General features: G+C 62.6%; 46 protein-coding genes and 1 tRNA gene (1 of these 47 running past the window's edge). 19 read left to right on the plus strand and 28 right to left on the minus strand.

Translation table 11 applies throughout. The annotated features are described in order from the left end of the window. Positions 1-500 precede the first annotated feature (500 nt). The gene (locus tag MLE18_RS13565) at positions 501-722 is read right to left on the minus strand and encodes an alkylphosphonate utilization protein (protein ID WP_243439340.1); all 222 of its coding nucleotides are present in this window, start codon (positions 720-722) and stop codon (positions 501-503) included. Positions 723-825: 103 nt separating this feature from the next. Beyond that, entirely contained in the window at positions 826-1,908 is a 1,083-nt protein-coding gene (locus tag MLE18_RS13570; protein WP_243439341.1) for a calcium:cation antiporter, read from the minus strand. Between the two features lie 213 nt (positions 1,909-2,121). On the opposite strand from MLE18_RS13570, the gene MLE18_RS13575 reads away from it, so the two are divergent. Further along, positions 2,122-2,904 (plus strand): prepilin peptidase, encoded by a 783-nt coding sequence (locus MLE18_RS13575; protein WP_243439342.1) that lies wholly within the window; start codon positions 2,122-2,124, stop codon positions 2,902-2,904. A gap of 118 nt (positions 2,905-3,022) precedes the next feature. On the opposite strand, the gene MLE18_RS13580 is transcribed toward MLE18_RS13575, so the two are convergent. From MLE18_RS13580 to MLE18_RS13640, 13 genes are all read right to left on the minus strand, one after another. After that, positions 3,023-3,625 (minus strand): lytic transglycosylase domain-containing protein, encoded by a 603-nt coding sequence (locus MLE18_RS13580; RefSeq protein ID WP_243439343.1) that lies wholly within the window; start codon positions 3,623-3,625, stop codon positions 3,023-3,025. 123 nt (positions 3,626-3,748) lie between these two features. Continuing rightward, complete coding sequence (locus tag MLE18_RS13585) at positions 3,749-5,194, minus strand: L-type lectin family protein (RefSeq protein WP_243439344.1); 1,446 nt, start codon at positions 5,192-5,194, stop codon at positions 3,749-3,751. 14 nt (positions 5,195-5,208) lie between these two features. Further along, a complete protein-coding gene (locus MLE18_RS13590; RefSeq protein ID WP_243439345.1) occupies positions 5,209-5,694 on the minus strand; it encodes a prepilin-type N-terminal cleavage/methylation domain-containing protein in 486 nt (161 codons plus the stop codon). Beyond that, entirely contained in the window at positions 5,691-6,089 is a 399-nt protein-coding gene (locus MLE18_RS13595) for a type II secretion system protein (RefSeq protein ID WP_243439346.1), read from the minus strand. The genes MLE18_RS13590 and MLE18_RS13595 overlap by 4 nt, the downstream gene beginning before the upstream one ends. A 12-nt stretch (positions 6,090-6,101) precedes the next feature. Next, positions 6,102-6,512, minus strand: a complete 411-nt coding sequence (locus MLE18_RS13600; protein WP_243439347.1) for a pilus assembly FimT family protein — start codon at positions 6,510-6,512, stop codon at positions 6,102-6,104. A gap of 347 nt (positions 6,513-6,859) precedes the next feature. Further along, positions 6,860-7,306, minus strand: a complete 447-nt coding sequence (locus MLE18_RS13605) for a prepilin-type N-terminal cleavage/methylation domain-containing protein (protein ID WP_243439348.1) — start codon at positions 7,304-7,306, stop codon at positions 6,860-6,862. Positions 7,307-8,048: 742 nt separating this feature from the next. Beyond that, positions 8,049-9,380, minus strand: coding sequence for a sigma-54 interaction domain-containing protein (locus MLE18_RS13610; RefSeq protein WP_243439349.1), 1,332 nt, complete (start codon positions 9,378-9,380; stop codon positions 8,049-8,051). Continuing rightward, complete coding sequence (locus MLE18_RS13615) at positions 9,380-10,603, minus strand: type II secretion system F family protein (RefSeq protein ID WP_243439350.1); 1,224 nt, start codon at positions 10,601-10,603, stop codon at positions 9,380-9,382. The genes MLE18_RS13610 and MLE18_RS13615 overlap by 1 nt, the downstream gene beginning before the upstream one ends. A 4-nt stretch (positions 10,604-10,607) precedes the next feature. After that, complete coding sequence (locus MLE18_RS13620) at positions 10,608-12,179, minus strand: AAA family ATPase (protein WP_243439351.1); 1,572 nt, start codon at positions 12,177-12,179, stop codon at positions 10,608-10,610. Beyond that, on the minus strand, positions 12,180-14,024 hold the full coding sequence (gene pilQ, locus MLE18_RS13625; RefSeq protein ID WP_243439352.1) for a type IV pilus secretin PilQ: 1,845 nt from the start codon (positions 14,022-14,024) through the stop codon (positions 12,180-12,182). A gap of 33 nt (positions 14,025-14,057) precedes the next feature. Beyond that, entirely contained in the window at positions 14,058-14,549 is a 492-nt protein-coding gene (locus MLE18_RS13630) for a general secretion pathway protein GspB (RefSeq protein WP_243439353.1), read from the minus strand. Between the two features lie 2 nt (positions 14,550-14,551). After that, a complete protein-coding gene (pilO, locus tag MLE18_RS13635; RefSeq protein WP_243439354.1) occupies positions 14,552-15,091 on the minus strand; it encodes a type 4a pilus biogenesis protein PilO in 540 nt (179 codons plus the stop codon). After that, positions 15,092-17,140, minus strand: a complete 2,049-nt coding sequence (locus tag MLE18_RS13640; protein ID WP_243439355.1) for a type IV pilus biogenesis protein PilM — start codon at positions 17,138-17,140, stop codon at positions 15,092-15,094. Between the two features lie 566 nt (positions 17,141-17,706). Here MLE18_RS13640 and MLE18_RS13645 point away from each other — a divergent pair. The 3 genes from MLE18_RS13645 to MLE18_RS13655 are packed head-to-tail and all read left to right on the plus strand — an operon-like array spanning position 17,707 to position 20,424. Further along, positions 17,707-18,786, plus strand: a complete 1,080-nt coding sequence (locus tag MLE18_RS13645) for a type IV pilus twitching motility protein PilT (protein ID WP_243439356.1) — start codon at positions 17,707-17,709, stop codon at positions 18,784-18,786. A 28-nt stretch (positions 18,787-18,814) separates the two neighbouring features. Further along, a complete protein-coding gene (locus MLE18_RS13650) occupies positions 18,815-19,990 on the plus strand; it encodes a type IV pilus twitching motility protein PilT (protein WP_243439357.1) in 1,176 nt (391 codons plus the stop codon). Then, positions 19,987-20,424, plus strand: a complete 438-nt coding sequence (locus MLE18_RS13655; RefSeq protein WP_243439358.1) for a hypothetical protein — start codon at positions 19,987-19,989, stop codon at positions 20,422-20,424. The genes MLE18_RS13650 and MLE18_RS13655 overlap by 4 nt, the downstream gene beginning before the upstream one ends. A gap of 155 nt (positions 20,425-20,579) precedes the next feature. Here the strand turns inward: MLE18_RS13655 and MLE18_RS13660 are convergent, their stop codons facing one another. Beyond that, on the minus strand, positions 20,580-22,268 hold the full coding sequence (locus tag MLE18_RS13660) for a GspE/PulE family protein (protein ID WP_243439359.1): 1,689 nt from the start codon (positions 22,266-22,268) through the stop codon (positions 20,580-20,582). Positions 22,269-22,548: 280 nt separating this feature from the next. On the opposite strand from MLE18_RS13660, the gene MLE18_RS13665 reads away from it, so the two are divergent. Next, positions 22,549-23,817: an EAL and HDOD domain-containing protein gene (locus MLE18_RS13665; RefSeq protein ID WP_243439360.1), complete on the plus strand. Its 1,269-nt coding sequence runs from the start codon at positions 22,549-22,551 to the stop codon at positions 23,815-23,817. A gap of 223 nt (positions 23,818-24,040) precedes the next feature. Here MLE18_RS13665 and MLE18_RS13670 read toward each other — a convergent pair whose 3' ends face one another. Beyond that, positions 24,041-24,187: a DUF3096 domain-containing protein gene (locus MLE18_RS13670; protein ID WP_243439361.1), complete on the minus strand. Its 147-nt coding sequence runs from the start codon at positions 24,185-24,187 to the stop codon at positions 24,041-24,043. Positions 24,188-24,517: 330 nt separating this feature from the next. Between MLE18_RS13670 and MLE18_RS13675 the strand changes: the two genes are divergently transcribed. Then, positions 24,518-24,940 (plus strand): hypothetical protein, encoded by a 423-nt coding sequence (locus MLE18_RS13675; protein WP_243439362.1) that lies wholly within the window; start codon positions 24,518-24,520, stop codon positions 24,938-24,940. 198 nt (positions 24,941-25,138) lie between these two features. On the opposite strand, the gene MLE18_RS13680 is transcribed toward MLE18_RS13675, so the two are convergent. After that, positions 25,139-25,609, minus strand: coding sequence for a nucleoside 2-deoxyribosyltransferase (locus MLE18_RS13680; RefSeq protein ID WP_243439363.1), 471 nt, complete (start codon positions 25,607-25,609; stop codon positions 25,139-25,141). A 184-nt stretch (positions 25,610-25,793) separates the two neighbouring features. Here MLE18_RS13680 and MLE18_RS13685 point away from each other — a divergent pair, with 184 nt between their 5' ends. Beyond that, a complete protein-coding gene (locus MLE18_RS13685) occupies positions 25,794-26,822 on the plus strand; it encodes an aldo/keto reductase (RefSeq protein WP_243439364.1) in 1,029 nt (342 codons plus the stop codon). Between the two features lie 144 nt (positions 26,823-26,966). Here the strand turns inward: MLE18_RS13685 and MLE18_RS13690 are convergent, their stop codons facing one another. The 3 genes from MLE18_RS13690 to fdhD all read right to left on the minus strand — a co-directional run bounded on the left by MLE18_RS13690 (position 26,967) and on the right by fdhD (position 30,182). Further along, a complete protein-coding gene (locus MLE18_RS13690; RefSeq protein WP_243439365.1) occupies positions 26,967-27,356 on the minus strand; it encodes a hypothetical protein in 390 nt (129 codons plus the stop codon). Positions 27,357-27,441: 85 nt separating this feature from the next. Further along, positions 27,442-28,914: a DUF2334 domain-containing protein gene (locus tag MLE18_RS13695; protein ID WP_243439398.1), complete on the minus strand. Its 1,473-nt coding sequence runs from the start codon at positions 28,912-28,914 to the stop codon at positions 27,442-27,444. Between the two features lie 497 nt (positions 28,915-29,411). After that, positions 29,412-30,182, minus strand: coding sequence for a formate dehydrogenase accessory sulfurtransferase FdhD (gene fdhD, locus MLE18_RS13700; RefSeq protein WP_243439366.1), 771 nt, complete (start codon positions 30,180-30,182; stop codon positions 29,412-29,414). A gap of 125 nt (positions 30,183-30,307) precedes the next feature. Here fdhD and MLE18_RS13705 point away from each other — a divergent pair, with 125 nt between their 5' ends. From MLE18_RS13705 to MLE18_RS13720, 4 genes are all read left to right on the plus strand, one after another. Continuing rightward, positions 30,308-31,057: a 4Fe-4S dicluster domain-containing protein gene (locus MLE18_RS13705; protein WP_243439367.1), complete on the plus strand. Its 750-nt coding sequence runs from the start codon at positions 30,308-30,310 to the stop codon at positions 31,055-31,057. An 18-nt stretch (positions 31,058-31,075) separates the two neighbouring features. After that, the gene (locus MLE18_RS13710; protein WP_243439368.1) at positions 31,076-33,193 is read left to right on the plus strand and encodes an aldehyde ferredoxin oxidoreductase; all 2,118 of its coding nucleotides are present in this window, start codon (positions 31,076-31,078) and stop codon (positions 33,191-33,193) included. Then, entirely contained in the window at positions 33,190-33,738 is a 549-nt protein-coding gene (locus MLE18_RS13715) for a hypothetical protein (RefSeq protein WP_243439369.1), read from the plus strand. Before MLE18_RS13710 ends, MLE18_RS13715 begins: the two co-directional genes overlap by 4 nt. A gap of 128 nt (positions 33,739-33,866) precedes the next feature. Beyond that, positions 33,867-34,346: an SEL1-like repeat protein gene (locus tag MLE18_RS13720; protein ID WP_243439370.1), complete on the plus strand. Its 480-nt coding sequence runs from the start codon at positions 33,867-33,869 to the stop codon at positions 34,344-34,346. Between the two features lie 149 nt (positions 34,347-34,495). Here the strand turns inward: MLE18_RS13720 and MLE18_RS13725 are convergent. Further along, positions 34,496-34,576, minus strand: a tRNA-OTHER gene (locus MLE18_RS13725). Positions 34,577-34,727: 151 nt separating this feature from the next. Between MLE18_RS13725 and MLE18_RS13730 the strand changes: the two genes are divergently transcribed. Then, positions 34,728-36,005, plus strand: coding sequence for a tyrosine-type recombinase/integrase (locus tag MLE18_RS13730; RefSeq protein WP_243439371.1), 1,278 nt, complete (start codon positions 34,728-34,730; stop codon positions 36,003-36,005). 585 nt (positions 36,006-36,590) lie between these two features. Here MLE18_RS13730 and MLE18_RS18005 read toward each other — a convergent pair. Further along, positions 36,591-36,719: a hypothetical protein gene (locus tag MLE18_RS18005; protein WP_272881672.1), complete on the minus strand. Its 129-nt coding sequence runs from the start codon at positions 36,717-36,719 to the stop codon at positions 36,591-36,593. A gap of 887 nt (positions 36,720-37,606) precedes the next feature. Between MLE18_RS18005 and MLE18_RS13735 the strand changes: the two genes are divergently transcribed. After that, the gene (locus MLE18_RS13735) at positions 37,607-38,725 is read left to right on the plus strand and encodes an FtsK/SpoIIIE domain-containing protein (RefSeq protein ID WP_243439372.1); all 1,119 of its coding nucleotides are present in this window, start codon (positions 37,607-37,609) and stop codon (positions 38,723-38,725) included. A 381-nt stretch (positions 38,726-39,106) separates the two neighbouring features. Here MLE18_RS13735 and MLE18_RS13740 read toward each other — a convergent pair whose 3' ends face one another. The 3 genes from MLE18_RS13740 to MLE18_RS13750 form a co-directional block, all read right to left on the minus strand. Then, the gene (locus MLE18_RS13740; RefSeq protein ID WP_243439373.1) at positions 39,107-41,011 is read right to left on the minus strand and encodes a DNA recombination protein RmuC; all 1,905 of its coding nucleotides are present in this window, start codon (positions 41,009-41,011) and stop codon (positions 39,107-39,109) included. 1,004 nt (positions 41,012-42,015) lie between these two features. Next, complete coding sequence (locus MLE18_RS13745; RefSeq protein ID WP_243439374.1) at positions 42,016-43,320, minus strand: PcfJ domain-containing protein; 1,305 nt, start codon at positions 43,318-43,320, stop codon at positions 42,016-42,018. 71 nt (positions 43,321-43,391) lie between these two features. Then, the gene (locus MLE18_RS13750; RefSeq protein WP_243439375.1) at positions 43,392-44,585 is read right to left on the minus strand and encodes a PcfJ domain-containing protein; all 1,194 of its coding nucleotides are present in this window, start codon (positions 44,583-44,585) and stop codon (positions 43,392-43,394) included. 225 nt (positions 44,586-44,810) lie between these two features. Between MLE18_RS13750 and MLE18_RS13755 the strand changes: the two genes are divergently transcribed. The 3 genes from MLE18_RS13755 to MLE18_RS13765 are packed head-to-tail and all read left to right on the plus strand — an operon-like array spanning position 44,811 to position 50,858. Beyond that, positions 44,811-46,124: a hypothetical protein gene (locus tag MLE18_RS13755; RefSeq protein WP_243439376.1), complete on the plus strand. Its 1,314-nt coding sequence runs from the start codon at positions 44,811-44,813 to the stop codon at positions 46,122-46,124. Continuing rightward, positions 46,114-48,156, plus strand: coding sequence for a phospholipase D-like domain-containing protein (locus tag MLE18_RS13760; RefSeq protein WP_243439377.1), 2,043 nt, complete (start codon positions 46,114-46,116; stop codon positions 48,154-48,156). The genes MLE18_RS13755 and MLE18_RS13760 overlap by 11 nt, the downstream gene beginning before the upstream one ends. After that, positions 48,153-50,858 carry a helicase-related protein gene (locus MLE18_RS13765; RefSeq protein WP_243439378.1) on the plus strand — a complete coding sequence of 902 codons (2,706 nt, stop codon included), beginning with the start codon at positions 48,153-48,155 and terminating at the stop codon, positions 50,856-50,858. The genes MLE18_RS13760 and MLE18_RS13765 overlap by 4 nt, the downstream gene beginning before the upstream one ends. Positions 50,859-50,925: 67 nt before the next feature. Here MLE18_RS13765 and MLE18_RS13770 read toward each other — a convergent pair whose 3' ends face one another. Then, positions 50,926-51,408: a hypothetical protein gene (locus tag MLE18_RS13770; RefSeq protein WP_243439379.1), complete on the minus strand. Its 483-nt coding sequence runs from the start codon at positions 51,406-51,408 to the stop codon at positions 50,926-50,928. 2 nt (positions 51,409-51,410) lie between these two features. After that, positions 51,411-52,418, minus strand: coding sequence for a helix-turn-helix transcriptional regulator (locus tag MLE18_RS13775; RefSeq protein ID WP_243439380.1), 1,008 nt, complete (start codon positions 52,416-52,418; stop codon positions 51,411-51,413). A gap of 50 nt (positions 52,419-52,468) precedes the next feature. On the opposite strand from MLE18_RS13775, the gene MLE18_RS13780 reads away from it, so the two are divergent. The 3 genes from MLE18_RS13780 to recB all read left to right on the plus strand — a co-directional run. After that, positions 52,469-52,852, plus strand: coding sequence for a DUF6915 family protein (locus MLE18_RS13780; protein ID WP_243439381.1), 384 nt, complete (start codon positions 52,469-52,471; stop codon positions 52,850-52,852). A 67-nt stretch (positions 52,853-52,919) separates the two neighbouring features. Continuing rightward, positions 52,920-56,072, plus strand: a complete 3,153-nt coding sequence (locus tag MLE18_RS13785) for an exodeoxyribonuclease V subunit gamma (protein WP_243439382.1) — start codon at positions 52,920-52,922, stop codon at positions 56,070-56,072. Continuing rightward, positions 56,065-57,671, plus strand: partial view of an exodeoxyribonuclease V subunit beta gene (gene recB, locus MLE18_RS13790; protein WP_243439383.1) — the 5' end (the start) only. 2,002 nt of this gene lie beyond the right edge of the window; 1,607 of the gene's 3,609 nt are visible here — the first part of the coding sequence; it begins with the start codon at positions 56,065-56,067; its stop codon lies beyond the right edge, outside the window. The genes MLE18_RS13785 and recB overlap by 8 nt, the downstream gene beginning before the upstream one ends.

Below are 57,671 nucleotides of genomic sequence, written 5' to 3' on the forward strand. Positions count from 1 at the left end.
CCAAAGACGAAAGGGTATGCTTACATTTCAGAATCACCCGACTCGCTATTTAATTGTCAAAGACCTTGACCGCGTTTTCATGCGCGGGGAAGCGTTTCTACGCCGCCCGGCTCGCGGTGTCAACGACTTATTTCGTTGACGCTCAATCTTCAGTTTTCAATCCCGCCGCAGCACTCGGCTCCGTCGGGCGAGGCGGCAACCTATTGGCTTCCGGCCCCCGCGTCAACAACTTTTTGCGAAGTTTTCGACACGTCCCTCAGCGGCCCAGGGTCTCCCCCTTCCCGCAGCGGGCCGAACTTCCTACCGAAGCCCGGTCGCCGTGTCAACCGCCAATCGCGTCCAGTTGTCAATTTTTTCATCCCGCCCCGGGTGGGCTCGCGCCCTCCCGCAGCGGGAGAGGCTGTCTAGCTGTACCAGGTCCCCGCGTCAACTGCTTTTCCGCAACCAGCGGAACTTTTTTAGGATTCCGGGCAGGGCCGAAGCCGCAAGACCTCTACCCGCTAGGCCTTTTTCAGAAAGGCAGTTTTGAGCACCAGGCCTTTCACCTTCTCCGCGTTGCACTCGATCTCGCCCGCGTCGTCCGTGAGGCGGATGTTCTTGATGAGAGTGCCGCGCTTGAGCGTGACCGAGGTCCCCTTGACCTTGAGATCCTTGATGAGCAGGACGCTGTCGCCGTCTTTGAGCAGGGTGCCGTTACTGTCCTTCACTTTCAGCTCGTCCATAGAATGATCCTCCGTGGAGTGTGTCCGGCCGGGTGGCCTCGCCGGCGGGCGCACACTGGCAGAACGCTGGCGCGCCATCAAGACGTTTTCGCCGCAGGCGATACTACGGAATGATGGAAAGCAGCAGATACACGGCGAAGAGCACCAATAGAACCGCGCCCTGCAGCAGGGTGGTCCGGCCGGTGGCCAGCGAAAGCACGGACACGAACAGTGAGAGCAGGAACAGCACGGTGGACTTGGCGTCGATACCCAGCGTCAGTGTCATTCCCGTCAGCAGTGAAACCATTGCCACAGTCGGAATGGTCAGGCCTATAGTGGCCAGCGCGGAGCCCAGCGCCAGGTTGAGGCTGGTCTGCAGCCGGTTGGCGCGGGCCGCGCGCAGGGCGGCGAGCCCTTCCGGCAGGAGCACCACCGCCGCGATGATGATGCCGACCAGGCTCTTGGGCGCGCCCGCCGCCTCCACGGCCTGCTCGATGGTGGGAGCCAGGGACTTGGCCAGCAGGACCACCACCCCGAGGCAGGCCAGCAACAGCCCCCCACACGCGGCGGCTTCGCGCCGGGTGGGCGGCGGGGCGTGGCAGGCCTCGTTGGCGGTTCCCTCCTCAGGCAGGAAGTAGTCGCGGTGGCGCACGGTCTGCACCAGCACGAACGCCCCATAGAGCACGACCGTAACCCCCGCCACAAACACCATCTGTATGGTACTGTAGGAAGGGCCGGGCACCGTCTCGGCGTAGTTGGGCAGTATCAGTACCAACACCGAGATAGCTGCCAGCGTGGTCAGCGAGGCGCTCACACCGTGCAGCCCGAAGCATTGCTCCTTGAACCTGACACCGCCCATCAGCAGGCACAAGCCAACGATACCATTGAGGATGATCATCACTGCGGCGAAGACCGTGTCGCGTGCGAGGGCTGCGGTGGCCTGCCCGCCCGCGAACATGAGCGAGACAATGAGCGAGGCTTCGATCACCGTGACCGCGATGGCCAGCACCAGAGTTCCGAACGGCTCGCCCACCCGGTGCGCCACCACTTCGGCGTGATGCACGCCAGCCAGCACCGCCCATATCAAGGCGGCCGCAAGCAGGAGCAGGTACCAACCGCCAAGGCCGAGCGCAGATCCGGCGTAGAGCGCCCAGGCCACAGCCGGGGCCGCGATCGTCCATTTGGGTATCATCACGGCGTGTTTCATGACCGGACACTACAACACCCGCATCGGATCGGGCAATTGCATCCGCAGGGGGAGCCCTCCGAGATGATGGACCCAGCCTCTTCGGCTATGCCTCAAAGGCGGTCGAGGTATCCCGTGAAGGCGATGGCCACGGCGGACGGAATCTGGTTCCGAGTCCTCTATTGTTGCCAGGAAGGCTTTGGCGTACGCTGCCAGAAAAAACGGGATGGTTTCATGTTTCCGAAAGAACTGCTGCCGCTGTTTCCCTGGATGGCCGGGGTTCTCGGGCTGGTGCTCGGGAGCTTCTATACGGTGTGCGTGCACCGCTACCTCACGGAGCAGTCCATTGTGTTCCCTGGGTCGCACTGCCCTCACTGCAAGGGCAAGCTGCGCTGGTGGGAGAACGTCCCCCTGCTCTCCTACATCCTGCTGCGCGGCCGTTGCGCCCGGTGCAAGGCGCCCATCTCCTGGCGCTACCCGCTCATGGAGGCTTTGAGCTGCGCCTGGGCCGTGGCCATCGCCATCAAGTTCGGCCCCGGCCTGACCTGGCTCGCGCTCATGGCCGTGGGCGGTGTGTTCCTGGTGGCCTCCTTCATCGACCTGGTGCTCTTCATCCTGCCGGACATGCTCACTTACCCCGGCGCGGTCCTCGGCGTGGGCACGGGCATCTTCTGCCTGGGCCTGACTTGGGACCAGAGCCTCATCGGGGCGGCGGGCGGCTTCGGCATGTTCTGGGTGCTGCGCTTCGTGCACATGCGCCTGCGCGGCGTGGAGGGCCTGGGCCTGGGCGACGTGAAGCTCATGCTCATGATCGGCGGATTGACCGGCTGGATGGTCCTGCCCGCGGCGGTGCTCTTCGGGGCGGTGGCGGCGCTGGTGCTGGCTCCGCTGTTCAAGCTGGCCTGGAAGGAGCAAGGCCCCCTGCGCATCCCCTTCGGCCCGTTCCTGTGCCTGGGGTGCATGGCCGCCCTGCTCTGGGGTGGGAAGTTCATGGCCGCCCTGGCGGGCAAGATGTAAGATGGAGGGCCGGGCGGACTGGTTCCGGCAGGCACCCCAAGGACGATGAACACGTCCGGTACCGGCGGCGCGTGCGCCCTGGCCGGGATGGGGTCAGGCCGCAGGCGTGAGGATGCGCTCAGATGGCCTTGCCGTAGCGCGCCTTGACCTTCTCGATGTACGATTTCGTCTCCGCGATGGGCGGCACGCCGCCGCAGCGGCTCACGGCGCCAGGCCCGGCGTTGTAGGCGGCCAGGGCCAGGAGCACGTTGCCCCCGAAGCGGTCCAGCAACTGGCGCATGTAGCGTGACCCAGCCTCGATGTTCTTCGCCGCGTCGAAGCTGTCCTTGAGCTTCAGGTCCTGCGCGGTGCCGGGCATGATCTGCATCAGGCCCTGCGCCCCCTTGGGCGAAACCGCCCGCACCTGAAATCCCGACTCCACCTCCACCATGGCCATCACCAGCGATGGGTCCAGCCCGTAGCGCCCGGCTTCCTTGACGATGATGGCCGCGATCTGGGCCCTGTCGGCCCCCTTGGGGATGCGAAAGTAGAAATACGGCCTGTACTCGGATGTGGTCTGGATGTCGGTGAGATGCACCGTGCCGGACGGGTCCTGGTAGTGGTAGATGGTCTGCGCGCGTGCCGGGGTTCCGACGCACAGCAGCGCCAGCGCCGCGGCCATAATGGCCGCGACCCGTGCTCCGTTCGCCTTCTTCCGGCTCATGTTCTTGCGATGCGGCATGACCTCATCCCTTTGCATGTCAAAATGCAAGAATCCAGCCACTGCCTTTTGGCTGGATTCTTGTCGAAAATCAAGCACCGCAACCTGCTTTTCAGCAGCCGACCCGGAAAGCATCCGGCAGGATCAACGCATGCCGATCTTGGGGATGGAGAAAGTGTACTGGCCCGTCTGCGCGCCCGTGGACACCTGGTAGCCGAACACGAAGAACTGGAACATGGTGTGCTCGGCTGCCGTCAGGTACAGGGTGTACTGCATGGTGGGGCTAGTCCCCGTATAATCTGTGCCGATGTCGTTGCATCCAGCGCCCGTGCAGTTCTGCCACGTTTTGATCACGTAGGCGTACATGTTGTAATACGCGCTGGTGGAGTTGGTGGAGACCACCGCTGTGGGCCTGATCACCTCGACACGCACGGGCACGGGGCTTGCCGTGCCCACCATGTTGGTGCGTGTGATTGACAGCAGGCCGGGCCTGCCCGAGCCGCCGGGGTCATTGTCGCTGCCATCGGGGTTGAATGGCCGGTAGTCGGTCTTGTCGTTGGCGCCGCCGAAGTTGTGCACGTTGTCGTCGTACCCGTAATAGGATGACGTGGAATAGGAGTTGGTGGGTGCCACCGTGGCGTTGGTGCCGATGCTCCAAGTACTGCCCCAGAACACGTTGCCCAGATGGTGGTTGTCCGGGTCGTTGCGGCCGTCGCTGCTGACTGTCGGCGAGCCGGAGTGCCCGGAGTTCGTGTAGATGTCGAACTCCACGCCGATTTTGGGCGGGCGCAAGCCCAGGCCGTGGCCCCAGTAGGGGTAGCCCGGCCCGGCGTAGCCCAGGAACGAACCGTGGGAAACGCCAGCCTGTGGCCCGCCCGCGTCTCGGGGACCGTTCCAGGTGCCGTTCTTGATGGCGAAGATGAAGCCGTCCGCATTGGACCCTGCGGAGATGTTGTAGGTGAAATAGACCCGGATGCCGCGCAGCAGGCTGCCCACGCCGTTGTTGAAGTTGGCGCTCGCCACCTGGTTGCCGGTGCCCGCGCGCGTGGGGTCGAAGCTGATGCCCGCCGTGTAGTCGTTGAGCGAACTGGAGCTGACCGAAACGCTGGTGGGAGAAGCCGTGGCTACGCCCTGCTTTGTCTGCACGATGTAGACGCCCGTGCCGCTGTCCGGGGCGTTGATCACGTTGGTGACGGAATATTTCGCTTCGAAGGGCTCCCCTTCGTTCACCGTGCCCACTGAGGTGACCACATAGTCGTAGGCGTTGCTGGGACTGGTGGTGACGGTGAGCTCGATCTTGTTTCCAGTGCCCAGACCGGTGGTGATGGTCCTGCCGTTGAGGATGGTCAGCGGGGTGTTGGTGGCCCCGCTCAGGATGTTCGAGGCGTAGTTGGCCGCGTAGTTGATGCCGGATTCGGCCAGGAAACGGGCCTGGTTGTCGAACGTGAGCATCATCTCGTTCTTGACGGCCGTGGTGGACATGTTCAGCACCGCCGTGGACAGCGAGGCCATGATGGTGATCACAGCGATCACCCAGATCAGCGAGAAGCCCGACTGGCGGGTAGCGTGCGTGCCGTGTCCCATGCTCATGTCGCTGAACCTTCCTATTGGAACCGTTGCGAGTTCAGCTCGATCTTCGCCGTATACGTCTTCGTCACAGTGGCCTTCGGCCCGACGATCTGCACCTGTATGCTCACCGCGGCCGGAACGGCCGGAGAGGCCCCGTAGTTCGGGGCCGTGGTCGTGAATGCCGTCACGTTGTTCAGCAGCGTGTTGCCGTTGAGCAGCAGGTTGGTGCCTGTGCGCTGAATGGTCGATTGGCTCGCGTCCGTCCGGTAATAGTAGGTGATGGTGTTGCTCGCCAGCGAGTAGCTCCGCTTGGTGTCCAGATTGGACACTTCATGGATGATGCGCGTCAAGGCGGCCTGGGCGTTCTCGGCCGCGGCGGACACGGCGCGCTCCTGAAGGAAGCCCTGCGTCACGTTGGCCATGATGCCCAGCCCTCCGGCCGCCACAATGGCCAGGATGACCACCGTGACGACCACCTCCAGTACGGAGAAGCCGCGTTCCGTTTTCCTTGCCTGCTTCATAACTGCCTGGTGAAGACGACCGTCGCGCTCTCGCCCGTTGCGTTGTTCTTGATGGTGACCAGCAAGGCCGTGTCTGTATCCGTGGCGTCGAACTTGTAGTTGGGATTCTTCGTGATGGTGTAGGCGGCGCTCAGCCCGTAGTTCCCGTTGACGATGCGGGCGTTGAGCGCGGAGAGGTCATGCTGGTATTGGGCCGAGTTGTTGCCGCCGTAGTCGGCGACGATGCTGGCCATGATGGACTGCACGCTCAGGGGCGTGGGCATTCTGCTGAGCGGCTCCGTGCCCCGGGTAATGCCGGAGAGGAAATACGGCACCACCATGGCCGCCATCACAGCCAGGAGCGTGAGGGTCACGATGAGTTCGATCAGGGCGAAGCCGTTGCGTGCGCGTTTCATGGCCCTCTCCGCTCAGGGTATGAAGCCCGTCTCGGTGGTGATGGTCACCGGGCTTTGGGGGAATCCCGCCACCACGTAGGACATGGTGCCCGATGGCCTGCCCCGGTTATCGAAGGTGGTGGTGCCCGCCGCCACCCCGGCGGTGGAGAAGCTGAGCGTGAAGCTTGTGGGCACGGGGGCGTTCCTTTGCACCGTGCAGTTCTGGCCGTCCACCTGGACCTGCCAGGTGTAGATGTCCGTCATGGCCCTGGTATGCGCGTAGCGCAGGTTGGACTTGAGCGTCTCCGCGTCCGAGATGGCGTCAGAGTTGAGCTTGGAGTAGCGCGCCAAGGCCAGGGCGGAGAGCATGGCCACGAGCACCAGGGTCAGGATCGTATCCCAAAGGGTGAATCCGTGTTGGTCCGTCCGCTTGAAAGATCGCATCGTATCGCCTCCAGAACGCCGGGGCAACGGCTCGCTGGCCTCCCCGGGTTCCCGTCGCCAGAGTGATACACAAAAACGCCGTCCCCATTTTCCACTCCGCAGTCCTGCGGTCAAGCCCATGCGGGCCATGCGGGCATCCCGCCCTCAACCGGATGTGCCTTCCTCTGTGTCTTCCTCAACGGGTCAAGCCGAACCCCGGAAGGTCCGGCCAGCGATCCGTTGGGCGGCTGTCCCGGCTGGTCGAGTGGCCGCCGCCACCGGCGATCTCTCGACCAGCCGGGCGGGCAGGTTTCCCTGTCCGCCCGGATTTTTTCAACTGTGCCCGGGCGCGCCCCCGGACCAGCCGTTTACTGGAAGGTAACCGTCTTTTGGTAGGTGCCAGGAGCGGCGGGCAGGTTGTTCACGACCGCGTCGCCGTTAGTAGAGCCGGGAGCAGCGCCGCCCAGCGCGATCGTGATGCCGGTGGCGCCCTGCGCGGCGTAAGTCACCGTGAAGTCGCCCACGGTCAGGTAGCCGTTCGCGGCGTTATTCAGGTCGGTGACCGCGTTGCCGACAGCGGCTGCGGAGGCGTCGCCCTGCAGCAGGCGGCTGGAGTACACCAGAGTGGCGTTGGAGGCGCCAGCACCCAGGGCGCCCTGCACCGCGTTGACGGCGGCCTGCTGCTGCATGGCCAGGTACTTGGGAACGGCCACGGCGGCCAACATGCCCAGGATGACGAGCACAGCGATGATTTCGATCAAGGTGAAGCCGCTCTGAGCCTTGCCGTTGTTGATGGTGCGGGTGGTGATGTTCATGGTGTCCTCCAAAGAGTGTTTGAAATTTTCCGCCTCACCGAGGCGTCCCCTCTCTCCGGCCCTCTCGCCTTGGCAGGCGTTGTTCAACTTTTCGTCGCCGCCGGTGCCGCGCAGCGATGCAGGCCATAAAGCATCCGCCGTGCCAACCCTCGTCACCACACTGTAAAATAATGATATAATTTACTTTAAACAATAATCGCGCAACCGATTGCGCGATGAAGCACACCCCAATTCTCCAATTCTTGGAGCCGCCCCAACACGGCGTGCGGCCGCTGTCTCGGGCTTCATGAATCAGTCATTAAGGATCGTCCATGTTTGCAAGGACTTGCCAACTGGTTCCTGGACAGAAGTAAATTTCGTCAACGCAAGCCGAACGCGGCCTCTCAACCTGATTTGTCGAAGGAATTTTCGATCTCTCTGGCGAAGATTCAGGCCATTTCGATGGGGCGCCAAACCAGGGTTCACACAATGCCACATGATTTCAGAGAGTAACGGCAGACTGGACCATTCCGGTCTGCCCTCGTCGCTCAAATAAAATAATCGCGGACATGCGGGACGGCGGCAAGTCAGTGGGGTGGAAGGGAAACGGCGTTCACCCGGGTGACGGCCAGGAGGCGTCCAGGAGGAGGCCACGGCGGCCGGTAGGAATAGGACAACACACACAGCGGCGCTTCTCAGAGCGACACCGCGTTCTGAGGGACGGCCATCCAGGGAGCCGAAACGGCTGCTATGAGCGGGGAAATCAACCTTGCTTGTAGGCGGAAGGGTCCAGCCCGTATTTCTTCACCCGGTGCCAGAGGCTGCGCTCCTTGATGCCCAGCATCCCGGCTGCCCTGGCCTGGACCCCCTGGCAGCGGATCAGGGCCGCAACGATGAGGCCCTTTTCGATCTCTTCGAGCCTGTCGTCCAGGTCCTTGGTCTTGGCATCGGGCTGGTCCGGCATGGGCGGCGCGGCGGCGTTGGTCAGGCGGACTTGCGTGGGGAGATGCTCGGCCAGCACCTCGCCGTGCTCCCCGGCCAGCACCACGGCGCGCTCCAGGGTGTTGCGCAGCTCGCGCACGTTGCCGGGCCAGGCATAGGCCATCAGCAGCTGCAAAGCCTCGGTGGAGATGCTCAGGTTCTGCCCGAAGCGGTCCAGAAAGTGGGTGGCCAGCAGGGGGATGTCCGCCGGGCGCACGCGCAGGGGCGGGAGCTTCAGCGGGAACACGTTGAGCCTGTGGTAGAGGTCCTCGCGGAACTCGTTCTTCTCGATCATCTCCTGCAGGTTCTTGTTGGTGGCGGCCACCAGGCGCACGTTGAAGCGCACGGGCTTGTCGCCGCCGACCCTGTGGGCCTCGCCGTTCTCCAGGGCGCGCAGGATCTTGGCCTGGGTCTCCACGGGCATGTCCCCGATTTCGTCCAGGAAGAGCGTGCCCCCGTTGGCCTGCTCGAACTTGCCCTTCTTCATGGCCAGGGCGCCGGTGAAGGCCCCCTTCTCGTGGCCGAAGAGTTCGCTTTCCATGAGCCCCGGGGGGATGGCCGCGCAGTTCACTGCCACGAAGGGTTTATCCTTGCGCTTGGAGTGGGTGTGGATCGTGTTGGCGAAGAGGTCCTTGCCGGTGCCGGATTCGCCGGTGAGCAGCACCGTGGCGTCGGTGGGCGACACCTTGGCCACCTGCGCGAGAACGCCGCGCAGGATGCGGCTCTCGCCCAGTATTTCCGGGAACAGCGCCTTGGCGTCCAGGTTTTCGAGCACCTGGGTGACGTGCTCGAACATCTGGCTCATGGCCTCGAGCTCCGTCCCCTTGGCGTGGGTCACGGACCGCGCAGGCTCGGTGAGCACGCTGATCCTGCTGGCGCGGTCCAGAAAGCGGCGCACTGGGCGCAGAAGCAGCAGGGCGAAAAACAGGGTGACGGCGAATACGCCGCCTCCCGTGAAGCTGGCGATCCAGTACATCCTGCCCGGCCCAACGCTCAGCCCGGGGAAGACCTCGCCCAACACGACTTCCGCAGCGATGACGCCAAGCCCCGCGACCCCTCCGAGGATGAAGGGGATCAGAATCCCAAGGGATATATCTACTCTGAAATCACGCATTATTTCAACATCTTCGTCATATCCCACATGGGCATGTAGATGGCCAGGGCGAAAAAGCCCACCACGCCCGCCAAGCCAAGGATCAGGATCGGGTTGAGGGCGGCGGACAGGCTCGCCACGGCGTACTCCACCTCGTCGTCGTAATGGTTGGCCACGGCCTGAAGCATCTCCTCCAAGTTGCCCGACTCCTCGCCCACGGAGACCATGTTGATGACCATGGGGGTGAAGTGCTTGGTCTGACGGAACGGCGGCGAAAGGCCGCGCCCCTCCTTGAGCTGGGCTTTGATCTGGGCGAACTCCAGGGCGATGGCCGAGTTGCCGATGGTGCCGCCCAGAATGTCCAGGATGGAGAGGACCGACACGCCGCTCGCTTGCAGGATGGCGAAAATCGCCGCGAAACGGGCCATGGCCGCCTTGGTGAACAAGGGGCCGAATATGGGGGCCCGCAGCCAGAAGCGGTCCCACATCAGCCTGCCGCGCTCCGTCTTGAGGAACTTCGAGAAAGCGAACAGCCCCACAATGACCCCGGCGAGCAGGTAATACCCGTACGCCGCGAAGAAATCATACAAACCGATGGCCACGACCGTGGGCCAGGGCAGCTCGATCTTCACCTTGGCGAAGATGCCCACGAACTTGGGGATGACGAAGGTCAGCAGCACGTAGAACGCCAGGGCCAGGACCACGACCACCGTAATGGGATACTGCAACGCTGACTTGATGTCCGACTTGACCTTGCGCTCGTGCTCGATGAGGTAGATCAGCCGGTGCAGCACCTCGGGCAGGGTGCCAGACTCCTCACCCGCCCTGACCATGTTGCGGTACAGGTTGGAGAAGATCTTGGGGTGGGCTGAAAACGCCTCGTACAGGGTCCTGCCCTGCTTGATGGCCGCGTTCATCTCGCTGCAGATGCGCTTGAGCTTCTTGTTTTCCGTCTGCTCTTCAAGGATGCGCAATATTTCAAGGATCGAGAGGCCGGCCTGGAGCATGGTCCTGAACTGTTTGGTGAACAGGATCAGGTCCTTGTCCGTGATGCTGGTCATGTCGACCATCTTCTCTTCGATCCAGCCGGAAAAGCCCATCTCCGCGTTGCCCTGGGCGAGCGATACGGGGATGTAGCCCAAGGCCAGCAGCTTGCGCTGGGCCTGGTCGATGGTTTCCGCTTCCAGAGTTCCCCGGACGGTCTGCCCGGTTTCGCTCTGCGCCTGATAGGAAAAAGTTGGCATGGTATTATTTGAGGACTATTCGAAGTCCGGTAGGGGTCTTTTCAACCTGGGGCGCGGATGCGCCAGCCGAGGAGTCTTGGAGGTAGATCGCAATCCTCAGCTTATCAGGATGGACAGCGCTACGCACTTTGTCAACCCGCGAAGATCCCACCTGCACCTCGCGGTCGGCCCGGCGCTCCCAGAGGCCGGGGATGTCCAGCACGAAGCGTGCGGGGTGGGCCTTGAACCCTATCTCGAAGCGCTCCACCGGCCTGTCCCCGAAAATTTCTATCCTGTCCGTCCCTTCGAGCAGCGTGGCGCGCACACCGTTGAACTGCATGGGGCCGGACGGGCGTTGGGCCGCCTGATCAGCTGACTCCACGGGCACGGGCTCTCCGCCTGCGCCGGGGTCGATGGTGGTCACAACCACCGGAGCGACCTGACGCTCCGTGGCCTGGGGGGCGCTCTGCGGCTCGGCATTGGCCTGGGGCGGCTGGGCCTGCCCCGTGGGCGCCTTGCCCTGCTGCGGGGCATCCAAGGCCCCCTGGGCGGGGGCTGCGGGTTTCTGCTCCAGCGCGCCGCCCTTCCCCTTGCCGAACCAGGACCCCACATCCGGCAGGGTGAGCTGGGGCATCGCAAATTCCGGCAGCACGCCTCCCAGGCGCCGAACCTCCAGGGGCGGCCCCCCGTAATAACTCCAACCCACCAGGGCAGCGAGCAACAGGACGGCCGCGGCCAGCAGGCGCGGCCAGCGCCTGCGCCTGGGCAGCCCCAGGGTGCGCCAGCGCATGCAGCTGCGCACCACGCCCCAGGTGACGCGGGGCTTCTCCTTGATGATCACGGCCAGTAGGGCCTGATGGCACAGCTGCAGGATCTGGCGGGGGAAGCCGTCCGTTGCCAGGTAGACCCCCACGAAGGCTCCGAAGGTGAACAGGCCCTCGGGCGAAATATCCTTGGCGCACATGGCCAGGCGGGCCTGGATCAGGTCACGCGTGGAGCGGAAGTCCAGCGGGCCCAGGCGGAAGCGCATGTTCACCCTGTCGGCCAGGTTTGCCTTGGACTCCAGGATGGGCTCGAACTCAAGCTGCGCGAAGATGACGATCTGCAGCAGCTTGTGCTGGGTGGTCTCGAAGTTGAGCAGTTCGCGCAATATTTCCAGGCATTCCAGAGAAATTTTCTGCCCCTCGTCCACGATGAGGGCCACCAGCCTGTCCTGCTCCACGGCCAGGGTCCACAGGGCGCTCTTGATGTGCTCGCGCAGCTGCCAGTCGCTGGCCTGGACGGCCTGGGCCTCCGCCAGGCCGAAGAAACCGGCCAAGTGGATCAGGAATTCGCGCGCGTCTGAAAAGGACGGGTCCAGCACCAGGTGGGTCACCACGCCCTGGCGGTTTCCCAGCATGCGGATGAGCTGCCGGCACAGGGTGGTCTTGCCAGTGCCCACGTGGCCCGTGACAACGCACAGGCCGCGCTTGAGCCGCAGTGCAATCTCCAGGGCCTGGAGGCATTCCTTGTGCTGCGGCGCGTTGTAGAACAGGTCGGGGTCCGGCGAGTTGGAGAAGGGCTCCCGCCGGAGATTCAACAATTCGAAGTAGCGCATCTAGCCGCCGATCCTCCCGGACTGCGGCGTGGTCGAGGGCATGCCCAGCGGCATGGGCTGGCGCTCCGGCGAACCGGCAGGCGACGGTTTCGTCGCCGGCCCCGCGGGCGCGGGGCTGGCGCTTCTGGGCGCCGCGGGTTCCGGCATTCCGGACTTCACGGGCGCGCCCGGGTCAGCGCCGGAACCTTTGAGGATCGTCGGCGTGATGAACACCAGGATGTCCTGCTTGGAGGACTGCTTGGTCGTTTCCTTGAACAGGTAGCCCGCCACCGGGATGTCCTTCAATCCCGGCAAGCCCTGCTCGCCCTTGCTGCGGGTGTTCTTGGCCAGGCCGGAGATGATGATGGTGGCCCCGTCCTCCACGATGAGGGTGGTGTTGGTCTCCTTCTTGCGGATGGGCGGGTTGCCCTGCACCCACTGAGACTGGTCGGCGACCACCTCGTCGTTCTTGATGATCAGCTTCATGCGCAGGTTCTTGCCGTCGATCACGTGCGGGGTCATCTCCAGGCGCAGCACCGCGTCCACGAACTGCACGTTGGTGCCGTTCTGCGAGACGGAGACGTAGGGGATCTTCTCGCCGTTCTCGGTGAAGGCCATGGCGTTGTCCAGGGTGGTCAGCGAAGGCTCGGAGACGATGTTCAGCTTGCCCTCCCTGGCCAGGGCGGTCAGCTGCATCTGCAGGATGTTGCCGTTGACCATGCCCCACACGAAGTTCAGCGCCGTGCCCTGCGCCCCAAGGCCGGTGGCCGAGGACGTGATGGACGCCGGGTAGTTGAAGGCGTAGCCCATGCTTTGGGGACCCAGCCCGTAGATGGGCGTCGTGGTCCGGACGCCTTCCGAATCCACAGCGGTGTTGTTGCCGGAAAGGACATAGGCCTTGTTGCCGTCCATGCCCGTGGCGCGGAAGAAACCGCCCCACTGGAAGCCCAGGTCGAAGAGCGAATCCCGGGTGGCCTCCACGATGAAGGCCTTGAGGTGCACCTGGAGCCTGGGCTCGTCGAGCTTCTCCACCAGTTTCACGAGCATCTCGGCGTGCTCGCGCGTGGCCTGGATGATGATGGAACTGGAGTGCTTGTCCGCCACCACCGTGCCCTTGATCTTGCCGGCCAGTTCGTCGCCGCCTGAAGAGGCGCCGCCGCCAGGGAGGCCCCCCGCGCCCGCGGCGCCCCCCGCTCCCCCTGCGCCGCCGGAGGCGCCGGTGGGGGCCAGGTAGCCCTTGAGCGTTTTTTCAAGTTCCGTCACGTCGGCGTAGTTGACCTGCACCTTGGCCGTGACCACGGGCTCCACTGTCTTGAGCTTTTCGTTCTGGGCCATCTTGTCCTCGATGGCCTTCTTCATGGCGTTCTGGTTCTTCATGTCCTCCAGGGTCATCACGCGCAGGATCTCGCCGTCCCAGTCGTGGGAGAGGCCGTTGGCGTTGAGGATGGAGGTGAAGGCCTGGTCCCAGGGGGTGTCGCTGACGTTGATGTTCACCTTGTACTTGCCCTGGCTCTCAGGAGCCTGGAGCGAAGCCGAGAGGATGATGTTCTGGTTGGCGATGCGAGCCATGGAGCGCAGCACGGCCTGAAGGTCGGTGTTGTAGAAGTTGAGCGAGACCCGCATGGTGGGCAGGTTGCGCTTGGGCTTGGTGTCGGAGAGTTTTTCCTCGGGTTTGACCTGCAGCTGGGAGAAATCGATTTTGCGTTTCTCGGGCGTATAGGTCTTGTCCTTGGTCTCATCGGCCAGTTTCTGCCATTTCTCGATCAGGGGATCCTTGTCCTTGGGCTTGGCGCAGGCGGCCAGGGCCACGATCAGGATGCAGAGCGCCAGCCGGAAAACGGCCGCGCCTGGGCGTATAGGTCTCATTCGCACTCCTTGGCGCGTGCAGTCGCGCCCGCCCTACCGCCCCGTGAAGAAGCTGGGGTCCTGGTAGGGGATGCGTACCTTGTTCTTTCGGACGATGCCCTGGAGCACCACGGCCTCGGGCGTAATCTCGACAACTTCGAAGCCGCCGCTCTCCAACTGTTCGCCGGTCTGGTATTCGCGGCCGTTGATGACCGCAAGCGTCGCCTGACCCACGCGCACGAACCCGGTGTACTGGAACTTGTCCCGGTCCACCTGGGCCTCGGGATCGGGGGGCCGCACGGTCAGCGGGTCGCGGGTCCAGGGTTGCTGGGCGCTTTTGACGGCCTGTATCTCCCGGTCGGAAAGCTGGATCTTCTCCAGGGCCTGCAGTTGGGTCTCCCCCGCTTTCTTGGATTCGGCCAGCTGCTGCGGGGTCATCACCGAAGGCGGCGGCTTGGACGATGGCCAGAACAGGTAGCCCGCCGCCACCACGATGGCCGTGCCCATGACCGCGAGCAGGATTTTTTCGCGCTTTGAAATATCCATGCCTACTCCGCCGCCAGCCAGATCCTGATGGTGCAGTCCCTGGCTCCGCTGCCGGGCTGCAGCTTCAGGGATTCAAGGTTCTGGTAGCTGGGCAGCATGGCCAGCTCCCCCAGGAAGTCCCTGATCTTGTCCATGGAACCCCGGACGTGGATGTTCACGGCCAAAAATTTCGAGCCCTTGCCGAGCGAGGCGGGATCAGGGGTGACGGTCTGCACCTCCAGCCCGGTCTTGACGATGATTTGGGCCAGGGTGTCCGTCAGCTCGGAGACCGCCTTCTGTCCCAGGCCCTGCTTGTCGGGCAGCTTGGGCGCCGTCGCGCCGTTGGCCTTGGCTATTTCCAGCATTTTCACATAGATGGGGTGCAGCGCGCCCTGCTCGTCTATGCGGAAGCGGGTCTGCTGCATCTGGGTGTCGAGCTCCTGCAGCTTGTTGTGCATGGGCACGATGCCGAGCAGAATGAAAAGCAGCAGAACACCCGTGCCAATCAGCAGGTACAGGGCCGTCTTGGGCGGCAGATTGCCGAAGCTGGTACCGGATGCCATCTAGCGCCTCACCTGGCAGGTCAGGGTGAAACGGAGCATGTCCTCGCCGGTGGAGGTCACCTCCAGGCTGCGCTTGCTGACCGAAGGTTCGCCCAGCAGCGGGGAGGTCCTCAGCCGTACGAGATAGGCCGAGAGCAGCGATTCGAGAATCTGGCTGTCGCCCTTGACGTAGCCCTCCAGGGTCAAGGTGTCCAAATCCTCCCTGACGTTCTGCCGGGAGCCGGTCTTCTGCTTTTCCTGCTTGGGCGGCCCGTCGGGGGAAGGCTTGGGCTGTTCTTCGGCCGTGCCGAGGTCAAGCGAAATGGAATAGAGCCGGACGTTCTCCGGGGTCAGCCCGGTCACGTCCTTGAGCAGGGCGGAACCCAGGTTGCGTCCCGCGAAGGCGCGCAGGTTCTCCACCGAGGCGCGCACCTTGGAGCTGGTGGAAAGCAGCAGGGGCATGTCCACCAGGGGCCGGTATTCGCCCAGGCGGCGCTCCAGGCCCCGAAGTTCCTGCCCCTTGAAGTACGCCTCGGTCTGCTGCCAGACGAAGAAGCCCAGCACGGAGACGGCCACGCCCAGCCAGCACAGGGCCACCATGCGGTTGAGCCCTGCGATCCTGTCCTCCTCTTCCTTTTGCTTATACGTGTAGAGGAGGTTGCAGGCTCCGCGGGCCGCACCCGTGAGGCCGAGGACCAGGCTGTAGGGCAGGCGTTCGTCCAGCGTCAGGGCCGGGCCCATGACCTGGAGCCGGCCCAGGTTGTCCGGGGCCAGGGGGTCCAGATGTTCGCAGGGGACGCCCAGTTTTTCGGAGATATGCTCCAGCAGGCCTGGCCCCGCGCCCAGCGGGCCGGACAGCAGCAAGCCGCCCACCTGCTCGTTGCCGAGCGTCACCACATGGTGGGAGAAGGTCATCTGCACCTGACGCAGCAGGCGCTCCCAGGCGGGCTTGAGCATCTCCAGCACGTCCTGGACGGGAATGTCGCGCCCGGGATGGCCCTGCGGCAGGGCCTCGGGGCCGGCGGCCATGTTTTCCAACAGCAGGCGCGCTTCGGCCACGCTCAGTCCCTTGGGCTTGACCGGCTCGACCAGGAGCCCCGGCCCCATGGGTTCGAGCATGGTGGCGGCCTGCACCGTGAAAGACGGCTCCCCCCCGGCCTGCACGAAGGTCAGTTCTGGCTCGTCCTCGGCGCCTGAAGTCCCGGGGGCGTTACCCTGCGGAGCGGGCGGGGTGTACTCCTTTGAGGAATCCGAGAGGGCCTGGGCCATGGCCGACAGGCCGCCTTTGAGCACCCGTACGAACTGCAGCGTCCCGCCGCTGAATATCTCCAGCCGGGAGAACTCGCTCCCCAGGTGCAGGCAGGCCCTGGTCTGCTCGCCACCCTGCACCCACCCCCCGCGCAGCAGGTCGCGCATGGCGATGGAGGGCAGGGTGATCCCGGCCAGCGGGTAGCCCGCCTGAAGAAAGAGGTTCCTGAGCTTTTCGAACTCCTCGCGCTTCACGGTGTAGGCCAGCACGGAGAGCTTGGGAGCGCCCTTCTCCATGACCTCGCCCTGCAGCTCGTAGTCGAAGACCACATCCGCGTCGTCGAAGGAGGCCTCTTTCTTGGCGGTCCAATAGATGGCGTTGGAGATCTGCTTCTTGGCGGCCTTGGGCACCTGCAGAAACTGCAGATCCGCGCTCTCGCCCGGCACCATGGCCCAGACGTCGGCGTCGGCCTTGCCCAAAAAATCCTTGAGGGCCAGCCGCAGCACCAGCGACAGCTCAGGCGCGTCCGGCCCCTGCTCGGGGATGGGCACGGTCTTGAACTCGAGGGAGCGCGGACGCCCGGACGACAGCGAGAGCTTGACCAGGCGGAACTCCTCCGCGGTCATCTCCACGCCGACGCGTATGTTCTTGGAGCCGGAAGCGGGAGCGAGCCCGCCCTTCTTGGGCCAGGAAAAACCTCTGCGGGATTTTGCGGGCAACGGCTGTGGCGGGGGCGTGCCCTCTTGGCCGCCCTTCTTTCCCGAACCCCGGATCAGGTCCAGGAGCTTTTCGGTGGAAGATGCTTGGGATGACGAGTCCACTGCCGCGCGCTCCAATTTATCTCGCCTGTTGTTTTGCCCCATCTGTGGCGACTAATAGAGAAAAGTCAAGTGTCCAGATGCATTTTCAATGCAGGTTTCAGTGCGTCGAGGTCATATTCCAACCCCATGACCCCTGAGTGCGGGGCCGGCGTCATGTGGCCCGGAACATGCCCGGACCAAGCGGCGATCACGAATCGGCACCGGTCAGGGAAATTTCCGGGCTGCTCCGCTTGATGATCTCCGATAAAACCGTCACGGGTTTCCGAATTCCTTACCAGGCATAGTTGCATTGATAGTCATCCCGCATGACCTCAAGCAGCATGGTCTGAACGTGGCCACAGCTGCCTTGCTCCTTGCCCACCGCAGCCCCCCCTCTCCAGGACAACAGAGCCGGTATTGGGCCACACCTTCATGGCTCGCGGCCACCCGCCTCGGCAACTCCCAGTGGACGCGGCGCGCCGCCGTCGATAGACAGGAGAGGCGGCTGCGGCGCGAAGCCCCGCCCGGCCTCCCGCCGCCCCGGCTCCCCAACGGGCCGTGCGCCCAGAACCCAACGTGGAGTCACCATGGCCCAGATCGACGCATTCTTTTCCATGATGCACGAGCTCGGCGCGTCGGACCTGCACCTCTCCAGCGGGTCCCAGCCCGTCATCCGGCTGCACGGCGTGCTGCAGCGGGTGAAGTTCAAGGTCCTGGAGCACGAGGAGCTCAAGAAGCTGCTTTTCGAGATCACTCCCGAACCCAAGATCAAGGAGTTCGAGGAGACCGGCGACGTGGACTTCGCCTACGCCGTGCCCGGCATCTCGCGCTACCGCGTGAACTTCTACAACCAGAGCCGGGGCGTAGCCGCCGCCTTCCGCACCATCCCGGAGAAGGTGCTGAGCCTGGAGGAGTTGGGCATGCCGCCCATCCTGACGGACCTGTGCAAGCTGCCCAAGGGTTTGGTGCTGGTCACCGGCCCCACGGGCTCGGGCAAGTCCACCACGCTGGCGGCCATGATCGACTACATCAACACCCAGCGCCAGGAGCACATCCTCACCATCGAGGACCCCATCGAATTCCTGCACCAGCCCAAGAACTGCCTCGTCAACCAACGAGAGGTCGGAAGGGACACGAAAAGTTTCACCTCGGCTCTGCGCGGGGCCCTTCGTGAGGACCCGGACGTGATCCTGGTGGGTGAAATGCGCGACCTGGAGACGATCCGCCTGGCCCTGGAGGCCGCCGAAACCGGCCACCTGGTGTTCTCCACCCTGCACACGATCAGCGCCTCCAAGACCGTGGACCGCATCATCGAGGTCTTCCCCGGCGACCAGCAGGAGCAGATTCGCTCGGCCCTGTCCGAGTCGCTGCGCGGCGTGGTGGCCCAGACGCTCTTCAAGCGCGTCGACAAGCCGGGCCGGGCCTGCGCCCTGGAGATCCTGGTGGCTCTGCCCTCGGTGCGCAACCTCATCCGCGAGAAGCGCACCTTCCAGATCAACTCCGTCATCGAGACGGGCAAGAACCAGGGCATGCAGACCCTGGACGACGCCATCATGGAGCTCTACCAGGCCAGGAAGATCTCCATTGAGGACGCCTACAACAAGGCCATCCAGAAGGCCCGCTTCAAGGAATTCCTGCCCCAGCCGCCAAGCGGCCTGGACGAATGACGCAGCGCCCGCACACGGAGGCACACGCATGCTCAGATCGCACTTCGACCATCTCGTGGGGCTGGCCCTGGCGCAGGCCCCCTCACTCTCCGACCTGCTCTTCACCGTGGGCAAACGCCCCCAGGCCGAGCAGCACGGCGGCCTTGGAGACCTGGACCTGCCCCTCGGCGCCCTGACGGCCCGCCAGACGGAGGCCATGGCCCAGGTGCTCATGGGCCGCTCCGTCAGGCTCTACAAGGACCTGGTGGCCAAGGGCTCCTGCGACCTCTCCTACGAGCACCCCTCGCGCATCCGCTTCAGGGTGAACATCTTCTGGCAGCGCGGCTCCCTGGCGCTGGTGCTCAGGCAGCTTTCCTCCAGTGCGCCCACCATGGCCGGGCTCGGCCTGCCCGCCCTCTTCGCCGACATGGCCAAGGAGAAGTTCGGCCTCATCCTGGTCACGGGCGCCACTGGCACGGGCAAATCCACCTCGCTGGCCGCGCTCATCGACGAAATCAACGACAAGTCCGCCGTGCACATCATCACCCTGGAAGACCCGGTGGAGTTCGTGCACCCGCACAAGCGCGGCACCGTGAACCAGCGCGAACTCGGGCAGGACTTCGACAACTTCGCCTCCGGCCTGCGCGCCGCCCTGCGCCAGGCGCCCAAGGTGATCCTGGTGGGCGAAATGCGCGACCGCGAGACCGTGGAGACGGCCATGCAGGCCGCCGAAACCGGCCACCTGGTGCTTGGCACCCTGCACACCTCGGACACGGGCCAGACCATCAACCGCATCATCGGCATGTTCGACATCAGCGAGGAGCGGCTCATACGCCAGCGCCTGGCGGCCAGCCTCAAGTTCGTTGTCTCCCAACGCCTCATGTCCAAGACGGGCGGCGGGCGCGTGGCGGCCTTCGAGATTTTGCGCAACAACCTCCAGATCCGCGAAATCATCATGACCGGGGAGAACGGGGAGAAAACCTACTACGGCACCGTGGAGAACGGCTCCACCTTCGGCATGTTCACCTTCGACCAGTACCTGCTGGGCCTCTACGAGAAGAACCTCGTGGACCGCGACACCGCCCTGGCCAACGCCACGGACCGCGCCAAGCTGACCCTGGCCATCGACCAGGTGCGCCTGGCCCGGGGCGAGAAGGTCTCCGACCTGGGCGAGCTCAAGCTCGACCTGGACTACAACCAGCCCGCCGGGGAGGACGACCTATGAGCGAGCAGACCGCAATCCGCGAACCCGAGATGATCCCCTACGGGATGAAGGTGGCGCTCCTGTGCCTGGACGCCGGCCCCTGGCGCGACGCGGCCAAGGCCTACTTCACCGCCCAGGGCCACTACCTGCTGGACGAGCCCGACGCGGCCGGGGCGGCAGCGGCCCTGCGCGTGAACGCCATAGATGTGGTGGTGGCGCACGAATCCAAGAAGGAAGCCCTGGAGGAGCTGCACGCCCGCCCTGGGCTCAAACGGCGCGACACCACGCTCTTCGTGGTGGGGGCCCAGCCCAGCCTGGACTCCTGGGGGGCGTTCCTGGCCGGGGCGGACTGGCTGCTGGCCGAGGCCGACGCGCCCAGGGCCGCCGAGCTTCTCGCCGAAGGGCTCAAGCGCCAGGAGGCCCAGCGGGAACTCTGGCGGCTGGCGCAAGAATAGGAAGGAAGCACCGGCCGTTCCGCGCCGGTTCAAGCAGCCTTTTTCTGAACTGCTGCAGGCGTCACGCAGAAAAAACCAAACCCTCGCGTATCCCGGATACGCGAGGGTTCAACGTTTCGAGGCGGCTCAGCCTGCGGGAAACCGGGGAGGCGCTGCTAGAAGAACGCGATGCTGGCCGCTTCCTCAATTGTAGAAAGCCCCGCGGCCACCTTGGCCATGGCGTCCATCTTCAGGGTGGAGAACACCCCGGCCTCCACGGCGGCGTGTTCGATCTCGCGAGCCGAGGCCTTGCGCATGATCAAATCCTGCACCATGTCGTCCACGTAGAGCACCTCGTACACGCCCACGCGCCCGGCGTAGCCCAGGCCGTTGCACTCCGGGCAGCCCTTGCCGCGCATGAAGTTCACGTCCTTGAGGTTGCCCAGGCCGAAGAGCTTCAGGAACTCCGGCGCGGGCTGGTAGGCTTCCTTGCACTTTTGGCAGACGCGGCGCATCAGGCGCTGGCCCACGGCCACGGCCAGGGTGGAGGCCACCAGGAAGGGCTCGATGCCCATCTCGGAGAGCCGGGTCAGGGCCTGGCAGGCCGTGTTGGTGTGCACTGTGGAGAGCACCTTGTGGCCCGTGAGCGCGGACTGCACGGCGATGCCGGCAGTCTCGCCGTCGCGGATCTCGCCCACCATGATGATGTCCGGGTCCTGGCGGAGGATGGCCCGCAGGCCAGAGGCGAAGGTCATGCCCGCGCGCACGTTGAGCTGCACCTGGCGGATGGTCTCGATGCGGTACTCCACCGGGTCTTCCAGGGTGATGATGTTCACCCCGGGCTGGTCCAGCTGGCGCAGGGCCGCGTAGAGCAGCGTGGTCTTGCCCGAACCTGTGGGGCCGGTGGCCAGGATCAGGCCGAAGGGGCGGTCCATGCCGCGTTGGAGCTTGGCCTTGTCGGCATCGCTGACGCCCAGCTCCTCCATGGAGCTGCCCCGCGAGGAGCGCATCAACAGTCGCAACACCAGGTTCTCGCCGTGGATGGTGGGCAGTGTGGAGGCGCGCACGTTGACCTCCTTGCCGTCGAGCACGAAGGAGAAGCGGCCGTCCTGCGGGATGCGCGAGATGGTGATGTCCATATTGGCCAGCAGCTTCAGGCGCGAGAGCACCGTCAGGAACACGGACTTGGGCGGAGTGGGATATTCGCGCAGCTCACCGTCGATGCGGAAGCGCATCTGGATGGTGTTGGCCATGGGCGAAAGATGGATGTCCGAGGCGCGCTCACGCACGGCCTGGGCCAGGATCTGGTTCACCAGGCGCACCACCGGGGCTTCCTGCACGGCGGACTGCAGCGACCCGGCCAGGTCCATGCCCTCCTCGGCCTCGTCGCCGGACTGCACCGAAAGCTCGTCGATGGTGCCCAGCATGTCGCCCAGGTGGGACTGGACGCCGTACTGCCCGGCCATGAGCTCTTCAAGCTCGGACCGGGTGCAGAACACGGGCTCCACTTCCAGCATGGCCACCCGCTCCACCTGGTCCAGGCGGTTGATGCTCTCCGGGTCAGCCGTGACCACGTAGAGCACGCCGCGCTCCAGCTTGACAGGCACCAGGTCCAGCTTGCGGGCCATGTCCTCCGGGAGGTACTCCTTGAGGGCCTTGTCGAGGGGGTATTTTTCGGCGGAATACTTGTCGATCTTGAGCTCGCGGCTGATGAAGTCCATGAGCTCGTTCTCGTTGAGGCGCCCCTGGTGCATGAGGTACTCGACGATCTTCCAGCCGGATTTTCGCTGGATCTGCCGGACCTGATCCACCTCAGACTTGCTGATCAGGCCGGAATCGACGAGTTTTTCGTGTAGAGCCTTCATGCGCGTGCGTTCCCCAATGAAATTCGAGTGCGCTTCCTAATAGCCATCTTGTCCCATCCTGTCCATTGAAGACGGCAGGAGGGCGACCGCCACGAATGGTGCGAGCCCGCCAGGCGGCGACAGTTTACATCCGCCAAGAAACTCATGCTGGGATATGCGGGGCTTGCGCCGCCGACAGGCCTGGCGCAGGCCCCAGCCCGCCGGGAGCGCCCGGTACGAAATGGACAGCGGGAACAAGCTGGGGTAGGAACACCGAAGCCCCAGCAGAAGGAAGCCGTTCATGCCCACGGAATCGTCCACCCAGATCTACGTCGACACGTTCTTCGCCCGGCAGCCCATATTCGACGCCGAGAAGCGCGTCTACGGCTACGAGCTGCTCTACCGCAACAGCCCCCTGGAGCAGTCCGCCAACTTCACGGACAAGGATGTGGCCACCCTCACGGTGATCTCCAACTCCCTGCTCTCCCCCCTGACGGCTCCGGACCAGGCGGGCAAGAAGGTGTTCATCCACTTCTCGCGCATGTCCATCATCTCCAACGTGCACACCGCCCTGGCCCCGCAAACCACCGTCATCGAGGTGGAGCCTGTGCGCGAGCTCTCCCCGGAATACGAATCCGCCCTGACCGAGGCCAAGCGGCAGGGATACAGCCTGGCGCTCAACCAGTTCATACCGGGCAAGTGCTCTCGCCGCCTGGTGGAGCTCTCCGACGTGATCTTCCTGGATACGCTCCAGCTCTCCGAGGATGAGCTGCTGCGCTCCATCGAGGGCCTCAAGGGCTTCAACTGCAAGCTCGCGGCCAAGCGCGTGGAGGACGACGCCCAGTTCCAGCTGGCCAAGAAGCTCGGCTTCCACCTGTTCCAGGGGTTCTTCTTCGAGAAGCCCATCATCGTGCCGGGACGCAAGCTGCCCTCCAACAGGATCACGCGGCTCAACATCTACCGCACCCTGGAAAAGAACGGCATGGACCTGGAGGAGCTGACCCGCAACATCGAAGCCGACGTGTCCATCAGCTTCAGGCTGCTGACCTTCATCAACTCCCTGGCCTTCGGGCTGCGCTACAAGGTGGACTCCATCAAGCACGCCACCCGCCTGCTTGGCTGGCAGCAGATCAAGAACTGGCTGTGGCTGGTGGTGCTCTCCGACGTGATGCCAGACGACAAGACCTCCGAGCTTCCCTACCTCTCCTCCATCAGGGCCAAGTTCCTGGAGCGCGCGGCCGCGAACCACAACGTGCGCGAATTCTCGCCCGACACGCTGTTCCTCATGGGCCTGTTCTCCCTGCTGGAGCCCATGCTGGATACGCCCATGCGCGAACTGGTGGCCTCCCTGCCCCTGGATGAGGAGGTCAAGGCCGCCCTCTGCGGCGAGAAGAACCGCTACAGCGACTGGCTGAGCATCGCCCGCTGCTTCGAATCGGGAGACTGGAGCAGGCTCGACGGGCTGACGCAGGCGCTGGGCCTGGACCCCATCGTCCTGGCCAGTTCCTACTGCGAGGCGCTGACCTGGTCCAAGTCGCTCTACGAACAGTCGGCCGACAACGCCTGCTGATTCACAGCCCGCCCTCCGCTCTCCCGAAGTTCATCCGGAAGGACAGCCAGCAATCCCCGTGCAAGCCGCACGGCGCTCGCCGGGGCATCCTCCCGGCCTTGACCGCGCCCACGGAGTGAGCACCCCGGCCCTTGCGGCGGAGGGTCCAGCCCCGGGCGTCCCGTCCGGCGGGCCTCGACGGCGAAACCGGATCACGCGCCGGACGGACCGCCCCCCCGGGCGGTCACATCATTCTGCCGTGGGTGAGGCCGAGAATGCCCACGACGATCAGGTACACGGCCACGATGTAGTTCAGCAGCCGGGGCATGATCAGGATGAGGATGCCTGCCATCAATGAGATGATCGGCTGTAAGGATACGTTGAAAACCATGGCGTCGCTCCTGGAGAGAGGGTTGATTTCGGCCCAGGCGCAACTTCCGCCGCGGTCCCCGCAGCGGGCCCATGCGAAGGCCTTGCAATCAGCATAGCACAACCGGAACCATTTGCCATGACTTCTCGCGGCGGCCCGACGCTCAAGACCGCCTCCAGCGCTCAAAAGCCCCTTCCAGCCGCCTCCGCCCTCCCCAAGGCAGAATGAATCGCGCCCGCCCCGCCGGCGCACCCCAACTTCCCTGTTGTAGGAGCGGGCCGCTTCGCGCTACGTGAACCCGGCCCCGCGTCCGTGTAAGCGTCGGGTGCGACGCATCGTGAAGGAGTACCGATGAAGACCATCGCCACGGGCTTGTGCGTGCTGTTGCTGCTGAGCGCCTGCGCCGTCTACAAGGACAAGCAGGGCCAGACCCACTACGAGGTGCTGCCTCCCCCCCAGGAAGTGACCGTCGTGCATGCGCCGCCGCCTCCGCCACCGCCGCCAGCCTATTACTACGTCCCGGCCCCGCCACCGCCGCCCCCGGCCTACTACTACGCTCCGCCACCGCCGCCCGCCGTCATTTACGAGCGCCGGGGCGGCGGATACAACCCCGAGCACGATCGCAGCAAGCGCGTGCAAGCGAACTGCAACACCGTCTGGACTGGCTGCGCCAACAACTGCAACACCATCGCCAACGCCACGCAACGGGCGGTGTGCATCGGCAACTGCAACCACTCACGGGACCTGTGCATCAAGAAAGGGCTGGGATACTGAGCCGCCAGCGGCAAGTACGAAAGAAGGCCGGGAGCGATACGACGCTCCCGGCCTTTTTTATGCTATCCAGCGAAATGGGTGGGCGAGGCGCGGCCCCCGCCCAAGGCGATAGGGGAGTTGCGTCAGGGAACGGAGCGGGAGCCGCGCACCCGTTAGACGCTCCCGGCCGCCCGCCGGGTTACACCCGGACGCCTAAGATCACCGGCCCCGGCGGCCCGCCGCGCGCTCGCGCAACACCCGCAGCAGCTCGTCCGTGCTGGTGACGATCCGCTCGCAGCTGGCCTGGATCATGGCGTTCACCAGCGAGCCGGGCACGTCCCCCGCCAGGCGGAAGTCCGTGCGCACCCCGATGACCGGGATGCAGCGGGCGTGGGCGAAGCCGATCTCCCAGGCGGTGCCGTCGTCCACCTGGGGGCCGTCCAGCAGGGCCACCACCAGGGAGCACACGGCCAGGGCGTCCCGGCAGGCCTCCATCACCTTGCGAGGGGCATCCTGGCCCCAGCCGGGGATATCCTCCGGGTCGAACAGCTCGTAGGGCCAGACGACCCCCCTGCCGGTTTCGGCCTCTATGCGGGCCTTAGTGGCCCGGTGCCAGGCCCTGGTGCCCTCGCAGAAAAGGGGGCCCGCCAGGTAGATGCGGTCGAGTTCGGGGGGGATGGCGACGCTCATGGTTGTTCTCCGCTCAAAAGGTCGTGACGCACGCAGCAGTAGCCCCTTCCCCGCCGCGAAACAACCGTTCGCAAGGCTCCGGGTCTGTTGCGGGGAGCCCGCACCGGGCGTATGACGTGGCGAAAAGCCGCGCAGCGCCCGGCAGGGCGGGACGCGGCAGCCACACCGGCATCAAGGAGCAGCCATGCGCCACATCCCGCTCGGCGGCACGGGCATACAGGTTTCGGAGGTCGGCTTCGGCGGCATCCCCATCATCCGGCTCGATTCCGGCCAGGCCCAGCGCGTGGTCCGGCACGCCCTGGACCGGGGCGTGAACTTCATCGACACAGCCCACATGTATCTCGACAGTGAGGAGAAGATCGGCAAGGCCGTCGCCGGGCGCAGGCAGGAGGTCGTGCTGGCCTCCAAGACCATCCAGCGCCAGGGCGGCCCGGCCCTGGAGCAGCTGGAGACGAGCCTGCGTAGGATCGGCACGGACCACATCGAGCTCTACCAGTTCCACCAGGTCTCCCAGGATGCCGACCTGGATGCCCTCCTGGCCCCGAGCGGGGCCTACGAGGCTCTCTCCAAGGCCAGGGACGCGGGCAAGATCGGGCACCTGGGCATCAGCTCGCACAACCTGGCCATGGCCGTCCGGCTGGTGGAGACCGGTCTGTTCGCCACCATCCAGTTCCCGCTCAACTTCATCGAGACCGCCGCCCTGGACGAGCTCATCCCCAAGGCGCGGGCCGCGGGCATGGCCTACCTGGCCATGAAACCCTTCGCCGGGGGCATGATCGACAGCGCCAGGACCGCCTTCGCCTACCTGCGCCAGCACCCGGACTGCATCCCCCTGCCCGGCTTCGACACCATCGAGGGCGTGGACGAGGTGCTGGACCTCTACGAATCGCCCAACGCGCTCGACGAAGAGGCCCGGACCGGGATGGAGCGCATCGTGGGCGAGCTGGGCGGGCGCTTCTGCCACCGCTGCGAATACTGCCAGCCCTGCCCCCAGGGCGTGCGCATCACCCCGGCCATGATGTACCGGGTGGTCTCCATCCGCATGTCGCCGCGGACGGCCGCGTCCTTCAGCGCGGTGGCCATGGAGAGCGTGCGTCAGTGCGTGGACTGCGGCGAGTGCCTGGAGAAATGCCCCTACGGCCTGCCCATCCCGGAGATGCTCCGCGAGCACCTGGAGCTGTACGACGCGCACAGGCTGCTGCCCAAGCCCTGAAACTGGTTCGCCCGAGGTGGACATGCGGCCGCTTGATCGGCCCGGGCAATCCGAGCCAGTGCGTTCGCGGTGGCAAGCTCGCCCGAAGTTCTCATGCGGCGGCTCTCACCACGGTGGGCCGCCGCTTCGCGTTCGGGCCGGGGCTCACTCGCCCAGTTCGAGGTAGGTCTCGCCGGACTTCAGGAATTCCTTGATTTTCTTGTACATCTGACTGGCCTTGCGGGATGCCTCCACGGCGGCCTTGGGGTCGCTCACGCGGGCGTTGAGCGTGTAGAAGCTCATGGAGGGCTGCGAGAACTGCACGGCGATGACCAGCGGGAGCGCACCGCCCGCGTCCTTGATCATGGCGGCCACCTTGGCCTCGTCCGCGCCTTCGATGGGGTTGAGCAGGCTCACGGTGGCGTGCTGGTTGGCGTTGAGGGTGGTCTTTCCGTAGTGGATCCACTTGCCCTGGGCTTCGGCCGCAAAGGCCTGGCCGCAGAGGGCCAGGGTCAAGAGCAGGGCCGGGACGAGATTCCTGAAGAACTTGAGCATGGATGCGCCCTCCGTATGGGTTGCGAAGTGATACGGAAAGTACGCGAATGCGCCCGGATGGCAAGCCGCTCCCCGGGCGAAGGCTTCACTGCGCCTGAAGCAGCAATGCGGCTATCCCACCCACCGGGGCCGCCGGAGGCGCTTTGCCCACCGGCACGAAGGTGTAGCCCTCGGCCTGAATGCCCTCCACCATCTCCTTGAGGTAGGCAACGTCGATGAAGGGGTGGAAGTAGCACCCGGCCCAGCCGTCGCGAACCACCTTCACCAGCCGGGCCAGCGCGATGGCGTCGGCCGGAAGGCGCGGGGGCGACTCGTACGGGCTTATGTAGTTGCAGGTCTCGGGCAGCCGTTTCGTGCCGTAGGCGTCGCGGTCGATGGTGTAGGGGGCGTATTGCTCCCTGAACTGATATTTCCCGTTGGAATCCTGCACGAAGTAGACCCCCCGGTCCAACGCCAGGGGAAAGAAGCGGTTGAACACGGCGTAATCCGTGGGCGAGGCCAAATAATGGGGGGTGAGCCAGGCCACGGGGTATAGGTTGCTCTTCTTGAGCAGGCTCAGGCCCTGGGTCAGCCGGTCCGTGGCCCACTGCTCGCTGTCCTCCGGGATGAAGCCCACGTACCGCGTGGACCCGTCGGCCTTGCGCGTGACCCGGTAGAATTCCCAGTCGTCGGCGCTGACCCCGGTCTCGGGATTTTTCGCGTTTGAGTACTGATGGGTGTAGCCGTGCATGATCACGCGGCCTCCCCGCCTGGTCATGTACTGCACGGCCGCGAGCACCTCCGGCACGTCGGACCAGGTGGAGGAGTAGGGTTTCTCGTAGACGTGACGCGGGTCCTCGTATTGGGGGATCACGCTGATGGCGAAGGGGATCTTGCGTGAATGCAGGTAGTCAGCGATGGCCCTGAGCTGCGCCGGGTCCTGGTGGGTGTGCACGTCTTCGATGCGCAGCACGGCCTGGTGTTTTTCGGCCACGCCGCTCTCCAGCACGTCGTGCAGCATGTCGCAAAAGGCCAGCGCCCTGTCCGCGTACACCACGTTGTCGAAGGGGTTGTCCGCAACGAAAGAGAGGTTTTTCGAGCGCAGGATGTAGGGCGTGGTTTCACCGGCGCTCTTCGCCAGGGCGATCACCTCCGCGTCGGCGCGATCCTCCATCGTGACGACGGCCAGATCCCCGCCGTTTCGCGGCAGGTCTGTCCCCTTGTATTCCACGCGGGACCACTCGGCCGAGTTGACGGATTTCACGTAGGAAAGCCCGAACCTGGCCTGGAACTGCGCCTGCGTGGAGCCCCAGGCGATCTTGTGCAGATTGTAATTGATCCAGACCAGCTTGGTGTTCGTATTCAATACATCGAGAATGAAGTTCTGATTCAGTGTCGCGTTGAATGTCGTGCCCAGGTAAAACACGACATCATAGTTGGCTGACTCGTTTGGCGCATAGGCGTCGACCGGATGCGAGACCACTTCCGTGTTGAAATGGCTGAGAAGATTCTTCAACTGCGTCGTGGAAAGCTCGCCATTCCAGGCCCCGGTCCCTGCTCCGTCGTAGACGACGAGCACGTTTTTCAATGCCTGTGCCCGGATTGGCGCGGCAAGCATCAATACAAGGCATACGGCGGCCCACATCGACCCGACGAACTTCATACGCCACCCTTACGAATTTCGAAGCCACGCCTACACTTGCTGTCGCGGACCGCATAGCACCATGGGGGCTGCTTGCATATACTCCAGACCCAACAAAGCGAGGGCTTCCGGAAAATGAAGCGCGGCCAGGAGTTCCCAGGAGGGGGCGTCAGGTGGGCTCGGGTCCATCCCCGTTAAGGGATGCCCGTTGAGGTGGGGTATGGAGCAACGCGCGGCTCGGACCGACTCCATGACGGACTACTCCATCCCCAAGGACTGGAGCCGCCCGAAATGGGCCAGCCATGCGGACCGCACAATCAGGACGTGGGGCGACGAGAGCCATCAAGCGCGCACGCAAGAACTCAGCCCCAACGGGGAGCGAATGGCGCCCCGCCGGCTGCAATCAATTGAGATCGTTGCATCCGGGGCCGGGCCTAGCCGGCCAGCCTGCCAGGGTCGTTGTAGACCCGGAAGCCGCCCGCGCCGACGTTGCCGATGAGCGTCAGCCCGTGCTCCCGCGCCGCCTCCACGGCCAGGGCCGTGGCCGCAGCCGTGGAGGCCAGCACCGGTATGCCCGCCCGCACGGCCTTGTGCACGATCTCGGAGGCCACCCGCCCGGTGCTCACGATCATCTTGTCCCCGGTGGGCAGCCCCTCCAGCAGGCACTGGCCCGCCAGGGTGTCGATGGCGTTGTGGCGCCCTATGTCGGAGCGGAACAGGAGCATCTCCCCGGCCGAGCACAGCGAGGAGTTGTGGCAGCCGCGGGTTAGCCGGTAGAGGTCCGACCGGGCGTGCAGTTCCTCAGCCAGTCGAACGATTGCCGCCGGGTCCACCCAGCCCTTCCGCAGGGGCGGCGGGGTTTGCGGCAGCGGCTCCGCGCCGCGCACCACGCGCCCGAGCCCCGAGGTCACGCTCAGGGAGTGCGTCTCGGGCAGGCTGGTCCGCAGCGCCACGCGGGCCTCCAGCGCGTCCGGGCCTTCCTCAACGTCCAGGGAGGCGATGTCCCGCGCAGCCTCGATCAGCCCGCAGGAGAGCAGATACCCCGCCGTCAGGAAGCGCGGGTGGGCCCCGGTGAACATGAGCCGCACGAGCTCCCGCCCGTTGACCACGATGCGCAACGGCACCTCGCGGATGGCGCGCACGCGGGCCGTCCGGAACACGCCGTCGCGGTACTCAAGCACATCAAAAGGGAGATCCGTGGTCATGTTCGCTCCGCCGGCCCGAGATTGCCTGCCGGGCTTGCTTGCGCTAGGGATTACAGACATTGACCGGAAAGGCCAAGCCCGGCCGCCCCGGGAGCCAGCCTTGAGCCGTTCAGGCCGGAGGTGGCATGGACCGCGACTTCGACATCACGCGCATCCGCGAGGCCGCCCGCGCCGCGGGGCTGGGGGAAGCGCTTTCCCGGCGGGGGTTCCTGCTCCTGTCCGCGTCCACTGCCGCCGCGATCACCGCGATGGGGCTCTGCGAGGCCCTGGGCGCGGACGCGCCGCTGGTGATCCTGGACAGCGCCAAGGGCATGATCCTGGCCGACCCCACCCGCTGCGTCGGCTGCCAGCGCTGCGAGCTGGCCTGCGTGGAGTACAACGAGGGCAGGTCCCAGCCGTCGCTGGCGCGCATCAAGATAGCGCGCTCCCTCAATTTCGGGCCCGGTGGGCCGGGCGGCGCGCAGGGGGCCTGGGGCAACGGGCTGGTTGTCCAGGGCGTTTGCCGCCAATGCCCGCACCCCGTGCCTTGCGCCTCGGCCTGCCCAAACGACGCGATCCGCCTCGACCCCGCAACCGGGGCGCGCGTGGTGGACGGCCAGGCCTGCGTGGGCTGCAAACTCTGCCAGCGCTCCTGCCCCTGGAACATGCTCGTCTTCGACGAAGAAACCCAGAAGACAACCAAGTGTTTCCTGTGCGGCGGCAGCCCCAAATGCGTGGAGGCCTGCCCGGCCGACGCCCTGCGCTACGTCCCCTGGCGCGACACGACCCGTGAGGCCCCGGCCAGGGCCGCGTCCCTGGCCCTGATAACGTCTGAGAAGACCGCATCCTGCCTGGAATGCCACGTTCCCGGACGCATCGGCGCCGCCTCGAAGTAGGACGGCAAGGAGTTCCCCATGGCCAGCGCTACAGGAGGCTTTGCCGGGAAAGTTCTGCGGGTGGACCTCTCCACGGGCAGAATCAGCACCGAAAGCACCGTTGAGAGATACCAGGGCGTGCTGGGCGGCACGGGCATCGGATACCGCGTGCTCTGGGACGAGGTCCCCGCCGGCACGGGCGCCTTCGACCCGGCCAACAAGCTGGTCTTCGCCACCGGCGTGCTCGCGGGCACGGGCGTGCCGTGCAACGGGCGCACGGCCGTGACCACCATCTTTCCCACCTGCTGGCCCAAGCCCCTGGTGGGCTCCGGGCACATGGGCGGGCAGTTTGCGGCCAAGCTCAAGTACGCGGGCTACGACGCCCTGATCGTCGAAGGCAAGGCCGACCGCCCGGTGTGGATCAGCATCAGCAACTCCCAAGTGCGCATCCGCGACGCGCGCGGCCTCTGGGGCGAGGGCATCCGCCGCGCCACCCTGGATATCAGCCGGGAGATGGGCGGCGACTGCGCCGTGGCGGCCATCGGCCAGGCGGGCGAGAAGCTCGCGCCCATGGCCATCGTGGCCAACTCCGTTTCCCACTCGGCGGGCGGCGTGGGCGGCGTCATGGGCTCCAAGAACCTCAAGGCCGTGGCCGTGCAGGGCGACGGCGCGGTGCGCCTGGCCGGGGACAAGGGCGAGTGGGAGCGTCTGATCAAGTTCCACCTCTCGATCCTGGGCGGCAACAACCAGCATGTGGTGCCGAGCTTCCCCACGCCCCAGTCGGAATACTACAACCCCGGCTCCCGCTGGGTGGGCGAGCCGGGCAGGCGCTGGGGCGCGGCCGAGCCCCCCGTGGAGATCACCGGCAACATCCGCGACCTCAACCGCATCGCCTACCGCACCAACAGCGCGGCCTTCTACCTGGGCGCCAACGCCTGGCAGTACACGGTGCGCGGCAACGGATGCACGGGCTGCCCCATACGCTGCCACACCATCGTCAAGGTGCCCTCCGTGGCGGCGAAGTACGGCGTGGGGGAGATGGGGCAGAACACCTGCGCCGGGCTGCTCTTCGGGCGCGGCTTCTTCAAGAAGCTCGCCGCCGGGGACAAGAGCCACACCTCGCTGGAGGCCTGCATGCTGGGCATGCACCTCGCCGACGACCTGGGCCTCTGGTGCAACTACGGCCAGCTCCAGCGCGACCTCATCAAGCTCTATTACGACGGGACGCTCAAAGCCAAGATTGGGGCCAAGGAATACGACTCCATCCCCTGGGACAAGTATGAGAGCGGCGACCCCGCCTTCCTGCTGGACATGATCCCACGCATCGCCAACCGCCAGGGGGAGCTGGGCGAGGTGCTCAGCCAGGGCACGGCGGGGCTGTTCACAACCTGGTCCATCACGGAGCGGGACTGGAGCCAGGACAAGGAGACGGCCTACTGGAAAATGGGCCACCCCAAGCACCACGCCAACGAGGACGACGGCCAGTGCGGCGTGATCATCAACACCCAGTACAACCGCGACGCCCAATGCCACTCGCACGTCAACTTCGTGCGCAACGGCCTGCCCCTGGCGGTGCAGAAGCGGCTGGCCGCAGAGACCTGGGGCTCGGCCGAGGCGGTGGACGCCGTGGGCGACTACACCCCCGCCAACGTCTACAAGGCGCGCAGGGCCAAGTGGTCGCTCATCCGCAAGGAGCTTCACGACTCCCTGGGCCTGTGCAACTGGATGGGCCCCTGGGTGGCCTCCCCGCTCAAGGAGCGCGGCTACGGCGGCGACGACAGCCTGGAGTCGAAGTTCTTCAGCCTGGCCACCGGCCTGAAAACCAGCCGGGAGGAGCTGGACCAGATGGGCGAGCGCATCTTCGTGCTGCACCGTGCCCTCACCCAGCGCGACATGGGCGAGCCCGACCCGCGCTCCAGCCACGACCGCGTGCCCGACTGGATCTTCAAGGACGCCAACGGCACAGCCCCCTTCAGCAAGGGGACCATCCGCATGGACCGTGAGGACATCGCCAAGGCCATGGACCTGTTCTACGACGTCATGGACTGGGACCGCGCCACGGGCGCCCCCACCATGGAAGCCTACGCCCGGCTGGGCCTCCAGGACGTGGGCAGGAGGATGCAGAATCTCAAGCTGACGCCGGGAACCCGGGGATGAACTTCGGCGGCAAGGACTGGGAAGAGGCCGTTGCCGAGGCCGTCAGGGAGGCCAGCCGCCAGGGCCGGGCCGTGTCGGCGGCCGAAACGCTGGAGGCGCTGACCGCGCAAGGCTTCGACGTCTCCGCGCCGGATGCTGGCGAAAGGGCGGAGGCGGCCCTGCGCGCCCATGCGGGCCTGGCCTCCTTCGCCGGGGCGGACGGCGCGGCGCGCTACCACGACCCCGCCCTGCTCAGCGCCACCTACGCCGGGATCATGGACCGCAAGGCAAGCCCTACGCTGCTCATGGCCGAGGAGATCCGCGCCAACTCGCGGGAATATCCCCGCCCGGTGCCCGTGGAACTGTTCGAGGCCGAGCCCTTCGGGCTCACCCCGGAGCAGATCGGCGAGGCCCTTCGGGCCATGGCCGAAAACCCCGCCTTCGAGGACATCGCCTTCACGACCACCAGCTCAGGGGCGGTCTACCTGTTCTCTTCGAGGAGCCTGGAACCGGGGTACGCCCGGTTCCTGGCCGAACACGCCCAGAACCTGGCCATGAATCCCTGAGGGGGAGAGTATGTCGAGCCTTCTGGCTCGGCGTCATGTTCAGAATGATGTATCGTTGATAAATGAAGACGCGGAATCTCATTACTGGTGAGCCACTAAGATGTTGAAAAAGACAGCGGAGGCAGCAGGTGAACGGTGGCACCGTAATAAAGCGTATTGCTCGCTACACGTTTATTGGCATTGCAGTCCTGGCAGTCATCGCTTTGCTGGTTATAACCAGCAGCAAGATGAAGGACGCTGGTATGATGGCACGCAAAACAGGTGACGGCAATACCGCTGTTTACTACCTGAAGCCGTTAGCATTTCTTGGTGAACGCACGGCGCAACGCCTGCTGGGTGAAATCTACGCTCTCGGACAAGCTGGAATCGATATAAACGATGCAGAGGCAATCTATTGGTTTGGGCGTTGTGGTGTAAGCCTTCCGACAGTTCTCGGCGACGGAGAGAACCCAGCCGCTCCGCATGAAGTTGAGGTAGCCAAGCAATATGCCACCGGAGGCTGGGGAGTTAAGGCCGATCCGGTGGAGTGCGCTAAATGGCTCACGTTGGCTGCCGAGGGAGGCAACAAGGAAGCCCAGGCTTTGCTTGCCCAATCATTTTGTCAGTGAGCAGCGACCTGTCTTGAGCGGGGCCGCGCTTGCAGAAACTCGCCACGCCTAGCTCCGGCTTGCTCCGCTCTTCTTGGAAGCAGGTAGTCCCATAATCAAGCAGGCCAATTTCCCATCTCGAGAAATTGGCCTGAAATCGTGATTGTATTTGGTACCCGAGGTCGGGCTCGAACCGACAAGGAGTTGCCTCCGAGGGATTTTAAGTCCTTATCTTACTGCTTCACACAGGTTCACTAAAATTCAGATGAACCGTTGACTGACAACGCTTTCCAGCCTATCCACCTTCACATTACTTCACCCTGAAACACCCTGCTTCCTCATATTTTGGGGGACAGGTGGGGGACAGAGTTCAAGGGATTGAGAATCCCATGGGGGGGCCAGATGGGCTACACGTGGCACCAGTCGAAACATGAAGGCGTCAGATACCGGGAGCACCCGACACGGAAACACGGGATCAAGCCTGACCAGTATTTCGCCATCCGCTATCGGGTGGATGGCAAGCGCCATGAAGAGGGCCTGGGCTGGGCAAGCCAGGGTTGGACCGCCCAGAAAGCAACGCTTGAACTGTCCAAACTCAAGGAAGCCCACAGAACCGGCGAGGGCGCGGCAACCCTGGCAGAGAAGCGCGCCCAGGCCGAGGCGGATCGCAAAGCCCGATTTGAGGCAGAAGCAAGGAAAATCCGGGAAGCCCTGACCTTCTACGAATTCTTCACTACTCATTACGCTCCCCACGCCAGTCAGGACAAGAAAGCCTCTTCGTTCGTCCGCGAGGATTCTCTCTTCCGCCATTGGATTTCCAAAGCCATCGGCAGCCGCCCTCTGCGCATGATCGGCGCGGTGGACCTTGAACGCCTCAAGCAAACCATGGCGAAGGCCAAGCTCAAGCCCCGCACAATCGAGTATGCCCTGGCCGTCGTGCGCCAAGTGTACAACCATGCCCGACGGACAGGGTTCTACGAAGGGGACTCGCCCACCAAGCTTGTGAAGAAGCCCAAGGTGAACAACGCCAGGCTACGCTACCTTGAGCACGCGGAGGCTAATGCGCTCTTAGAGACCCTCGCGTCGACTAGCCAAGACACATACGCCATGGCCCTCCTTTCTCTTCATTGCGGCCTCAGGTTTGGCGAGATCGCCGCCCTATCTTGGAACAACGTTGACCTCACAAGAAAGGTTCTGACCCTCTTGGACACCAAGCACGGGGATCGGATCGTACCAATGACCAAGAGCGTACACGAGATGCTCCAAGCACGTGCCGCTGAAGGGGACTCCGGAATCCTGTTCCCTCGCCCACCACTACGTCCTTGGAAAGGCATTGCATCGCGCCACGAAGGGATGAAGACAAGCGGCGTCCGTCCAGAGGCGCCTTCCACGTTCAAACGGGCAGTCACAGAACTTGGCCTCAACGAAGGCCGTGAAGACTCCCGGGAGCGCGTCTGCTTCCACACCCTCCGCCACACGTTCGCCAGTTGGCATGTCCTCGCCGGTACAGACCTCTACACGCTAGGCAAGCTCATGGGCCACAAAACCCCGACCATGACCGCCCGGTACGGCCACCTGAGCCCTGAGGGCGCGGCCAGGGCCACGCGAGCCTTCGAGGCCTCCATGACACAGTACGGAAGGGGCGCCAACGTGGCCCCTATTGGCCATGCCACCCCATGACCTCCTCCCCCTTGGCTGCACACTAATAATCAGTACAGGTGTTACATGGCGTGGCCGGCAAAGCTCCTACGGAAGGATGAAAAGTCCATCGAGCGGCCCTCCTTGTCGATCCAGGAAACCCTCGTGCTCCTTCCGCAGAACATAGAGAACGACGGCCTCGTGCATGTGAATTGACCCGACTACTCAAGATTTGGATCGGGTTGTACTGTCTCTTGCTTGGCAAGCGTCCGCTAAGTGAGTCTCGCAGCTGAGCCGCTCTGCCTCGAAGTGCTCCGGCGATCAGTAGCAGAGGTCGAGTGCAGACAGTGTTCATTGGTTCCGGCGATCCAGCGATACAATGCCTCCAGGTAGATCCCCGAGTCCGTACACTCGTTGATCCAGGACAGATGTCCCTTGAACATGCGTATAAAGCGCCCTGTATCCGCTTTGCCTTTGGGGTTGGGTTAGCGGGCGGAAACCTAGTTGATGCCAGTGGACCAGCGGTCTTCATGAATCTCACTGACGTCAGCTGCCAGTCTTAGTCGGACATCAGGTTGAGGCCAGCTCCCCGCGCGAATTCGGGAAACTGGCGGCTCACGGCCTTGTTCAGGGTAGCCGACAGCGCCACGCCCCGGCCTGCAAACCGGCATAATGCCTAACGACCTTCTTTGTGTGCCAGCCCAGCACGATCACCCTGTAGACCAAGCCGAAGCCTTCGATCATCACCTTGGTCATGTCGATGCCCCACCACTGATTTGGCCTTGTAGGCCTTGGCTTGTTGCTGGTCGGTTTACGCTTGGCCTTGAACAACTGACTGCTTCGAACCGCGAGGCCATGATACTTCAAGAGTTGATGCCCCCCTGTTCTTGCCGATGGTCAGTTCATCAACAAAGCGCAGATGGCCCCATATACGCCGGTAGCCCAAGAACGGGGGATCAGCCTTGAGCACGCGAATCCGATCACGCAGTTCGGGATTTCGGACTTCGAACTTGGCATATGAGCCGCGCCACTTCACGGCCACCCGTCTGTATATTAGCTACAGGGTCAACTCGCCGACCAAACCTTTAAGCTTGGCAGTCTCATATTCAACCCGGTGGGTACGCTTGCCCAAGGTGGCCGTTGCCGAGGAGGCTGTCACGTCACTGGCAATACTACGTCAGGGGAATGCCGTACTCGTTGCACGACTCGCCGACTGGCCGTTCTCGAAGGCCTTCAAGGACGAAAAGCGCCTTCTGCCCTGGAGTCCATTTGCGTCGTTTCATGGCCGATCTCCTCCTCAGAATCAGCCACGAAAACTCAGCTAGCGCAACCGCTCACCAAACCAGGAGCAGGATAGAGGGTAGGAGGAGTCGGATTTAGAGGGCTGCCTGTGTCGGAGACTGAACTCACGAGTTAAAGCGCACTCCTTAAATACATTTGGACATGATTTACAGGGCGTCAGCATGGGATTAATATATCCAAACAGAAGGGCTGGGCAAAAGTGAAACATGGTAAACAATTTAAATGTTGTAACTTTTCAAGACGCATTAGCCAGTAACCGACGTGACTCCCTAGACGCGGCACTTTCACGAGACTGTTGACGTCAATTTGCGCTTAACATGGCCAGCAAAAGGACCGCTCAAATGCCAAATTATTACTCAAAATTGATCAAGCACGCACGCTTCTATATCAGCAAGGCATTCCATCGCTTCTTTGCTGGACAGGAAGAGAAGACGCTTGAAAATTTATTCACATTGATTGGCATTGAACATTTTGTTCTGAAATTAAACAACATTGCACGCAATGGTTACATTATTAGAACATTAGCCAAGGTCAATGACGACAAAATCAGATTGATAAAAATACTAATAAGCATTTTTCGCGGTGTCCAAGTGGACATGCATGACATATGCGAAGAGTCTCTAACAGCAATCGTCCCATCGCCAAACAACAAAACATACAACTACGAAGATATGCACACATTAGCGGAGTATATGAACAGCAAAGACGGCGACGTACAAATTCTACTCGGAAGACAACCGGCCGGAACGTTATGCACCCATGACCTTTCCCACGAAAACAACATACTAATAGGAGGCGCCACAGGGTCCGGCAAAAGCATGCTTCTGCACGGCATCATCATGTCCCTGCGATTAAAGTATGGAGAACAAAATATATCCATCATACTCTTTGACGCCAAAAAAGTTGAGTTCATAGGCTATATCGGAGACAAATTTCTTCAGGATATATCACTATATCCAGAGGAATTAGGATTTGGTTTTCAGGTAATAAAAATGATAATTGACGACAGACGTAGAATGCTTGTTGAGAGCAGGTCAAGGGACTACATTTCGCATAACAAAAAAATGCAGATGGAAAACCGGAATCACGACTTATTGCTGCCAATTATTGTAATCATGGATGAAATCAATGAAATCTGGAGAAGCCTCAAAGGCACAGTGTCTGAGCAGTGCAAGAACATGTTGATTGAGCACGCTGGTTCAGGAAGAGCACTTGGTATCAGCTTTATCGTCGCAACACAACGCCCTGACTCAAGCATGCTAGACAGACTTACAAACCAAAACATGTTTACACGCGTAAGCTTTTATCTCCCCAGCCACTATGATTCGCAAGCAGTCCTGGGCATGTCAGGCGCCCAAAAATTAAACAGCACAAGGACTATGTACGTAAAAAAATTGAACACTCCTGAACTAATAGAAGTCAGGCCGATCTTTTTTGACCAGTCAACAATTTATACCTAACACAGCGCCCCATCGCGCGCTTCACACAGATTGCCTCCTACCATCTTCGCCGTGCTAGATCTGTAATCACTAACGCTGGCCCCACAACCCGATGCAGACACCATTCTAACATAAAGACCATCTGCGACCACAACCACTTGACTGGCCCCCAACACAAGCAGCCTGCACAACTAATACCTGATGCGCCCTTTATGCTGAAGGTTGAACTTTGACTTACACACAGGAGACTGAGGCGCGACCCCTCCTAGACAGGTAGTATCTGGCCGCGAACCTGGCACTTATCGAGAAGCCCTCCATTGCCCACCACCCCAGGACACCTGCTATCAATTGCATGTGTCCAGACTCAAGAGTTAATCACAGCATGGCGCGGCGCCCTGGGTTTCAACTCATCTCCTCACAAGCTTCCGTTTCCACCACCAAGTCCTCAAGGACACCCTGCGACTCGGCTTCGGGGAGCTCCTCGACACTACGCAATTTCCGCTCAATCGCTCTGGAACGCGTCGAAACAGATTCAAGGTTGTTTGCCGCTGCAGTGATGCTCTTACGGACTTTGTCGACCGTATCCCCGTATTTTTTGAATTCGACCTTCACGGCCCCGAGGATCTTCCATACCTCAGTTGATCGCTTGGTGATCTGGTTTATGGCGATGCCCATCTGGACGCTGGACAGGATGGCGGCAAGGGTCGTCGGGCCGGCAATCACAACCCTGTATTCGCGCTGCAGGGTCTCGACTAGGCCAGGGCGCCTGAGGGCCTCGGCATAGAGCCCTTCGGATGGCAGGAACATGACACCGTATGAAGTGGTCTTGGGCGGATTGAGGTACTTGTCGTGAATGTCCTTGCCGCAGAGCTTCAACCGGTTCTCCAGTTGCTTGCTGGAAGCCTCGGCCTGAACAAGATCATTCGCGTCAAGAGCGGCAAGAAGACGTTCATAGTCCTCGACTGGACATTTGGAGTCGATGGGGAGCAGCATCTCGCTGTCATCCTCGCTTCTCCCGGCGATACGCACTGCGAACTCCACCTGCTCCCTGCTGCCTTCCTTCGTGCAGACATTTTTCATGTATTGGCCGGGGCTGAAAATCTGGTCCAGCAAACGCTCCAGCTGCACCTCGCCCCATGTTCCGCGGGCTTTGACGTTGGTCAGGACACGTTTGAGGTCGCCAACACCTGTGGCTAGGTTCTGCATCTCTCCCAGGCCCTTGTGGACCTGTTCAAGGCGGTCGCTCACGAGCTTGAAGCTTTCGCCCAGGCGCTTCTCCAGGGCTCCGTGCAACTGTTCATCCACGGTCTTGCGCATCTGCTCGAGCTTGGTCTCGTTGTCTTGCTGCAACTGGGTGAGCTTGGCCTCCACAATGCCCCTCAGAGCCTCCATCTTCTGTTCATTCGACTCGGTCAGCTTGTTCATCCTGGCGTCCAGGGACTCTCCAAACGTCTGCAGTCCCTTGCCCATCTCCTCGCGGCCCTGCTTGGCGTTGTCCGTTATCACTTGCCGCATCTGGTCAGTCTTCTGGGAGGTTGTCTCCAGGATGTGCTTCAGCTGATTCTCCAAGGCGCAGCGGAGCGCGTCGAACCTCAGGTCATTGCCCTTGTGCATCTCGCCGACCTTGGTCGTTATGACGGTGAGGTTGTTGACCGTCTCCTCTCTGAGACCCTTGGAACTCAGGGAGATCTCCTCGCGGATGCCGTCAAGCCTTTGCTCTGTGGCCTGGGTGAGGCTGTCCACGCGGGCTGCAAGCGTCTGAGCGAGGTTATCTATCCGCGAAGAGAAGGCATCCAGCTGACTCCCCTGCGTCTTGGCCTGCAAGGCCATTTGGGAGTTCAGTGATTCCGCGAGGACCCTGACGCTTTCCATGACTTCCTTGCGCAATTCCTGGGATGCCTGGACCGTGACCTCCCTGATCTGCTCAAGGCGCAATTCCGTGGTCGAGACGAGCTTGTCGATCCGGGAAGCAAAGCCGTCAAAACGATCCTTTTGCTCCGTAGCCATCTCGGCTGTTCGGGAGAGCACTCCATCCCCGAACTTGGCCAGGAGGCCGGAGAGTTCCTCCCTCTGCCCCTTGGCCATCTGGGCCAACTCTGCCCTGCTCCTGGAAATTTCGTCCTTGAGGGCCCTTTCAATCCTCTCCAGCTCCTTGCCCACGAGTTGGATCTCGCTGGTGACTGGCTGAAGATCAACAGGCTTTGCCCTGAAAAGGAGGACGATAAGGAGTGTTGCCGTAAACGCGGAAATAACGAGCAGGACGATGGGGGGTACAGCCAGTGAAAACAGTTGATCAAAGCCGTTCATGCTGTGTCCTTATGTTAGGTATACGCAACCATTGAAAGTGCAGGAACATAAACGCACTCACCATCTCCACGACGCCAACGCCTCGCAAATTCGTACAATCCGATCACACGGAAACCCCTAGACCACCATCATCAACGACGATGAGATTACATTAGATTGAATGCCCGCATTAAAACAAGGGGGATGTTCTCGAAATTTTCGTCCAACGAGTCGCAGCTTATGGCTTTGCAGCCAGCGTGTTCTGCCCGACAAGTGCTGCCCGAGATCGATATCGCATTGAATGTCGTCCACACCTTGCAGAACCCAGAACAGCCCACGACATATTACACCAGCTTTATGGCGAATGCATACACCACCATTTTTCTGGGTATAAAGCAATGCATCGCCATATCAGTGCTCAATTATATTTGTCTTACCCATCCATACACTGTTACAAATGTACTACAACCACACCAAACAAAACACTGAACTTTTAATCCCTGTATACGCATTTATAACCACATTGCGCGGCACTACGCATAAATCTCAAGACGACTCACAGCGATGGGTCGTTTTGTTTATCACTGCGACCTTCCCATTTGCCTGGCCTATTCCAAACGACTCACAGTCTGTTTATGCCCAAAGTACTCCCAGCATATATGGAATTTTTCACACAGAACAGACTTGAACCGTGGCGTATCGTTAACACGGCTCAGACTTCCTGGAGTACAACTGACCTATCTTGCATCATATGAAATCAATTTCATACAAATATGCATCCATCAAGGCAATTAATGATATGGTTGCTGGTTTGACCTTCTACATGTCGCAGAGAATGACAGCAAATACTATTCCCATCGCAGCAGGAGGGGCGATGTATTGCGACACCACCTCGACTATCCTCCGGATCTGACAAGCCAGCCCAGCCATGATTTGCTCGCAGATCTGTCCTCAACGTGAGGGGGTGCGTGGTCATGGTTGCCACGTACAGTTCGTATTGGCTCGATTCGAGCAAGGGCAATTGACTATTTGTGCAGGAGATCAACGAGACAACCTTTGAACCAGGCACGAATAGAAGCCCTCGTTATGTCGCTTACCTTCCTGTTCGCATAACCCTTGATCTGGCCTATACGTTTTGTTTTCCCGAGCCGGAGTTCGAGAGTGGCCCGTGTCGGAGACAGGACCCGGTAGATATAGCACTCTCCTGACAACACCCTGGAGTGGTAGCTGCCGACGCAGTGCCTCATTTCGGCCCCCTCCCGACGTAATTCCGCCCTGGAGGTAATCGGCTGGATGGCGTCGGAGCCGGGAAAGGGCGGTGGAGGATAGTGTACCTCTGCCGGACCCGGCTGAGGTTGAATCCGTTCGGCCTCCGGGCCAGGGCCCCTGCCCTGAAACCGGTCTCCGTCAATCGGCGCACGAACCGGCTCCACCGGGAGAGGCGGTCGTTTTCCGGGAGGCCCTTCAGCGTGCTTGCACTCCGCCAGAAAACGCCCCTGCCAAGCATCATGCAACTTTCTGAGAGCGGCCACACTCCCGGCCTGCATGACAATCCTTTGTCCGTCCGCAATACCCAACTCGCCGGCCATGGCCACGCAGTCACGGGCCAAGGCCATTGCTATCCTCAACGCATGAGGGGATTGCTGTGCCTCGGCCTCAAACCTTGTGAATCGGCTCGCCAGGAATGCCCCACTTGACAACAGAGGCTCAAGGTTGGTCAGCGGCACGCTTTGCGCGTGTCTGAGGACCCAGGGTACTTGGTCCCGGCTCATCGCAGTTTTGAGGGCTTCCAACTCGCTCAGTGAACCGTCTTTGATCACCACTTTGCCAAGCAGTCCTAGCTGCCCCGGCACTGACCGACCTGTGAGCCTTCTGACGATTTCCGCACGTTTGCACGATGCAAGGTTCATCACCTCCGCGTTTGGGATGATTCCCCTCGCGAAAGCATCGGCAAGCATCCATGCCAGGGGCGGGCAGTTCCAGAGGAGATCCAAAAACCGCGCCGACCTTCTGCTCAGGCTCAGAAGAGCCAACTGTCGCCATGAAAACCTTCCCACGGCCTCTCGCGTTGCGAGCGGGAGAGAGGCGACGAACTCTTTTATGGCAGCCGATGCACGTATGCGAGTCGATGCGTGAACAAGGATGACTTCCGGTGGAACCGTTTGCATCGTCCACTCATTCTTCTCACGCAGCCAGATCTCCAGGCCGGCATCCCATGGCAATATCCTCCAACGCTGCGGGGTCAGATGAAACGTGTCCAGTTGTAGAACCCCGTCCCCATACAGGCACGCGCCCAGGATTCTTGTGGGCAGCACTTTCGGGATGTGCATGTTACCCTCCGCGTATCGAACCCAGCATGCCGGCGCCTCAAGGCGTCAGCCTGGAAAATCCATACAGTCATTTACCGGGCAATCTTTCCGACGCCTTCATCGAGCCACCGGCGCACGCTCGTGAATGTGTCCTCAGTCGGCTGACCGTTGCAGGCAATTTTGAGTTGCCCCAGGCGCAGCTTCCCGTCCGCGGTTATGAGCAGCTCCAGAGTCGCTGCTTGAGGAGACAGCACACGATAGATAAAGCACTTTCCAGCAAAAACCCGTTCAACGTAGCTGCCAACGCAATGATGCATGGCAACGCCTTCTTGAAACAAATCCCCCGCGCTGGTTATAGGCTGGATAGCGTCATTGCCTGGTATCGGAGGAGGGGGGAACGGCTTGCCATAGCGCTCTTCGAACTCCGCCTTCCGTTGGCTGTTGAGCCGGGCGGCCAGGGAGTCATGCAGCGCCTGAAGCTGACGCAAACTCTGCAAGCGCTTCAAATCGGTGGATGGATCCGGCTGACGCATCACGTGCGCCAATCTGCAGACGTCAGCTGTAAGCCTCCGCCAGAGAGTGACTTCACGAATTACTTCGACCGAGTCCTCTCCATGTATCAGGCTTCGAATCCCTGAGTATTCGAACCATCCCTTCTCCCTCGCGAACACCTTGAGAACATCCCAGTTCAACGCCTCAAGGTGCCGTAGTTTTTTCCAATCCGGCGAGGCAAACAGGATGGTGAGCAATTCGAAATCGAGCGGATCGAAGGTGAGATTGCGAATCTTGCTGATGAATTTCAGCAATGATTTCGTTCCATCTCCTATCGCGTGGAGCAGGATTTCCCGCCTTGTCTTGGCCGTTAGGGCCAAGACTTCGCTCCTGTCGAATTCCGTCGGGAGACACGCGGGCAGCATCCAGAACACCAGCGGCGCATGGCGCGCCAACTGGGCAGCCTTGGGGTTGATGCTCAGAATGCGCAACAGAGGCAGTTGGTTCATGCCGAACTGCCGGACGCAACGCCTGGCCCAGTCCGGGATAGACTCCGCGTATCGGCGCATCGGGTGAGACGAGGGCAAGGCGTCCACCTCGTCTGAAACAACCAGGCAATCGAAACTGGCCTCCTCCCAGCCTTCCCCGTCCTCACTCAGGCGTTCGACGAGAACCGCCCCTCCCCAAGGATGAATGCGCAACAGGCCGGACCTCTGGCCGATGAAGTCCTGGAGGTCCACAGAGAGCATCCCCTTGCGGTCATCGAAGGAGCAGTACTGTTCATCAAGGATCATGGCCGTCCTCCGGGTAAATCCACATGCCGGCATTTCCCATACTCTCCTCCCAATTCCAGAATCCGGAACAGGAAGTGGGCAAGAAGTCATCATCCGGTTGTCAGCGAGGGCAAAGCCGGCCGCAACTCTCTAACGTTGCGGCAGCATCCAACTGCTGATATTCACTCTGCGTCGAAAGCGCTGCCAGTAGAATCAGTTCGCGTTCTGGCAAAGACAGGAGCGCCCATGGATATATTCTGGGGAATGCTCGGGCCTGAGCGGATAATCTCCACAAGCCGCGCCCGGACTCTTGGCCTCGGCTCTGTCGTTAGGCACTACAATGATCGCGCAGTGCCCGGCCTGGGGGGAATATGGTTCGGGAAACAGTTGCTTCTCGCCCTGATGGGCATCGCCGTTGCCCAACGCCTGCGCGATTGCAGCGATAATGCGAAAAACATCGAGACGGCCAACGCCATCGAGGCCCTGGCATGCCTGCTCTCTTTTGAGCGCAACGGCCACAGCTCCGATTCACGCCTGCGGGGCGTGGAGAAGCTCCGGGGCAAAAAGGACCGTGCATTCTCCACCCTCCGGCGGCCAGGGTTCTACGTCGCCCAGCCGATGCGCACGGCCACCGTGCAGCCCCTGCCGGCCCTCGGCCTAGTGGAGGGCGGCATGGTGATGTTCAACGACTACCGGTGCTCCCAACTGGGCAAGGACTTCATCGATGCCGCATGTGGCGTCGTTCCACTGCGCTATGGGACCCAAAGCGTGTTGGACGTGCTGAGCAGTTGGGCCAGCGCCGGGGACCGCCCCCCAAACGCTAAAGACAGCCTAGTCACGGTGCTGTCTCCGCTTGAGCCTCTCGCCGGCGAAGCATGCGGCCACCTGCGCCAGCAACTCCGCAATGGGGCGGGCGAGGGCCCCCGGCGCAGGCGGGACGCCCTGGCCTGGGTGGAGAGCCTGGCGCGGCCGGGCGCCAGGCATGAAGGCTGGGAACGCAAACCTGAATGCCTATCGATCGAACACTGGATGGATCTTCGAAGCGGCGCGGCGTTCTTCCAGGCCCGAGACGCCGCCCTGGACCTGCTGGACGCCACAGAGGCCCAGTTGAGGAACAAAGTCGACGAGCGGGCTCTGCGGCTTGATGGACCGTTTCCAAACGAACTGGAACAGCCCGTTTCCAGCCTGCGCCGGTTGGCAAAGGCCTTCCTTGACCTCGGGAGCGATACGTCCCCGGGGAAGATGGCTTCATCGTTCTGCCTGGAATGCTCCCAGGACTCCCCGTCCCGTGTGTTGCGAAACCTGGCTGAACGCGATGGCCGGTGCTTGAGGCTGGTTGACGGCGCCCTCCTACCGGGGGTGGCCTTCCGAAAGAGCCAGGGCATACCGGATCCCGGCGCTCAGACCGAGAGACAACAACCGGACGCGGACAAGCAGGATACATTCCCGCATGGCATCTCGGCGCGTATGCGCAATCTGTACCTCTTGAATCTCGACCTGCACGGCAGGATTGAAGAAGCTCTCAGCCAGGCACCAACGGAGGATTCCGATGTCCAGTGACAGCAGACTTCACCCCCTGTCTCTGACGGGTCATTTCGAAGCCCCCGAAGAGTACGAAGGCTGTTTCGGCTGGATGTGCGGATTCTCTGCGGACGCCAAATTCCTCGACGCCGCGTTGGAACGCTTCTCCGGCCTCACCTCCCAGCGCCGGGAACTTTCCGGCAGGGTATACCTGGCGTTGATGCTGGACCCGCGCCACCCGCAGATTTCCCCAACCGATGCGCCCGGCGTGCTCCACCTCGGCTACAGCGGCCACCGGCGGTTCCCCTTCAACCTACTGCACGCCAAAGTAGCCCTGCTGGGGTACAGGAAGGCCGCTGATCCCTCGGCATGGAAGCTTCGCCTGCTCGTCTCCACGGGCAACTGGACCGTGCAGACCCTCGAAGAGAGTATCGACCTGGCCTGGAGGACGGACCTGGACGCCGGAGACCTGCCCCCGGAGCGGACGGCCCGGACCCGCGCGGATATCGCCGCCGCCTGGGGTATGCTCTCCTGGCTGCTCGGCCGCTACGACGCGCGCATCCTCGACGTGCCCGCGCTTGAGGGGCGTGTTTCAGAGACTCGGCACGCCATGTCCGGCTGCCGGGACTGGGTCGAGGCGGTGGTGAAAAGCCGCTGCAAGGGCAGGCCGCGGTTCATCGACAGCCGGAGCAAATCACTCCTTGTCCAAGTTCCTGAACTTATACAGGAAATTTGTTCTCCTGTAGCCAGGAATTATCTGGCCATGGGGTCGGGCTTTTTTGAAACGGACTGTAGAGAGGATGCATTGCCTTCGGTCCTGAATGGGATTTCAAAAGCCCTCAAGCGCGACGGGTTGATGAGCAGCTCGGCACAGGTCGACGTGTTCGTCAATCCAGGGGAATGCCAGGGCGTGGCCCGCGCAGCTGACGCGATTCTCAAGAACAAGGGCTGGAGCCTGCGAAAACCAAGCACGCCCTCCTGCTTCGGGAACTCCGGGCGATTCCTGCACGCCAAGTTCCTCTTTGGCGCGAACAGGCGGGGCGGCTCCAATTCCTGCGGCAGCGCCTGGATCTATCTGGGGTCCGGCAACTTGACCCGCCCCGGCTTCGCCCAGCCCATGTCCGCTGACGGCGGAAACCTCGAAGCCGGGGTGGTCTTCGCCCCTGACGGACTGCTCTGGAAGAGGGAGCCCTCCGACGGCGCAGCCCTGTCTATCGAAGACGCGCTGCCGATACTTCCGGGGGAGGAGCTCTCCCTGAAGGAAACTCCCCTTGGCGCAGGCGAAAATCTCTCGCCTCGTGACGGATTCTTCGCGGCCCCCCCAGTGCCCTGGCTCCGCTGGACAGGCTCGGAGGGATCTGGACTTCTCCAAGGGCCTGAAGAATCCGCGGAATATGACGTATTGACCTCCACCGGGGAACCCTGCCCCAGGGAGGGTGCGAATCGCCACCGCTGGCCAAGTGGCGTGTCCCCTCGCCAAGTCCACGTCCGCTGGGCCTCCAACGGGGAGATCATGCAGGCCATGGTACCCGTGCTAGATGAGTACGGGCGTGTCTCGCCCAAGGAACTTCAACGCCTGGACCTCAGGCGGGCTTGGTGGGACTTGTGCGAGTTCCCATCCGCTCCCCAGGACGACGGCCCGCAGCATGACCCTCCGGAGGACGAGCCTCCAGGCAACCCGGTGGGTGACCCCCCCCCTCCCGGCGACCAACCACCCGTCAATGATGCCCATGCCTCTCGGCCCGCGCCCGAAGCCGGCTATCCCGTCCGGGAGATGATGCGCCTCGTGGAAGCCTTGGCCGACAAGCAGGTCCGGTTGAATAAATCCGACTGGCCGATCTGGTGCGCTCGCCTCGAACAGATTCTGACGCAGGCGGCTGACAGCGTCGAGTTGCAATATTTCAAGGGGCTGGGGCTCGACCCGCTCAGCCCGTTGCTGCATCCCGCATTCCGGCCGCAATTCGCGGAAACCGGCGCCACAGGCGAGGGGCAGCTCTATGAGGCAGCTCTCGCGCGGCTCGGGAAGGCCTGGGGCGTCACAAATCTCGAGAAGATCGGGAGGCTACCTTGAATCACCATTTCCGGGGTTGGGGAGAGGTTGGGGATCGACTGCGCCAGAAAGCCGCGCGGGAGGCCGCACAGGACTCCCCCTGGCTGAACCAGGGCCAGCGTGACAGCCTGTTGGCCAGTGCGGAGCGGCTCGAGAACAACGGCATCATCCTGGCCGACGAAGTCGGCATGGGCAAGACCCGCATCGCGGTGGCCGTAATCAATGCAGTGGCCGAGTCCGGCGGCAGGGTGGCAGTCCTCATTCCACCAGGCCTGGGCTCCCAGTGGGACCAGGAGCTGCGGACAGGCGGCCGGCAGGTTCACCCGGTCCTGCGCAACCTCTGGTCGTACTTTGAGGCGTGGGCCCCCGAAGCGTCCCCCTCCCCTCCTCCATGGTTCGATCGGGACGTGGTGTTGGTGTCCCACCTGTTCTCCAACTGGCGGCTTGAAGAGAACTCGACCTGGCGGTGGGCTCTGCTCCAGACGCTGTACTATTTCTGGAGGAGGCGCAGAGGGGGCCGCTTCCCGAAGTGGCACAAGTCGGAAGCGCCCCTGCACAAAAGGGTGGACGCCGCCGCGCAGAGCATTGTTGACATGGTGCCGGAGGATAAAAGCCATGTTTCCTTCCGGCTTTTGGAGGAGATGTTCACGACAATTCCGGAAATCCGCACTCCCCCCGACGGGGCGCTCTACGCCCGGCACAAGCCGCTGCGGGAGCCGTTGGAGCGCGCCGTGGGCCTTGGCCTGGGAGTGTTTGACCTCGTCGTCATCGACGAGGCGCACAAATCCCGCGGGGACGACTCCGGCCTGACGCGCCTGACCGAGACCATGATCCTGCACGCGCCCGAGGCCCGCAGGCTGGCATTGACCGCGACGCCCGTGGAAATGGACGTGAGCCAGTGGATGCATTCCCTCCAGCGCATCGGGGTGGACCAGGGGAGGCGGGACGCCATCAGGCCCGCCGTCCAGAATTTCGCTCAGGCCACAAGGGACGTCAGAAAGCATTGGCAATACAGCGCGCTGCACCGTGAAAGGTTCGCCGCCGCTTCCAGGACATACCGCGAAGCCCTCTCCCCGTACCTCCTCCGCCGCGACAAGCGTGAGGACGACGCCGTGGAACTCTTCGCCGATACCACCCGTGGACCATACGACGCATACCGCGCCCTCTCCGAAATCAGCATTGATGTGGTGGGCTTGCCTGCCGGATGGAAACGCGCGGTCTGCGCGGCGGAGTCCCTGTCCGCAGCCGTATCCCTGGCCGAGGACTCCGGGCAGAAGAGGCTGCGGCTGACATTCGGCAACGGACACGGCCTGTCCTCGATTATCGACACGGCCAGCCGCTGCGAGGTTCTGGACAAGCAACAGATCGACCATGAGGGCGCCCACGAAGGCGTTGCGCACCTTGAAGAGCCCGCTGGCGAGGCGCACCGGATGAAGCGCCGGCAGCGAGCGTCATGGTGGATGGACATCATGCGGTCAGCCTTGGCCGAGGGCGAGAGAGTGCTCTTCAGGCATCCGGCAATCCTCGCCGCAGTGGAGGAAATCGAGAAGCATACCCGTCAGGGCGAGAAGGTGTTGGTGTTCGGCCGTTACACCCGGCCAATGCAGGCGCTCGTCCACCTGCTCAACGCCCGGGAAATGATCCGCTGCATCAGTGGCGGCGAGGGGCGCTATTGGCCGCAGTCGAAGGTCCGGAAATCCCTGACTGCCGAAGACGATGAACTCCAGGCTGTCCGGGCGGCCCTCGCGCAGCTTCGACCGGGCTGGGACATCCCTGATGTGGACCAGGCGCTCAAGCTGCAGTTCCACGGTCGCACGCGCCAGCTCAAGGCGTTTCGGAAGGACCTGGTCGCCAAACTGGAGGATGGCTTCTCCCGGGCTGTGCCAGGATCGCACGACCGGGCAAAGACCATGTGCGAGGATTTCATCAGATCGGTCCGGGAAGCCGCCGCGAAAGAGGGCGTCAGAGGGCTTTTCCCACTTGTGAGCCGGGCGCTCTTCGAACTGATCGGGCCGGAAAAGGCGCTTTCCGCCTCGCCCCAGGATCTGGCCGGGGCTTTCTGCACGTTCATCGACGTCGTGACCGACAAGGACGAAGGCGACCTGAACGGCGACAATTCCCTGGACGCGGAAGAGGCCCGCTCCCTTTGGTCCGCTGTCCTCAAAAAGATGTTGGGGGCGGAATTCCGCAAGAGCCAGGGACGGTTCGCCTGCCTCATGTACGGCCAGACAGACTGGGCCACGCGACGGGTCATCCAAGCCGGGTTCAACTCGCCCGACAGCTCTCCTAGGGTACTTATCGCGCAGTCCGTGGTGGGCCGGGAAGGGTTGAACCTCCATCAGGCATGCCGTGTCGTTGTTCTGCTGCACCCCGAATGGAATCCGGGAGTCGTCGAGCAGCAGATCGGGCGGGTGGACAGAGTCGGGAGCATGTGGAGCGCCTTGCTGAAACAGGCGGTTGTGTCCGGCGTCCAGCCCGGAGAGCTCCCCCGTATCCTCGTGAAACCCGTCATCTTCAAGGGCACCTATGACGAGCACAACTGGAATGTGCTTCAGGAGCGCTGGCAAGACCTGCGAGCGCAACTGCATGGGGTAGTCATCCCGCATGAGCATGCGGCAGGAGACCGCGAGGCGATGGCCATCGTGGATGAATTGGCCCAGGCCGCGCCCTCGTTCTCGCCCAGCGGGAAGAGAACCCAGGGTCGTGCTGACCCTGGGGCCTAAACAGCGGGGGGCCGCGAAGAAAACCGGGCAGACATGCGGGGCGGCGTTCTGGATAATGATGCTTCCGTCAGATCAGACGCACTGGGAATGTCCCTCCTCCAGGTGTGACCAGCACGCTTGTTATTTGAATGCCGTCCAGCAGCAGCGATGACAGGGCAGGCCGCCATTTGTCGATGTCGACGGGACGCCAGGTGTCAGTGATGATCCTCACGTCCCTGGTGACATTTCCGCATTTCGTCCGGGCGCAATGGTTGACGATCTCATGAATCATTCCTTCAAAGTTAAATGGCCAACGCCCTCCCCCGCGCAGGACCCCCTCCAGGTAGATGAAGTAGGCCATTCTGTAGCAACCTTTTGAGGGAGTGCCAGGGTAGCAGTTAACTTCACCCTCAGTATGCCTTGAAATGATATCCTGCAGTTCCCCTCCGAGCAGAGCGGGAGCCTCTTGAAGAATAACACCCTCCCTCACAGGCACCCGTTCGGCGATCACCGCAGCGATCCTGTGCATGTCCTCCGGGATGTAGGTCTCCCACTGTTGGTTCCAATGCATCGTTACCCTCCTTGATAGAATTCCGACATGGCCAAAACATCCTTAGCGATTCTGGATTTGAGTTCTTCAGGTCCTACGACCTTGGCTTGGCAGCCGAAACTCAACACCCAGGAGGCGACCTCGTCGATGTCCCCGCCAGTAAACTCCAACCGCACTCCCCCGCCGGGCATATCCACCAGGGATTGGTCGTCGCTCCAGATGCGTTCCCGCACGTACTGGGCAACCTGAGGCGCAAACTCCACAACGGCCCCGACCGACTGCCCGATCATGACTCCAAACGTCCGCTGCCCGTTGTACGCAGACGGTTCGGTCCCATCCGGTGCCGGAATGCTCGTGATTGCCATGGAAACGACCCTGTGCACTGCCAGAACCATGGGGAAGCGTACCCTGTTGGGCGGCGAATCCTCGATCGCCCAGCCGTCCGCGTAGAGCGACCCATGGTGAGCGACAATCCTGTGCGGCAGGAAGTGGTGCGTCCTGGCATCATCAATGTCCGATTTCCTGTATTGGACCTCGCAAACAAGGCGCTTCTTGGACGCCTCCAACAGGCGCACCAGGTCGGCTTGGCGGGGGCTGTAGTCGATATAGCCCTTGCCCAGGACTCTGACCGGGGCTTCCATCGCCCCGCCCCTTTCCTCCAGATTGGCCAGGAGCAGAGATGCTTTACCGATGGCCTCTTCCGCCTCCTCCAACATGCTTTCCGGCAGCAGGTGGCTCGCGAGGTTCTTGCACAGGGCCAAGCAGTTTATCGAGTGCGCCGCCATGCCCAACGCAGGGCGAAGGCGAGGGACGTCCAGCCAGTACCGGCGTCGCCCTCCCACGACTTCCGTGCGGAACTCAGCCGAGAAGCATTCGAGTTGTGTGCACAACCGCAGGACTGTCTGTTTGGAACAATTGAGTTTGTCCGCCAGTTCCCCCAAAAAGAATCCGGCCGGCCGGAACACGAGCATGGTGTATAGCGCCAGGATCTTGGTTGCGGCGGTTGAGTCCGGATCAAGTTTCTGCGGCATGCTTCCCTCTCATTCCTCGTGTTACGGGTAGGCTCTGTGAATTCCAGATAATGGAACGCCCGTGGGCGAAGGTCTTCACCAGAGCCTTTCACGCGCTGAAGAAAAACCCACTTCACGAACAAAATCAACTTGCCGGAGGGAATATGCCTTCCTACGAGCAGCACTGCAGGGAGTCCATGGAGATGTTCGGTCAAGCATTCGGCGAGGTACACCTCTGGCTGGACGAGTTCGCCGGGAACCCCCCATACGGCATGCGCCACCGCAAGCTACGGCATCACGAGGCTGGCATCCGGGACGTCGCCCGTCTTTTCGGCCTTCAGGCCGCAGAAGCGGCGAGACGGCACATCATATCCGACCTCACGCAGGAAGGATGGAGCGAGGCTGATCCCTTTCCCCGAGATCATGCGCATTACGTCAGTTTGGGCCTGTTCTGATAGCTGTTCTTGTACCCATGGAGCCCCGGTGCTATCGTAAAACCGACTCAAACACGGAGACGACAGCATGCCCGAACTCTCGGTGATCACAGGGAACCGTCTGGAAGTGCTTTTGCAGCAATTGCTCGATGGCGCGGGCACGGCGAATTCCCCTTTCGAGACACGCGCCGTGGTGGTGCAAAGCCGGGGGATGGAGCGCTTCCTGCGGTTGGAAATCGCCCGGCGGCAGGGAGTATGCCTTGGGTACTCATTCCCGTTCCCTGTGATGCTGGCCTACGAGTTGTTCGACCGTGTGCTCGGAAAGGGATGCGGCGCGCGGGCAGACAGCTTGCCGGTGATGACTTGGCGTGTGCTGGATCTGCTGCGTGACATCCCTGAGGGCGACGCCTTCTCTCCGGTGCGGGCCTACCTACTCGGCACGCCCACTCTCAACCGCTGGCAACTCTCCCGCGAGATCGCCAGGACCTTTGACAGATACCTCATATTCCGGCCGGAAATGATCCACGCCTTGGACGCCGGGGGCTTTAAGGACATCGGCTCGGAACACCAAACCTGGCAGGCCGAGCTCTGGGGGAACATGATCCCCCCGGGTTCCGCGCCGCACAGAGCCGACCTGAAAAGGAAGTTCCTTGATGCTGTGGTGTCCTGTCCATTGGAGGCGTTGCCCCGTCGGATTGACTTCTTCGGAATCGCCTCTCAGCCGGACTACCACCTCGACATCTTCCAGGCCCTGTCCGCCCGGGTTCCCGTGACGTTCCACATGCTCGAACCGGGGGATTGGACGAGTTCCGGCCTCGAAGACGCCGCTCTGGCGGGATGGAACGACTCCGGTGGCCATTTCAGGCGACGCCTCTTGCACCAGGCCGCGGACGTCACGTCCCTTTTCTCTGCGTCCAACCGTCCAACCCTTCTTGGGATGCTACAGGATGACCTGCTCGGCGGAAGGGCCGCCGCGCCACCAGCCCCCGAACCTCACTCGTTTCAGATCCACTGCTGCCACGGTCCGATGCGCGAGGTCGAAATTCTGAAAGACAACTTGCTCTGGATTCTCCAGAACAGGACGGATATCGAACCCAGGGATATCCTGGTGCTGAGCCCTGATCTGCGGAAATACCAGGGTTACATCCAGGCTGTGTTCGACCGCGGCCCGGACGAAAGCCACAGCATTCCGTACAGTGTCACATCCTCTGATCCGCTCGGACCGTCCGCCCTGGTGCGCACCTTCATGCGCCTTCTGGAGATTCAGCTGGAGCGCTGGCGCAAGGATGACGTGCTCGACCTGCTTGAATGCGAGGCGGTGCGTGTCCGTTTTGGGCTCAACGAAGCGGACCTGTCCCTGATCGCCTCCTGGCTGGAAGAAGCCGGCGCGATATGGGGTATCGACGGGCGCGACAAAGAGAATATCGGACTGCCCGGACTCGAGGCCTACACATGGAACTCCGCGTGCTTGCGCTTGACGCTTGGCCACGCCATGCCTCCGGACTCTCACGCGATCTACGGGAACGTAGCCCCCCTGGATCTCGTGGAGGGCAGCGACGCCATCATCCTAGGCCGCCTGCTGGACTTCCTGTCTGCCCTGATCCGCGCCCTTGCTCCCCTGGATGACCCGGAGACCATGGCGGGGTGGAAGGCGCGCATAGACGCCATCATCGACAACCTCTTCGACAGCGACCTCGCGGAGGAACTGGACGGCGTGCGAGACTGCATGGACGAAGCTGCGGAAGCACAGGGAGTTGCCCAGGGCGTGGAGCGCGTTGACCTCTCCGTGGTGAGGGCAATCCTCACGGACGGCGTGGGCTCCGGCATCGTCTCCAAGGGGCTTTTCAGCGGTGCAGTGACCTTCGCGGACATGAGCGCGCTACGCGGGGTGCCGTTCAAGGTTATAGCTGTCATTGGGCTATCGGACGAATTCCCCCGGGCCGACCGTCGCCCAGGGTTCGACCTGATGGCCGTACACCCTCGCCCTGGAGATCCCTGCCAGCGCGACGACGACCGGAGGCTCCTGCTGGAGGCGATCCTCTCCGCCCGGGAATTCCTGCTACTAAGCTATATGGGGCGCACCCAGACCCAAAACGCGGAATTGCCGCCCAGCATCCTCGTGGCCGAGTTGCTGGAATACGTCTGCTCCCGCTTCCCGGACGCGATGCGGCCAAGCGTGCGCGATCACATCGTCAGAGTCCACCACCTCCAGGCGCACCACCCCGACTATTTCACCCAAAAGGCCGGTTCGAGGCTGTTCAGCTTCTCAAGGGATCATCTCGAGTGCCTCTCGCCGCCCCTTGTCCCGCCGGCTGCCTTCCGCTCGATACTGCCGGATAACCCTGGCCTGTTGCCAAACCCGCTGCCACTGGGGCTGTTGCGCTCGTTCCTGGACAACCCGTCCAGGTTTTTCTTGGAGAAGCGTCTGGGGGTCTTTCTCCCCCGCATCAGCGATGTGGCTGGTTCATCAGAGCCTTTGGAGGGTCTGGACAAGCTCTCCGAGTACATCCTGCACAAGGAGATGCTGGATAGCGTCCTGGCGGGGTCTGATGTCAACGAACTCATGCCGTGGCTCGAACATTCCAATCGCCTCCCGCCGGGAACCCCGGGGGTGTTGTTCGCCAAGGATGCAGGCGACCTCGTTTCTTCCATGCGGGAAAGAATCATGGCTTGCACGCCTGAGGACGGCGCCACGCTCGAATGCGGCGAGGTGTCGTTGGACGGCGCAGTGCTCACGGGCGAGGCGGCGCTGGTCTACAAGAAGCGGATGCTCCGCTACAGGCCGGCCACCATCAAGTCCAAAGACAAACTGAAGGCCTGGCTGGACCATCTGTTCGTGAACGCACTCACCGGCGAGCCCCGGGAGACGCTTGTCATCGGTTCACAGGGGCCGTGCCTGCGCTTCCGGCCTCCCGCCGATGCGAAGAGAGAGTTGGCGGTGCTGGTCGGATTCCTGCGCCAGGGGATGAGGGAGCCGCTCCCCTTCTTTCCCAAAACCTCCACGGAGTTCGCCCAGACGGTCGTGACCAAGCGGAAGCCGGCCTACGAGGGGGTATCGAATGCTCGCAAGGCCTGGTTTGGATTCTCCACGCCTAGTATCACAGTACCGGGGGAAGGGGAGGACGCCCACATGGCTCGTTGCTTCCCGAACGAAAGCCATCTTGAGGAGCCCGAATTCCAGGAAACGGCTCTGACGATACTCACGCCGATGTTGGAGCATGCGGAGGAAATCCATGTCTAGCCCAGCACGCAGGCCTTTGGATCTGCTCAACGCACCGCTCTCCGATTGCAACGTCATCGTCGAGGCCAGCGCCGGAACCGGCAAGACATACGCTCTGGCCGCTCTGTATCTGCGGTTGGTGGTGGAGGCCGGGCTGGACGTCGGGAGCATCCTGGTCGTCACCTTCACCGAGGCCGCAACCGCCGAGCTCAAGACTCGCATACGTGCGCGCATCTCGCAGGCGCGTGGGGTGCTGGTGTCGAAAGGGACCGCCGAGCCGGACGATTTCCTGGCCGGGTTGCTGGCGCGCGTCAACCCAGAATTAGCGGAGAAACGTCTCTCCAATGCGGCCCGCGACCTTGACCGGGTCGGGATTTACACCATCCACGGCTTCTGCCGACGTATGCTGACCGACTTCGCCTTTGAGTGCGGTGCGGCCTTCAACAACGAGTTGATCACGGATGAGAGCCGTCTCATCCTTCAATTGGTTGAGGATTATTTTCGACGAAACATACAGACGGCCGACGAGGTTTCCACCCACACGGCCCTGGCAGGAGGGCTGATCGACAGCCTGGAGGGGCTGGCGAAGCTCCTCGGTTGCCACCCTCTTATCGATGTTCTTGATGCAGACCCCGCCGCCCCGGACTTGGCGCTGGCATTCGAAGCTGCGGACAGAGTTTACCAGCGGGCCGCCGACGGGTGGACACGGCACGGCGAGAGGGTCGCCCGACTCCTGCGGGAACAGACGGCCCTGAGCAGGAAGTCATACAAGCCGGAAGACATGACAGACTTGTCCGCCGAGTTGGATGCTTACTTCGCCCACGACAGGATCCCCCTCGGCCCCATGCCGAAATGTGTTGGAAAACTCTGCAGCCAATCCATACTGAACGCGCTGAAAAAGGGCCAGAACGCGCCGAGCCACCCCTTCTTTATGCTGTGCGACGAGTTGGCGGAGTCCCTCGAAACACTTGGCCGAGCGATGAGCGCCTTCTTGGTCCGTCTGCGAATCGGATTCTCGCAGGATTTCCCTTCCAGTCTGCAGGCACTCAAGCAGGCGAGGGGCATTCTCGGCTTTTCGGACCTGCTCGTCACCCTGCACGATGCCCTGCTCGTTGGCCATGGCTCCCTGCTGAGACAGCGCATCAGGGAGCGCTTCAAGGCTGCGCTCATAGACGAGTTCCAGGATACAGACACGCTTCAATACCATATATTCTCAACGCTTTTTTCCGAAGCGCCTCACCCCTTCTACTGCATCGGTGACCCGAAGCAGGCGATCTACGCCTTCCGGGGCGCGGACATCCACGCCTACCTTGAAGCCACGGCTAAAGCTGGAATCATCCTGACTCAGTCCACCAATCACCGTAGTGACCCAGGCATGGTCCAAGCCGTGGGCGATCTGTTCGGCCCAGCCAGGCGACCCTTCGTTCACGAAGGCATCCCCTTCGAATGTTCAACCGCTTCGGAAGTCGCCACGGAGCGTCTCACGGTGGAAGGTGACTGCGCTGCAAATCTGCGCATCTGGCATCTCAAGGCCGAGGACTTCGGCAAGGAACCGGGCTCGGAGGTCACCAAGGACAGCAGCACCCGACCAATAGCCAAGGCCGTGGCCGAAGAGATCGC

The sequence above is a fragment of the Fundidesulfovibrio soli genome (genome assembly GCF_022808695.1).
In the GTDB taxonomy this organism is placed as follows: domain Bacteria; phylum Desulfobacterota; class Desulfovibrionia; order Desulfovibrionales; family Desulfovibrionaceae; genus Fundidesulfovibrio; species Fundidesulfovibrio soli.

What these genes read in the sequence shown, in the direction of transcription:
- MLE18_RS13730 (WP_243439371.1), top strand. Translation starts at nt 34,728, where the DNA reads ATGGGCTACACGTGGCACCAGTCGAAACATGAAGGCGTCAGATACCGG.
- MLE18_RS13570 (WP_243439341.1), bottom strand. Translation starts at nt 1,908, where the DNA reads ATGAAACACGCCGTGATGATACCCAAATGGACGATCGCGGCCCCGGCT.
- MLE18_RS13715 (WP_243439369.1), top strand. Translation starts at nt 33,190, where the DNA reads ATGAACTTCGGCGGCAAGGACTGGGAAGAGGCCGTTGCCGAGGCCGTC.
- MLE18_RS13670 (WP_243439361.1), bottom strand. Translation starts at nt 24,187, where the DNA reads ATGGTTTTCAACGTATCCTTACAGCCGATCATCTCATTGATGGCAGGC.
- MLE18_RS13620 (WP_243439351.1), bottom strand. Translation starts at nt 12,179, where the DNA reads ATGCGCTACTTCGAATTGTTGAATCTCCGGCGGGAGCCCTTCTCCAAC.
- pilQ (WP_243439352.1), bottom strand. Translation starts at nt 14,024, where the DNA reads ATGAGACCTATACGCCCAGGCGCGGCCGTTTTCCGGCTGGCGCTCTGC.
- MLE18_RS13650 (WP_243439357.1), top strand. Translation starts at nt 18,815, where the DNA reads ATGCTCAGATCGCACTTCGACCATCTCGTGGGGCTGGCCCTGGCGCAG.
- MLE18_RS13605 (WP_243439348.1), bottom strand. Translation starts at nt 7,306, where the DNA reads ATGAACATCACCACCCGCACCATCAACAACGGCAAGGCTCAGAGCGGC.
- MLE18_RS13710 (WP_243439368.1), top strand. Translation starts at nt 31,076, where the DNA reads ATGGCCAGCGCTACAGGAGGCTTTGCCGGGAAAGTTCTGCGGGTGGAC.
- MLE18_RS13755 (WP_243439376.1), top strand. Translation starts at nt 44,811, where the DNA reads ATGGATATATTCTGGGGAATGCTCGGGCCTGAGCGGATAATCTCCACA.
- MLE18_RS13645 (WP_243439356.1), top strand. Translation starts at nt 17,707, where the DNA reads ATGGCCCAGATCGACGCATTCTTTTCCATGATGCACGAGCTCGGCGCG.
- MLE18_RS13705 (WP_243439367.1), top strand. Translation starts at nt 30,308, where the DNA reads ATGGACCGCGACTTCGACATCACGCGCATCCGCGAGGCCGCCCGCGCC.
- MLE18_RS13735 (WP_243439372.1), top strand. Translation starts at nt 37,607, where the DNA reads ATGCCAAATTATTACTCAAAATTGATCAAGCACGCACGCTTCTATATC.
- MLE18_RS13665 (WP_243439360.1), top strand. Translation starts at nt 22,549, where the DNA reads ATGCCCACGGAATCGTCCACCCAGATCTACGTCGACACGTTCTTCGCC.
- MLE18_RS13630 (WP_243439353.1), bottom strand. Translation starts at nt 14,549, where the DNA reads ATGGATATTTCAAAGCGCGAAAAAATCCTGCTCGCGGTCATGGGCACG.
- MLE18_RS13610 (WP_243439349.1), bottom strand. Translation starts at nt 9,380, where the DNA reads ATGCGTGATTTCAGAGTAGATATATCCCTTGGGATTCTGATCCCCTTC.
- fdhD (WP_243439366.1), bottom strand. Translation starts at nt 30,182, where the DNA reads ATGACCACGGATCTCCCTTTTGATGTGCTTGAGTACCGCGACGGCGTG.
- MLE18_RS13785 (WP_243439382.1), top strand. Translation starts at nt 52,920, where the DNA reads ATGCCCGAACTCTCGGTGATCACAGGGAACCGTCTGGAAGTGCTTTTG.
- MLE18_RS13690 (WP_243439365.1), bottom strand. Translation starts at nt 27,356, where the DNA reads ATGCTCAAGTTCTTCAGGAATCTCGTCCCGGCCCTGCTCTTGACCCTG.
- MLE18_RS18005 (WP_272881672.1), bottom strand. Translation starts at nt 36,719, where the DNA reads ATGACCAAGGTGATGATCGAAGGCTTCGGCTTGGTCTACAGGGTGATC.
- MLE18_RS13750 (WP_243439375.1), bottom strand. Translation starts at nt 44,585, where the DNA reads ATGATCCTTGATGAACAGTACTGCTCCTTCGATGACCGCAAGGGGATG.
- MLE18_RS13775 (WP_243439380.1), bottom strand. Translation starts at nt 52,418, where the DNA reads ATGCCGCAGAAACTTGATCCGGACTCAACCGCCGCAACCAAGATCCTG.
- MLE18_RS13740 (WP_243439373.1), bottom strand. Translation starts at nt 41,011, where the DNA reads ATGAACGGCTTTGATCAACTGTTTTCACTGGCTGTACCCCCCATCGTC.
- MLE18_RS13745 (WP_243439374.1), bottom strand. Translation starts at nt 43,320, where the DNA reads ATGCACATCCCGAAAGTGCTGCCCACAAGAATCCTGGGCGCGTGCCTG.
- MLE18_RS13585 (WP_243439344.1), bottom strand. Translation starts at nt 5,194, where the DNA reads ATGAGCATGGGACACGGCACGCACGCTACCCGCCAGTCGGGCTTCTCG.
- MLE18_RS13780 (WP_243439381.1), top strand. Translation starts at nt 52,469, where the DNA reads ATGGAACGCCCGTGGGCGAAGGTCTTCACCAGAGCCTTTCACGCGCTG.
- MLE18_RS13600 (WP_243439347.1), bottom strand. Translation starts at nt 6,512, where the DNA reads ATGCGATCTTTCAAGCGGACGGACCAACACGGATTCACCCTTTGGGAT.
- MLE18_RS13580 (WP_243439343.1), bottom strand. Translation starts at nt 3,625, where the DNA reads ATGCCGCATCGCAAGAACATGAGCCGGAAGAAGGCGAACGGAGCACGG.
- MLE18_RS13760 (WP_243439377.1), top strand. Translation starts at nt 46,114, where the DNA reads ATGTCCAGTGACAGCAGACTTCACCCCCTGTCTCTGACGGGTCATTTC.
- MLE18_RS13660 (WP_243439359.1), bottom strand. Translation starts at nt 22,268, where the DNA reads ATGAAGGCTCTACACGAAAAACTCGTCGATTCCGGCCTGATCAGCAAG.
- MLE18_RS13675 (WP_243439362.1), top strand. Translation starts at nt 24,518, where the DNA reads ATGAAGACCATCGCCACGGGCTTGTGCGTGCTGTTGCTGCTGAGCGCC.
- MLE18_RS13595 (WP_243439346.1), bottom strand. Translation starts at nt 6,089, where the DNA reads ATGAAACGCGCACGCAACGGCTTCGCCCTGATCGAACTCATCGTGACC.
- MLE18_RS13615 (WP_243439350.1), bottom strand. Translation starts at nt 10,603, where the DNA reads ATGCCAACTTTTTCCTATCAGGCGCAGAGCGAAACCGGGCAGACCGTC.
- MLE18_RS13565 (WP_243439340.1), bottom strand. Translation starts at nt 722, where the DNA reads ATGGACGAGCTGAAAGTGAAGGACAGTAACGGCACCCTGCTCAAAGAC.
- pilO (WP_243439354.1), bottom strand. Translation starts at nt 15,091, where the DNA reads ATGGCATCCGGTACCAGCTTCGGCAATCTGCCGCCCAAGACGGCCCTG.
- MLE18_RS13590 (WP_243439345.1), bottom strand. Translation starts at nt 5,694, where the DNA reads ATGAAGCAGGCAAGGAAAACGGAACGCGGCTTCTCCGTACTGGAGGTG.
- MLE18_RS13685 (WP_243439364.1), top strand. Translation starts at nt 25,794, where the DNA reads ATGCGCCACATCCCGCTCGGCGGCACGGGCATACAGGTTTCGGAGGTC.
- MLE18_RS13770 (WP_243439379.1), bottom strand. Translation starts at nt 51,408, where the DNA reads ATGCATTGGAACCAACAGTGGGAGACCTACATCCCGGAGGACATGCAC.
- MLE18_RS13655 (WP_243439358.1), top strand. Translation starts at nt 19,987, where the DNA reads ATGAGCGAGCAGACCGCAATCCGCGAACCCGAGATGATCCCCTACGGG.
- MLE18_RS13680 (WP_243439363.1), bottom strand. Translation starts at nt 25,609, where the DNA reads ATGAGCGTCGCCATCCCCCCCGAACTCGACCGCATCTACCTGGCGGGC.
- MLE18_RS13575 (WP_243439342.1), top strand. Translation starts at nt 2,122, where the DNA reads ATGTTTCCGAAAGAACTGCTGCCGCTGTTTCCCTGGATGGCCGGGGTT.